Here is a 57,671-nt window from a genome sequence, read left to right on the forward strand (position 1 = left end):
TTATCGCCCATATTCGGATGCTGACGAGGCGGCTCGCAAGACCCTGAAATCAAACCCGTCTTTCTGAGTCAGACTCTAAACCTTGACATTTATCCGACCGACTGTTGCGATGACAGCAATCCTATACTTCACAACCACTCAACTTCGAAGGAATTGGAGGACTTCATGGGCCGCATCATGAAAGAAGACGACGTCTTCATCCCGGGGCTTCTGGATCAGCTCTACCTTCGCTTCGGCCCGTCGCAGGGCCCGAAAGAGGCCCATGGCGGCATCGCCGAAATGCAGGAGCTGCAGAAGGAATTTCAGATCTTCCGGCGCGGACGGAACCTGAAGGACTGCTTTGCCCTCCTCAACATGGGAGGGTTGTGGAACGCTCGCGTCAAGAACAGGTGGCTGGCGCTCATCGACGATCTGAAGTCCTACGAGTCGGATGTCCCCGGCGAGAACGGCAATGATCGGATCATGAACATGCTGGTCGAAAATCTCGGACGCAGCGAGCCCCTGCCCGTTTTCTTCCAGGCGCATGATTCTCGCGGCCCCGATGGCAAGCGGGTGATCGTCAGGATGTCGAACACGGGTCCGTTCTTCATGGAGCAGGAGCACGTCATCGTCTCGCTGCCGATGAGGCCCAAGACGGCATCGCCGACCGCAAGGCAGGCCGCTCCAGCCGCCCGCTCTGCGCGAAAGACCGCAAGCAAGACGGCAGCGAAAAAAGCAGCCAAGACTCCCCGCAAAACGCCCCGCGGAAGGTAGGCTTTTCGTCACCGATGATCGATGATGCGTCGGATCTGGAGCAACTCTACAAGGGTGTCGCGCAGTACTACACCGGCACCCTTCGCCGCTTTGGGCCGACGCCGCTCGGGGTGGACTGGAGTTGCGCTCCGACTCAGGCCCTGCGGTTCCGCAAGCTCCTCATAGTCTGCGATTTCCACGAGCCTTTCTCACTCAACGACATCGGATGCGGCTATGGAGCTCTGCTCAAATACCTTGCCGACTACCATCCCGATCACGTGATCGACTACCTCGGCGTCGATCTCTCACAAGCCATGGTTAGCCGAGCGCGGAAGCTCTGGCCCGGTCAATCGCATAAGTTCGAGCAAGGCCCGGCCGCTTCCCGCACCGCCGATTACAGCATCGCCAGCGGCATCTTCAACGTCATGCTCGACCAACCGGTGGACATGTGGGAGCGCTTTGTTGCGACGACCTTGTCGCAGCTTCATGAAAGCAGCCGTCGAGGCTTCGCGGTGAATTTCGTGACCGCCCCTCGTTCCGGGCAGGACATCCGGCGTGGACTCTACGGCACGACACCGGAACGCTGGATCGATTTTTGCAGGAGCGAGTTTAGCCGGGATGTGACGCTCATCGACGGTTATGGCATGAGCGAGTTCACACTTCTCATACGATCCCCGGATTGATATCGGCCCGCTTCAGAGCCGTCGACACATGCGGCGCGAGAATCAGGGCTCCGGTCTGCCGCATCAGGTCCTCCGCCGCCCTGAAATAATGCTCGGCTTCATCTCGACGCGTCGACCGATCCTTTTTGACGAGAGCATTGCCCGCCACGATCAAGGCCCGGCATTCCGGCAAGCGCGCGGATCGATCCCGTGACAGGCCGATCGTGCGTTCCGCAGTCGACAGCGCATCGTCATACCGGCCTGCCCTCTCAAGGCACTCGGCCAAGCATGCCATCATGTCTGGCTCATAATCGAGTGCCGCTCCGGCCGCATGCATGAAGTCGATCCCTTCTTCAAGAGCTGCGATCGCCGACTGGCTATCCCCCGAAAGCCCCTGCGCCATCGCCATGCAGGCATAGGAGAAGACACGAAGGTAGGGTGTACCATGGCGCTCGGCGAGTTCGCTCACACGCCGCGCATGCTTCAACGCAAGTTCAGCATCTCCTGACATCCAGGCAAGGTCGACATATCCCAGATGGCTGATGAACTGGACGGTCGGGTCGATCAGCCCATCCTCGATAGACAGCATATGATCGAGCCAGGCCCGGCCTTCATCGATACGATTGAGATGGATGAGGATCCGCGCACGCAGGCTGAGCGTCCAGTGCTCGACGCTGTATCCGAGAAAGCGGTTTTCGAACTCCTGGACATATTGCAGTAGCGAGAGCGCTCTGTCATTGGCCTCCAGCGCTTCGTTGAACAGGCCGGCCCAGCCATAGGCCTGGCTCAAGGATGCATAGAGCGTTGCGGCGCGGCTCTGGTCGGCTTCGGCATTCAGAAACCGCAGCGCCTGTTTCACGCGCGCGACGTAGTTATCCGCCGGCCCGCCGCTCGCTCCGCTGATCCGGGCCTCCACGAAAAGAAGCAGCGGAATCATGGTGTCGTCGGTTTCGCGGGCGATCGCGAGGGCGTCCTGGATATAGGGCGCTGCATCCTCGACACTCAATCCCTCACGCCATCCGAGCCAGGCAATCTGCCCGCTTGCGAGAATGAGCAGAGCCTTGTTCTTCGCGGACGGGGTCTGGGCGCGAGCCAGCCGATGCACGACGTGCCATTGCCTGATCGCCTGAGCGGGGTGCATCGACCCGATCCACTCGGCTGCGATGCGCGCATATTCGGCCGCCTTGGAGAGAACGCCGGCGGCCTCGTAATGAAAGCTGATCAGCCCGGCGAATTCGCCCCTCCGCTCCCGATAATGGCTGGCCAAGGCCGGGGCAACAAAAGCATGGAGGCGGCTTCTGCGCGATCGCAGCTGGCTCGAATAGGCGACTTCCTGGATCAGCGGATGGCGGAATACATAGTGGCGCCCTTCCGGCCGGTTCTGGATCTGTAGAAGTTCCAGCGCGCATAGCCGATTGATGGCCGGCTCGACCTCTGCGCTTTGCTCCTGCATTCCGACGCTGACGAGGACCGCGTGTGGAACCTCCTTGCCGATCACGGATGCGATCTGAAGCAGCATTCGATCGAAGGACGGGAGTCGGTCGATGCGTTCCCCGATGACGGCCTGGAGCGTCACCGGAAGCGGATTGTCCTTCGTCACGCCACCGAGGCGATAGCTGCCCGGGCGCCCCGCCAGCAAACCGTTCTCCACCAAAGAGTGAATGATTTCCTCCGCGAAAAACGGATTGCCGCCGGAACGCTCGGCAATCCGGTTGCGCAGCTCGACGAGATCCGCATGCGAGCCGACCACGGACGAAACGAATGCCTCCATTTGGCCAGCATCGAACTCCGTCAGCTGCATCAGGCGAAACCGATCACTATCCATCCACGAAGCTCGGTAAGACGGACGGAAATTGACGACGAGAAGAACATGTGAGCCGATAATCGCGCCGCAGAGTGCCTCTACGAATGCCTCGCTTGCCTCGTCGAGCCAATGAAGATCTTCGAACACGATGACCAGCGGATGGGCCGCGCGGTCGCTCATCAACCGGGAAATGATGTCGACAAGCGCGGCGTGCCGCATTTTCGGCGTCACCGCCGATGCAGCGCCGCTTTCGGCAATGCCGAGGAAGTCGCAGAGAACGGAGAGGGCTCCCTCGGGAGGCGATTTCATGCGCGCCAAGTAGCTCGCTACCTGATCTCGCGCCAATGCAGGATCGTCGCCAGAGGATATCCCAAGCAGCAGACGCACGATTTCCAGGATCGGTTGAAGGGGTGCCGCTTTCCCATAGGGCTGCGCCCGCACTTCGATCACCGGAATGACATCCATCCGGCAACGCTCGGCGAACTCGTAGCACAGCCGCGACTTGCCGCTGCCTGGGGGACCGCAGACACCAACGATGTAGCTATCGCCGCGAAGGGCCGCCTGCAACGCCGCTTCCAATTGCGCGATCTCGCGCTCGCGCGCCTGAAATCTCGTAAGATTGCTGCTGTTGAACAACTGTCCCGATGAGGGTTGCTGCAGGCCCTGCAGCTCGTAGACGCTGATCTCGTGGGAAATGCCGCGGACTCGATAGCGGCCGACGGGTCTGACGATGCAATAGCGCTCGACGAGGTGACAGCAGGCGTCGCTGATATAGATCGTGCCCGGTTCGGCGATGGACTGCATCCGATTCGCTATATGGATCGCGACGCCATAAGCCTCTCTTTCGTTGACCGATCCCGAGAACCTCGTCTCGGAGACGATCATCCCGGAATGCAGGCCGAGGCGGATGGCCTTCGGACCCAGCATCCGCCCAAGCTCCGACTGAATGTCGAGGGCGGCCTGGCAGGCCAGCAAAGCATGCCCTTCCTGAATCTTGGGAGCGCCGAAGAGCGCCATGATGCCGTCGCCCAGGGTGTGGATGACGGTTCCACCGAACTGCTCCGCCACCCGTCGCATGACACCGAGCGCGGGTGCCAGGTGTCTCATGGCCTGTTCGGCATCAAGATTGGAGACGAGCTCGGTCGAAGCGACGATATCCACAAAAAGGATCGTGACCGGCTTGAACTCCTCCACGATTGCAGGTTCTTCCGGAGAATTCGCCGGGCTGGAAGCATCCGATATGAGGGGCGCGCCACATTGGCTGCAGAACCGCGCGTCGTCGGGGCTAGGTCGTCCACAGCGCGGGCAATCCATCACAAGCCTCGGCTTCACACCGTCTCAAGAACTGCAATCACAGGTCTATTTAAGGCAACAATATGCAGACAATGCAAGCCAAGTCGCCGGGCATCTCCGGCAGGAATGGTTGTTGGAGAGGCCGGCTCATCAAGGCCGTTGCTCTGTTATTTCAATTCAAATCCGGCCATCGCTCTTTCCGAATGGCTCGGATACGCGATATGAAGCGAACGACCCCCAGTAGGCTACGCGCGGCGCGCGTGACGAGATGAGGAACACGATGCGGATCATTGTCTACGGCGTCGGCGCAATCGGCGGCACGGTTGCAGCTGCCCTGTCCGTTTCAGGGCACGAGGTTATCGGCATCGCGCGCGGCGCCAGGCTCGAGGCCATTCAAGCCGATGGGCTGCTGCTGCGATCTCCCGAGAAGTCTGTAAGCGCAAAGTTTCGCTGCGTATCGGATCCGTCCGAGATCGCGTTTCGCCCGGACGATGCGATCCTCCTGACCATGAAGACCCAGGACACCCTTGCCGCACTGGAACGGCTGCGCGCGGCGGGAATCGTCGAGCAACCGATCTTCTGCGTTCAGAACGGCGTCACCAACGAGCGCCTTGCACTCCGGCGTTTCAAGGAGGTCCACGGCGTCACGGTGATGATGCCGGCGACGATCTCGGCACCCGGAGAGGTCAGCGCGTTCGCGGCGCCACGCCACGGTATCTTCGACATAGGCCTCTTTCCCGGTGGCAGCAACGGCCACGACGAGAGCCTCGCACAATGCCTGGAGGCTGCGAACATTGCCGCCTTCGTGCAGCCTGACGTGATGAAGAGCAAGTACGGCAAGCTTCTGCTCAACTTGAGCAACATCCTTCAGGCTTCATTTGGTCTCGATGCGGATTACAAGCATCTCGAAGCCCTGCTCCAGGCGGAAGCCGAGGCCGCTTATACCGCAGCCGGGATTGCGTGGCTGGATGTGGGGACAGCCGATGCCCGCCGGGACCAGATGATGCGCTCCCGTCCGATCCCCGGCGTCGAGCGCTCCGGCGGTTCGACGACGCAGAGTCTCGAACGGGGCGCGGGATCGATCGAAACGGACTATCTCAACGGCGAAATCGTGCTGCTCGGCCGCCTGCACGACATTCCTGTCCCAGCGAACACCTATTTCGTCGAACTCGGCGCCCGGATGGTGCGCGAGAAACTCAAGCCGGGGGCAATTTCCGTCGCTCAGGCGGAAGCGGAGTTGGCGTCGAAGGGCGTCGCGATCAGCCGAGGGTGAAGGCCTCGTGCACGGCGGACTGAACCGATCCGCCGAGCACTGCCCCTCCTCCGGCGACATAGATCCAGTCGCCGATCATGGTCGCTCCAACCGCGTGTCGGGGCGTCGTCATGGGCGCGTGCTGCTGCCATGTATCGGCGGCGGGATCGTAGCTTTCCATCTGCCCGAACACCTTGGCCTGAATCGGCCTGCCCTGCTCGATGCGTCCCGCCTCGCCGCCCATGGCGAAGAGGCGGTTGCGATAGACCACCAGCCCATGGCCGGAGCGCGCGGTCGGCAGCGGTGCACGTTCTTCCCACGTGTCTTTGGCCGGCAAATACACGTGATGCAGGTTGGTGTTGTATTCGAAGGTGTTGAAGCGCCCGCCGATGACGTGAATCGCGTCGCCATACGCCACGCAGCCGACATGGTCGCGCGCACCGGGCAATGCCTTGAGTTGGATCCAGCGATCGGCCTGGGGATCGTAAACCTCGTGCCAGCCGACGCTCGCACGCTCCACGACGGGCACCGAGGCGCCTCCGATCAGATGAATCTTGCCGTTGAGCACCGCAGCCGCAGCGGCGCCGCGCGGACGGGGGAGCGGTGCAATGGTCGTCCAGCGGTCTGCCGCCGCATCATAGACATAAGCATTGTGATCGGGGTTGCGGTTCTGCTCGATGAAACCACCGAGAGCATAGACGCGCCCAGCATCCGCAGCCACGGCCACATGGTTGGCACCGCGTGGCAGCGGAGCGGCATTGAACCAGCGATCCATGGCGGGGTCGTAGACATGATGATAGGCCCGGTCGACCCGGCCCTCGCCATAGCCGCCGACGATGTGCATCCGCCCGTCGAGTGCTGTCGCCCAAGCCATCTCGCTTCGGGGAATGGGCAGGGCAGCGCGGGAGATCCAACGCCCTTGAGGTCCTTGGGGCGCGGGACTGTCGGTGACGCGCTGGGCCTCCTGCTCAGGCGTGAGATGATGCGGAACGCCTCCCTGGAGACGGGCATAGGGATCGGGCGACGATGGCGCTTCGGGCAATCGGGTGCCATGCCCGGCATGCTGAGCCCAGGCCCTGTGGGTCCCGATGGCCGCTAGTCCGGCAAACGCGATGAAATGGCGACGATCCATGATCGACCTCTCCCTGTCCGGCGGCCAATTCTTGCCGACCATGTGACAAGGAAACAAGGCGGAGGGCCGTTCAAGTTTCCGAGACCGAGCGCGTTCCTCCCTTCACCTTTAAGCCGATTGACACCCGCCGTCGGACCTTCGAGCCTCATTCGGCGATCGGACCAGCGGAGGCGGGACATCATGAACCTATCGGCACTGCTGCATCGACGACTCGAAGCCGGCCGCCCCGTTCGCGTGGCGCTGATCGGTGCGGGCAAATTCGGCTCGATGTTTCTCTCGCAGGTCCCCACGATTCGCGGCCTCGAGGTTGCGATGATCGCCGATCTCGACCCGGACAGAGCCCGTCGCGCCTGCCGCACAGTCGGCTGGGACGAGGCCAGGATTGCCCGGACGCACTTCGCGGCGGACGGGACCGAGGCCTGCCAGGCCGAGGATGTAGAGGTTGTGATCGAAGCCACCGGTCACCCGGAAGCCGGTATCCGGCATGCGCTCGCCGCCATCGAAGCCGGCAAGCATATCGTCATGGTCAATGTGGAGGCGGACGTGCTCGCCGGCCCGCTTCTGGCGGAAAAGGCGCGCGCGAAGGGCGTCGTCTATTCCATGGCCTACGGCGATCAGCCTGCCCTTGTGGCCGAGATGGTGGATTGGGCGAGAGCCACAGGCTTCACCGTCGCGGCGGCCGGCAAGGGCACCAAGTACCTGCCGCACTATCATCATGTGACCCCGGACGATGTCTGGACGCATTATGGCCTCACGCCGGAGCAGGCTCAGTCCGCGGGCATGAATCCACAGATGTTCAACTCCTTCCTCGACGGCACGAAATCCGCCATCGAGATGGCTGCCATCGCCAATGCCTGCGACCTTGACGTGCCCGAGGACGGTTTGGGCTTCCCGCCCTGCGGCGTCGACGATCTCTCGCATATCCTGCGGCCGCGCAGTGTCGGCGGCCAGCTCGAGAATGACGGCATGGTGGAGGTGGTGTCCTCGCTCGAGCGCGACGGCCGCCCGGTCCACCGGGATCTGCGCTGGGGCGTCTATGTGGTGCTCAAAGCGCCGAACGACTACGCCGCCGCCTGCTTCAAGCAATATGGCCTCCCGACGGATTCAACCGGCCGCTATGCGGCGATGTACAAGCCCTTCCATCTGATCGGACTCGAATTGTCGATATCCGTTCTGAGCGCTGCCCTGCGCGGCGAGCCCACCGGCTCGAGCCGCCTGTGGCGGGGCGATGCAGTTGCCGTCGCCAAGCGCGATCTCAAAGCCGGCGAGATGCTCGATGGCGAGGGCGGCTATACCGTCTATGGCCGCTTGACGACCGCCGCTTCCAGCATGGCTCAACGCATGCTGCCGATCGGCCTCGCCCATGGGATCCGCTTGACGCGCGACATCGCGGCGGGATCGCCGGTAACGGAGGCCGATGTGAACCTGGATACGAGCAGGCTTGCTGTCCGGATCCGCCAGGAGATGTGTGCAAGGCATGGGTAGTGACTCAGCTTGAGTTCTACGCCGTCATTCCGGGGCCGCGCAGCGGAACTCGGAACCCATAACCGCCACCCTTGCGGAAAGCGGCGCAACGCTGCTCATCTCTTCTTGAACCGTCGAGGCTATGGGTTCCGGGCTCGCCTGCGGCGCCCCGGAATGACGGCGCCAAGGCATGGGGATGCTTCAGCCTCATGGCAACCCATCCCATACGGCATGAGACGGGGGCACACAGTGGTAGAGAGCCTGAGCGAAGCAGGTTAATCTGCCGCGACATATAACGGAGCCTAAAATGGATTATCGCAACCTGGGCCGCTCCGGCCTCAAGGTCTCACCGATCTGCCTCGGCACGATGATGTTCGGCGGCCCGACGGACGAGCCTCTCTCGGCGAGGATCATCGCGAAGGCGCATGAGGCGGGAGTGAATTTCATCGACACCGCCAACGTCTATAATGAGGGCCGCTCCGAGGAGGTCACGGGGCGCGCCATTGCCCCCGCCCGGTCTCACTGGGTGCTCGCGACGAAGGTGGCGAATGTGATGGGACAGGGGCCCAACGACCGCGGCCTGTCGCGCCGGCACATCATGGAAGCGGCGGAGGCGAGCTTGCGTCGTCTCGGCACGGATTGGATCGACATCTACTACATTCACAGGGAAGACTATACCACTCCGCTCGCCGAGACGGTTCGCGCCATGGGCGATCTCGTCCGGCAGGGAAAGATCCGCTACTTCGGCGTCTCGAACCATAAGGCCTGGCGCGTCGCCGAGATCTGCCGCCTCTGCGACGATCTCGGGATAGACCGCCCCGTCGTGAGCCAGCCCTATTACAACGCCATGAACCGGATGCCCGAGGTCGAGCATCTGCCTGCCTGCGGCTTTTACGGGCTCGGCGTGGTGCCCTATTCTCCCCTCGCCCGCGGCATCCTCACGGGCAAGTACAGCCCCGATGCTCCGCCGCCGGAAACCAGTCGGGCGGGTCGGCAGGACACGCGCATGATGCAGACCGAATGGCGGCCGGAATCGTTAGCGATCGCTCAGGATTTCAAACGTCATGCCGAGGCTCGGGGGATCACGCCTGGTCAGTTCGCCGTCTCATGGGTTCTGAACAACCGCTTCGTCACGGCGGTGATCGGCGGCCCACGCACGGAGGAACAGTGGGACGATTACGTGAAGGCCCTGGATTACCGCTTCACGCCGGAGGACGAAGCCTTCGTCGACGGTCTCGTCGTCGCCGGCCATCCTTCCACGCCCGGCTACAACGACCCTTCCTATCCGATCGAAGGTCGCTCGCCGCGCACGAGCCCTGCGGGATGAACGGAGGTTGGGCGTCCTGGCACAGCCGCCATCGGCTCATGGGAAGTCGATGGCTTTGCGCATGCTGGGTCCAGTCGCTCTCGAGTGCGGAAGCGTGATGCCGATCCGGCCCGCTTCTCTCTTGTCAGCTCAGCTGATGGTTCCCGTGGCGAGCGCGTGCTCGACGCCGCCGGCAACGTGGCGCCTCAGCACCTCGCAGGCACGCTCGGCATCCCTCTCCAAGGCGCATTGCAGGAGGAGCGCATGCTCCTCCGCTGCGATGTCGCCGCGGAAGCTCAGAGCGATCATCTGGTAGCGCAGATACTTGTCGAAGACGGCAGCATGGTTGTCGATCAGCATCTTCGACCCACAGGCCGAGATGAGCGCTTGGTGGAACTGCCAATCGTAGCGTTTCCATTCCTCGGTATGATCCCGCTCGCCTTTCGCCATCCGCTCCTCCATGCGGGCGAGCCGATGATGGGCGGCAACGACACGTCCTTCCCATTCCATGTCTCCCGCTCGGAACGACTGCTCCAGAGCGCGGCATTCCAGAAGTTGCCGAAGGGCGGCGATCTCCCTGAGATTCGCGATCGAGACCGGGGCCACCTCGAAGCCCTTCTGGCCTTCGGCGACGACAAGGCGCTCGGAATGGAGGCGGTTCAGGATTTCGCGAAGCGTGCTGACGCTCGCGCCATAATCGACCTTGAGCCGGTCGAGCTTCAGTTTCTTGCCGGGCAGCAGGCGTCCGAAGATAATGTCCGACCTGATCCTCTGATAGGCGCTTTCCCCCACGCTTGCGGGCTGGGCAATTACCTGGACGTCGTCGTTCATGACAAGGCCCCGCTCTTCAGCGTGTAGGCAACGCAGCCATTCACATGCTGGCCGAGCACCTCGCAGGCTTTCTCCGCATCGCGTGCCAGAGCGCAATCCAACAGCGCCCGATGCTCGTTCGCCGCGATCTCTCCCCTGAAAACGACAGCCACCATCTGATAGCGGAGATACTGGTCGAAGACGCCGCCGTAGAGGTCGAGCAAGGTCTGAGAGCCGCAGGCTTCGATCAGCACCTGGTGGAATTCCCGGTCATAGCGCTTCCAGAGTTCCGTCCCCTCCTGATCCCCTGCCATCATCCGCCGCTCCATGAAGGCGAGCTTATGGTGGGCGGCGACGACCCGGCTCTCCCATTCCAGATCGCCCGCGGCGAAGGACAGGCGCAGCGCATAGGTTTCCAGGAGCAACCGCATCGCCGCGACATCCTCGAAGCCCGCAGGCGATACGGAGGTGACACGGAAACCGCGCTGCCCCTCGGCGACGACCAGGCCCTCCGAGGAAAGCCGGCTGAGAATCTCCCGGAGGGTGCTGACGCTCGCCCCGTATTCGCCCGCTAACCGATCCAGTCGAAGCCGCGCCCCGGGCTCCAGGCGGCCGAAAATGATGTCCGCGCGGATCCGGTCATAGGCGCGATCCGCAATCGATGCTGCGAGCAGTTCAATGCTCATCCGGTCGTCACCCTTCCCAGGGCCATGATCCAAAAATCTGGCTCATCATTCATTGAAATATGCACAGGCCACCTCCCTCCCCCTTGTGGGGAGGGATTGAGGGTGGGGGTGCCGGCGCCAGAGCGTCATTGGCTATCGCCCACTCCCCCCACCTCCCACTCCTCCCCACAAGGCTGAGGAGGGTTGTCAAGGCATTATAAGCCAGCCTCTCAGGATCTCCCCATATGCAATCCAGCTACACTGCTTATCATTGTCTGCTAAAATCGAAAATATCAGATGATTTTTAAAATGCCTATTGATCTTATGAACATCCGAGCGGATAGTTCTAGCCAAGACGCATAAAAGGCGCGGCAAAATAGGGAGAGGAAACCATGGGATTTGATATCAATCGGCGTGTCATGATGGCTGCAGGCGCAGCCCTTCTGGCTTGGGGCGTGGCCGGCCCCGCCGCGGCACAGGCGCCCACGAACCTGCGGTTCTCCGCCGTCTTCTCGGAGCAGGACATCCGGGCCGGGATGATGAAGCAGTTCGGCGAGGCGGTGAAGGCGCAAGGCTTCAACCTGCAGCCCTATTACGGCGGCACGCTGTTCAAGCAGGGCACCGAGCTCGTCGCCATGCAGCGCGGCAATCTCGAGATGGGCAACATCGCGCCGCAGGACATCTCCAACCAGATTCCGGAATGGTCGATCGTCACCTCGGCCTATCTGTTCCGCGATGCCGATCACCTGAAGAAGGTGTTCGCGAGCGATGTCGGACAGCAGCTGAAAAAGATGGCGTCCGAGAAACTGGGCATCCACATCCTCGGGCCGACTTATTTCGGCGCCCGGCATGTGGGCCTGAAGCCGAACAAGAAGATTAGCAAGCCGGAAGATCTCGCCGGCATCAAGCTGCGCATGCCCGGCGGCGATGCCTGGCAGTTCCTCGGCCAGTCGCTGGGCGCCAATCCGACGCCGATGGCCTATGCGGAGGTTTATACCGGTCTCCAGACAGGCGCCATCGACGGCCAGGACAATCCGCTGCCGAACGTGCAGAACATGAAGTTCTACGAGGTCATGTCGCAGATCGCGTTGACCTCGCATCTCGTCGGCTTCGACCTTCTCGCCGTATCCAACAAGGTCTGGGACGCCATGTCGCCCGAGAAGAAGGCGGCCTTCCAGGCGGCTGCCGACAAGGCGATGGAGTGGAGCACGCAGGAGCACCTGAAGCAGGAGTCGCAGCTCGCGACCTTCTTCAAGGAGAAGGGGCTCGACGTCTATACCCCCGACCTGAAGGCCTTCCGCGAATTCGCGCAGAAGAAGTACCTTGCCTCCGATCTGGCGAAAAGCTGGCCGGCCGGCATGGTCGACAAGATCAACGCGATGTAGGGCTCAATATCTCGGCTGCCGAGTGCCAAGCGCTCGGCAGTCCTTTTCCATTTTTGTTCAGCGCCTTCTCACGAAGGGAGCGCTCTCATGACCTCATCGTTGCGGGCAATCGGCTCGTGGCTTGCCTTGCGCGCGGAGAACATCGCCGCCGCAATGCTGGCCGCGATGTTCGCGGCCTTCCTGCTGCAGATCGCCTTCCGCTATCTCTTGGGCCTCCCCATCGGATGGACGCATGAAATCAGCGTCATCCTCTGGCTCTGGCTCGTCCTGTGGGGCGCCTCCTTCGTCGTCACTGAGCGCGAGGAGATCCGCTTCGACATCATCTACGGGGCCGTCGGCCCCGGACCGCGCCGCGTGATGGCGCTGATCAGCGCATTCGCGGTGATCGTGCTCTACACCATCTCGCTTCCGGCGGTCACCGACTACGTCACCTTCATGAAGGTGGAGCGGACGAGTTATCTCAAGATCAGATTCGACTGGCTGTTCTCGATCTACATCGTCTTCGCGGTCGCCACCATCATCCGCTACATCTGGATCGCCTGGCAGGCTCTGCGAGGCGTGGCGCCGGATGAATTCGATCCCACCAAGGCGAGCTCCGGCGTATGAACCTGACAAGCCCATTCTCAATCTCGCTCGTTGCGATCACCGCCCTCGCCTTTCTCGGTCTGCCGATCGGCCATTCGATGATCGCGGGCTCGATCCTGTACCTGCTTCTGGCGGGACTGGACATGGGAACGGCCGCCGAGCAGCTGCTCAACGGCATGTATTCCAACTATGTCATTCTCTCAGTGCCTTTGTTCATCCTGGCAGCCGAGTTCATGAACATCGGCAGCATGACCGACAGGCTCATGGCATTCTGCAACGCCTTGGTCGGCCGCTTCCGCGGCGGCCTCGCCCAGGTCAACATCCTGCAGAGCATCATCTTCGCCGGAATGTCCGGCTCAGCCATCGCAGATGCCGCCGGCACGGGACGGATGATGCAGGTCATGATGACCCGAGACGGCCGCTACACACCGAGCTATGCCGCGGCACTCACCGCCGTCTCTTCCGTGATCGGGCCGATCATCCCGCCCTCGATCCCGATGGTGCTCTATGCGCTCGTATCGGATGCCTCCATCGGCTTTCTCTTCCTCGGCGGCGTCATTCCGGGCCTGCTGATGGCCTTGGCCCAGATGATCATCGTGGCGATCACGGCCCGCCGCAAGAATTTCCCGGTCGAGAAGCCCGTCCCCTTAAGGAAAATTCCGAGGATCACCTGGGAGGCTTTCCCCTCCCTCATGATGCCGGTCGTCCTGCTCGGCGGCATCTATAGCGGGGTGATGACTCCGACCGAGGCCGCGGCCGTCGCGGCGGGTTATGCGCTCCTGATCTCGGCCGGCCTTTACCGCAGCGTGAGCTGGCGCGACTTCTACAAGGCGCTCGCCGTCAGCGCGCGTACGACGTCCTCCATCGGCATGCTGATCGCGGGCGCGCTGGTGTTCAACTATGTCATCACCGTCGAGAACATTCCGGAAGGCGTCAAGGCGCTGCTCGAAGGCTGGGACCTCTCGCCGATCGGCTTCCTGATCTTCGTCAACGTTCTGCTGCTGCTCCTCGGCTGCGTGCTGGAGGGAACAGCGATCCTGCTCATCGTCGTGCCCGTTTTCATCCCGACGGCGCAGGCGCTCGGTATCGACCTCGTGCATTTCGGTGTCGTGGTCGTCGTCAACATCATGATCGGGCTGATCACGCCGCCCTATGGACTGCTCCTGTTCATCATGGCGAACATCTCGGGTGAGCCTCTGCGCGACATCGTTCGGGACACGCTACCCTTCCTCTTCGCAATGATCGTCGCCCTCGCGATCATGACATTCGTCCCCGAAACCGTGCTCTGGCTGCCGCGCCTCTTCGGCTACCAGGGTTGAACCGGCTCCCGTGAGAGAAAAGCAATGATGAGCAGACCGATCTATATTCTCAACGGGCCCAATCTCAATCGCCTCGGCACGCGTGAGCCCGAAATCTACGGCCGCACGACGCTCGCCGAAGTGGAGACCATGTGCCGCGAGGCGGCCGGAGACAATCCCATCGTCTTCAAGCAGTCGAACCGGGAATACGAAATCATCGACTGGGTTCACGAGGCCATCGATCAGGGGAGCGGGATCATCATCAATCCTGCCGCCTTCACCTTCACCTCCATGGCGATCATGGACGCCTTGAAGATGTTTCCCGGTCCTCTCATCGAGCTGCACATCTCGAACATCCACCGCCGCGAGCAGATCTACCACAAGTCCTATGTCTCGCCTGTGGCAACGGCCGTGATCGCAGGCCTCGGAACGAACGGCTATCCGGTTGCCGTCAAAGCCGTCCTCGACATGATCGCGAAGGCATCCGTAAAGGCGTGAACCCCATGACGGGCGGTCGACCAACCGCAGCTGACCTCGATGACGATGCCGGACAGCTGGCTAGCCTGCCTTCCATTCTCGTGGGGCTGGTCGGCGCCGGGATCCAGGCGTCCCGCACGCCCCGGCTCCATGAGCGGGAGGGCGCCCGGCAGGGGCTGCGCTACGTCTACAAGCCGATCGACCTGGAGGCGCTCGGCCTCGCTGCGGACGCGCTGCCGGACATTCTGACGGCGGCGCAGCGCTTCGGCTTCGCCGGCCTCAACATCACCCATCCGTGCAAGCAGGCCGTCATCCCTCTCCTCGACGACCTGTCGCCGGATGCGGCGGCGCTGGGGGCCGTCAACACGGTCGTTCTGAAGGACGGCCGGCGTGTCGGGCACAACACGGACTGGCGGGGCTTCGCCGAAAGCTTCCGGCGCGAGTTGCACGATGTGCGGCGCGAAAGGGTCGTCCAGTTCGGCGCGGGCGGCGCGGGTGCCGCCGTCGCCCATGCACTTCTAACCCAGGGCGTCGGCGAGGTCGTTCTGATCGACACCGATCAGGCCCGTGCCGAGACCCTCGCCGCTTCCCTGCGGGAGAGGTTCGGGGGCGGACGCGTCTCCTTCTTTTCCTCGGTCGAGAACGCGGTGGCGGCAGCCGACGGCATCGTCAACACGACCCCGCTCGGCATGGCGAAGTACCCCGGAACTGCTTTGCCGGTCGGCCTGCTTCGTCCCGATCTCTGGGTGGCCGACATCGTCTATTTTCCGCTTGAGACAGAGCTTCTGCGTCAGGCGCGAGCCCGCGGATGCCGCACCATGTCCGGCGGCGGCATGGCGGTCTTCCAGGCGGTCGGAGCCTTCAGGCTCTTCACAGGCCTCGATCCCGACGCCTCACGGATGCTCCGGCATTTCGAAGAAATGTGATACCCCGGGGGCCGCAAGCTAACCGGCTGTCATCCTCGCTCTTGCGGCTCGACGCGAACCGAGGTTCCATGCGGGTCTTGTAAGCAGCGCGTGATGGAGTTCGTCCACGTGACGAACCGATTGCAGCGCCTCGAGCATCGGCTCGCAGATCAGGCGCTCGCCACAGGGGTCCCGGTGGCAGACAGGGTCCCAAAGCCCCATCGGCGTCCAGATTTCGGGATCGTGCCATTCGGGCATGCCGAGGATCGGGTAGAGGCACACGCCGCGGATCGGAATGCCGTCGAGGAGAAGCGTCTCGGCCTCCTCCGCGACTTCTCGAAGCCAGCGACCCCGGCTGTCGCCGATATGGCTGGTTTCCGTGATCATCACCTCGTTTCCATAGCGCGTCCATACCGAGCGCACGAGGTTGCTCAGAGACCAGCGGCGTGGATCATCGTCCGCAAGCGGCGAGACAACCCCGTCGGCACCCGCCGTGGCGCCCCATTCCCACTGGTTCGTCCAATAGTAATTGATGCCCACCACATCGAGGTGCTTCCGGCTGCCGCCGAGTTCCGGCAGGAGACGCCCGCAGAGCATGTCCCAGCTCTGGAATACGAGGCGCTCGTTGAAGTCGCGCGCGCCCTCCGCCATCTCCGGCCGACCATTCGGCGTAGCCACGCGACACAGAGGATCCACATTGACGATGCGCGCTTCCGGCGCTGCCGCCCACAAGGCGTTGATGCCCTCGATGGAAGCCCGCGTGAGAGCGACCTTCAGATCCCAGCCGCGCCCGGTCTCATGCGGTGCGAACAGACCTTTTTCGCCCCCGGCATAGGCCATGAAGGAAGGCTCGTTCACCGGCGTGAAGGCACAGGTTCCTTCGGTGCGTGCGGCGATATAGCGGCCGATGGCGTAGCAGTAATCGGCAAAGTGCTTGGGAAAATCCTCGCTCCAGGGGTCCAGGCCTCGCGGATAGCCGTAATGGAAGAGATCCCAGATCACCTCCACATTGTGGCGCTGCGCCGCCTCGACGAAAGGCGCGACCGTGGAGAAGTCGTAGCGCCCGCGCCCCAGATCCACGAGCGGCCAGCGGATCGTTTCGCGGGCGGCATGAATGTCGAGGGAAGCCAGTTGTCGGTAATCCTCATCGACAGTCAGGTCATGGCCTGTTGCGACCACCTGGTCGAACCATTGCCCGTGCCGGTTATAGCCGGTCGAACCCTCGAAACCGGCGAGAAAGAAACTTCGGTACATCCCGCTTCTCCCCTTTTCACCCGACAACCGCGCGAGCGGGTGGCCGTGATAGCCTGCCGACGGCATCAGCCCCGCCCATCACCAATTGCCGATAGCTGTCCACGGCGGAGGTTTGGACCCGACGCAGCGGATCCGCCTCGTCCGGGACGATGTCCCACAAGCCCATCTGGGCCAGATGCTCGGTCACCGGACGCCGGCCCTGACGGTAGGCCCAGGTGACGAGGGCAAACATGGGCCACCAGGTATACCCGACCAGAGGGACGCCCTCCTCGCGCAATTCCCGCGTGGCGGCGACCGAACGGTCGAGCCAATCGAGCCGCCGGCGCAGCGAGCCGATCGAGGCCGTCTCCGAAATCGTCAGCGGCACGCGATAGCGCTCGTAATAGAGGCGCCCGAGGCGAGTGATGAGATCGGCCCCCGCATAGGGCATGCGGATGCGAAATCGCCCGCCTGCGTCCCGCAGCAGCTTCTTTTGCGTGAACATCGGGTAGAGGTTCATGCCGATCACGGGAACCTCGACCGCATTGTCGAGGAACCATTTCAGCTCGCTTTCCCGGGCCCCATGCCTCAGCAGCCACGTCCACAGGAGATGGGACTCGTCGATGCGGCCCGAGACGAGATCGAGGGCCAGGAAGACGATCTCCTGCCGCCGTCGGGCCTCGTCCTGGAATTCCGGCTCGTCCGTGTCGAAAAGGTCGGTCGCATCGACGAAATAGGGCACGATCTCCGGATCGACGCTCTGCAGCGCCCTCACCGTCTCCACCATGCCTCGCGCGATCGCCAGCATCAGGGCGACGAAGCCCGACCAGCTCCGCCGGAAGGGCGGCCACCAGCCGAGGCGCCCACAATACCAGCCGGTGATGCGAGGCTCGTTGAGCGGCGTGTACCAGGTGATACGCCCCTTGAACCGTTCGGCGAGCCGGGCGGCGTATTCGGCCACGAATTTCGGATAATCGGGATGGAGAAAGGCGTTCTCGATCCAGGCCGGAAGCCCGTAATGGACAAGGTCGACCTGGGGATCGACGCCGAGCTCGAGCAGGCGTCCCAGGGCATTGTCGGGAAAGGTCCAGTCCCAGACGTTCCGTTCCGGCTGAATTCGATGCCATGGCACGCCGTAGCGGGCGCAAGGAACGCCGAGCTCGGCCATAAGACCGAGATCCTCCCGCCAACGGTCGTAATGGCCCGTCAGCTCATACTCGTCCAGTGTCCGTCCTGTCACCGGGTGCGGAGCAGTGATGAACGTGTCCTCGATGCCGGTAGACCACCAGAAAGCATCCGGTTCGGTCAGGCGCCGAAGCTGGGATCGAGGCGGAAGCGCGTCGGTCATACCGGGGCCATCCCTTGAGCGTCAGTGCTTCCACTGCAGCCATCGGTTGGGCCGTGGACGAACCTCGGCCGTCATATGATTACGCGGGAAACGACCCACATCCGTGAAAGTTGCACCGGTCGCCCCTTCCAAGAACATCCTATTCGCTGGAGCGTTGGTCGGGCGGGAGCGTCGGGCTTCCCGCAGCACAGGAGGCGCGACCATGGCCGAGACGACCTCTCCCAGGGATCTGCATCCCCGCCCCCAACTGCGCCGGGAGCACTGGATCGATCTTTGCGGGTCATGGGGCTTTGCTTTCGACGATACCGATATCGGCCTGTCGGAGCGTTGGTTCGAGCAGGCGGAGCCGTTCGATCGGGAGATCGTGGTGCCCTTCCCGCCCGAGAGCAGACTTTCCGGCATCCACGAGACCGGCTTTCACCCGGTGGTCTGGTACCGGCGGGAGATCCGGATCGAGGATCCTGATCGCAGGAACCGGTTTTTGCTCCATTTCGGTGCGGTCGACTACAAGGCCTCCGTCTGGGTCAACGGGCGCCTGGCTGTCGAGCATGTCGGTGGGCAGACGCCGTTCTTCGCCGATATCGCTCCCTTGCTCGTTCCTGGCGAGGCCCAGATCGTCGTCGTCCGCGCCGAGGACGAACCGCGAGACCTGCAGCAGCCCCGCGGCAAGCAGTATTGGGAGGAGCAGCCGGGCTATATCTGGTATCATCGGACCACCGGCATCTGGCAGCCGGTCTGGCTCGAGCCGCTGCCGCAGGTCGCTGTCGCGGAGCTGAGGTGGACACCCGATGTCGACCGTTTCGGCGTCGGGCTGGTCGTCAGGCTCGACCGCACGCCGCCGCAGGGCTGGCGCATACGCATATCCCTGTCGGGCGACCGGCCGGCGCGCGTTCTCGCCGACGACACATGCCTCGTGTCCGGCAAGGAACTCCGCCGCGACATTCTCCTCGACATCAACGACGCGGCTGTCCGGCGCCGCCGAACGCTGCTCTGGGGACCGGAACATCCCAACCTCATCGAAGCCGTGATCGAGGTGATCGACGAGCAAGGCAACGTCGTCGACCGCGTCGAGAGCTATTTCGGGCTGCGCCGCATCGAGGCGCGGGACGGCCGCTTCATCATCAACGGCATCCCGATCTTCCTGCGGCTTGTGCTTGCGCAAAACTACTGGCCGGATTCGTTGCTCGCCGCTCCCGGTCCCGAAGCGCTCAAGCGCGAGGTGGAACTGGCCCGATCGCTCGGCTTCAACGGTATTCGCATCCATCAGAAAATCGAAGACCCCCGCTTCCTGTACTGGTGCGACAGGCTCGGCATGCTGGTCTGGAGCGAGGCGGCGAACGCCTATGTCTATTCCGACCGTGCGGCGGAGATGTTGACCCGCGAATGGCTGGAAGCCGTACGCCGGGACTACAATCATCCTTCCATCATCACGTGGGTGCCGTTGAACGAGAGCTGGGGCGTACCCGATCTCGACCGCTCGGCCCAGCAACGTCATTTCGTCCAGGCGCTCTATCACCTCACCCGCGCCCTCGACCCGACGCGGCCAGTGATCGGCAATGACGGATGGCAGCATGCGGTCGGCGATGTCTTCGGCGTGCATGATTATGCACCGACCGGGGAGATGCTGCGGGAACGCTATGCGGATCGCGCAACGATCGCACGCACCTTCCGGGAAGTGCGCCCGCATCATCATCCGCTGCTTGGCGAAGGCGTCGATATCGACGACGAACCCATCGTGGTCAGCGAGTTCGGAGGCCTCGGTTTCGTGCCGCAGGGCTCAGAGGATTGGTTCGGCTACGGCCAGTTTGCGGATGTCGACGCTTTGCTCGCCCGCTACGAAGAGCTTGTCGACGCGCTCCTCGCCTCCACCGCCCTTGCGGGGTTCTGCTATACGCAGCTCACCGATACCGCGCAGGAGACCAACGGTCTTCTGACCGTGAACCGAGAGCCGAAATTCGACATCGAGCGTCTGCGCGCCATCAACAGCCGTCCCTCGAAGGCGGTCCCGAGCGAGATCCTGGACGTCCTGATCAAACAGGAGGTGGAGCGGCGCCGGCGCGAACGCGGCCAGGAATAGGAGTTTTCCTCAAGGCGTGGGATCTCCCGGTTTGGCGACAAACCGAGAGATCCTCAGCCCCCCTTCACCGCTCCGGCGGTCAGGCCGGCCACGATCTGGCGTTGTGCAATGATGGTCAGGATCAGCACGGGCAAGGTCACGATCAGCGCTGCCGCGGCGAGCGGCCCCCAGCTCAGCTGCTCGAAGGACAGCATGTTGTAGACGGCCACCGGCAAAGTTCGCGTCTCGCGGCCCGCCAAGACGACGCCGAACACGAAGTTGTTCCACGAGAAGATCACCGCGAGGATGAAAGCGACCGTGATGCCGGGCTTCGCGATCGGCAGGGCGATGTGTCGGAAGACTTCCCAGCGGTTGGCTCCGTCAATGACGGCCGCTTCCTCGAGCTCCAGCGGTGTCGTCTCGAAATAGCCGATCATGATCCAGATCACGATCGGGACCGTGATGACGAGATGCGCGATGATCTGCGGCACGAGTGTGCCCATCAACCCCAGCCATTGGAACAGCAGGAAAAGCGGGATGAGATAGGACAGGCCGGGGGTCATGCGGGCGATCAGCACCACCACCGCGGCCTTGGTCGCGCGCATCCGGGCGATGCCGTAGCCGGCCGGAACGCCGATCAGGAGTGCGAGCCCCGTCGCGGTACCGGTCACGATCAGGCTGTTGATGAAGTACAGCCCGAAGCGGTTCGATTCGAACACGCCGGAATAATTCCTCCAGGCGAAGCGCTCAGGAATGAAAACGGGCGGATAGGCTGCGTTGTCGACCTCGAATTTCAGCGAAAGCGAAATCATCCAGAGGAAGAACAGGACGGCCGGCGAGACCAGCACGAGGCCGACGAAGAACAGGCCGAGCGAGTCGGTGATTTTCCGGATGCTCATGCGCCACCCTGAATGTCAGTCCACTTCGTCCGCTGGCGCAGGTGGAGCATGAGGAGAGACAGGGCGATGACGAGGCCGAAGAACACCACGGCGATCGCCGATCCGTAACCGACATCGTAATAGGCGAAAGCCACACTATAGAGATAGAGGTTGATCGTTTCCGACGCCGTTCCCGGCCCGCCCTGCGTGATGGCATAGATGATGTCGAAGCTTTTCAGGGCATCGATGGTGCGGATGATCACCGCCACCATCAGGAACGGCGCGATCATCGGCAGCGTGATATAGCGGAAGCGCTGGAATACGGTCGCCCCATCGATGGCGGCGCTCTCATAGGGCTCCGTCGGGATCGCCGCGAGGCCGCCCAGTACGATCAGCATGACCAGCGGCGTCCATTGCCATGTCTCGACGAGGACGAGCGAAGGGATCACGGTCGTGGGACTGAACACCCAGGCCTGGGGCCCGATGCCGACCAGCGACAGGAGATAGTTGAGCACGCCGAGCTGCGGGTGGAACATCATCGTCCAGACGAGCGCGATGGCTACCGGCGTCGCCATCATCGGCATGACGAAGATGCCGCGCAGGATGCCTCTCAACGGCAGCTTGGAATTGAAGATCAGGGCGGCGAACGTGCCGAGGATCAAGGGAAGCACTACGGCCAGGACCGTATAGACAAGCGTTTGCCATACCGAAGTCAGGAAGCGCTCGTCCGAGGCCAGCCGCAGGTAGTTGGACAGGCCGGCGAAGCGCCGTGCACCGCCGACCGTCCATTCATGCAGGCTCATCCACACCGTGAACGCCCATGGGAACACGATGACCGACCCCACCACCGCGACGGCGGGGACGACGAAGGGCCAATAAGTGCTCGGTGGGCGGGCGCCCGTTGCGGGCGCCGCCTCTGTCACGGAGGTGAGCTGGGGTTCAGCGATGGTGGACATGGGTATCCACCATCCCAACCGGTCCGCTCCTCATCAGGCTTTCTCGCTGCGCTCGAGGATGGGCTTGAATTGCTCGGTTGCCTTCTTCATCTCGGCGGCTGGATCCCCTCCTCCGAGGAGATTGGTGAGGCCGATGCCGATGATGTCGCGGAACTCCGTCACCGGCTGGACGACGGGAAGGCCCAGCTTGCTGATCTTGCCCGATTCCACCACCGAGTCGATCCAGGCCGGCGGCATCTTCACGCCCTTGCGGACCTCGGCGTCGCTCAGGATCGACGGACGGAATGGAACACCACCGCCTGCCTGCAGGAGGCGCGCGCCCATCAGCTTCGACACGGCCCACTGGCAATACAGATACGCCGCTTCCTTGTTCTTGCTGGCGGAGGTGACGCCGATGCCGTCGCCGAATGTCGCCGAGGCTTGAGCCTTCGGCCCCTTCGGCATGACGCCATAGCCGACCTTGCCGACGATCCGCGATCTGTCCGGATCCTCGAGTGGAGGCGCGAAGCCGACACCGTCGAGCCACATGCCGACCTTGCCCTGCAGGAACGCGGACTGGCACTCCGACCAGTTGAACCCTGCGACGCCCTGCGGAGCAGACTTGGTAAGCAGGCGCTGGTAGAGCTTCGCCGCCTCGATGGCCTCGGGCGAATCCGTCATCAGGTTGCCGTTGGCATCGACCGGATCGATGCCGTAGCCGAGGAGGAAACTCGTCCAGACGGGAACGTTGGCGTTCTTCAGACCACGCGCGACGAATCCATAGGTGCCTTCCTTGGGATCGGTCAGCGCCTCGGCCACCTTCACCATTTCCTCGAAGGTCTGCGGATAGGCGAGGCCCTTCTTCGCGAAAAGATCCTTGTTCCAGTACACCATCCAGTAATCGACCGAGAACGGCAGCGAGAGCATCTGGCCCTGCGGGTTCTTGGCGTAGAGCAGACCGGCCTGCGAGAAATCGCTCTCCGTCAAAGTGGCTTCGGTCAGCTCCGGATTCTTCATGAACGCGCTCAGATCGGCCAGCCAGTTGGCCTTCTCGAACTGCCGCTTCTGAACGTGATAGCTGATATGGACGACGTCGAAGCTCGGGCTGCCGGAATTCAGCTCGATCACCGCCTTCTGCCGCTGCTGCTGCTCCGGCGTCTGCTCGGAAGAAACCTGGATTCCCGTGAGGTCGGTGAATTCCTTTTCGAACTTCTGCAGCACCTCACCGCGCGGGCTCTTGACCAGATTCACACCGATCTTCGTGCCGGCGTATTTCTTCCAATTCACATCCGCGAAAGCAGGTGTGGCCCCGCTGAGGCCGTATGCGGCTGCGGCCGCCGTGCTTGCCAGAAATGTACGACGCGTCACTGCAGACATTGCCAGTTTCCTCCGTGTTCTGAAGTTACGGTCCCTTCGGACTCGTTTCTGTGCTTGCAACGGATTAAGCACCATGTAACATGTTAGTGTCAACACGCCAGTTGCTTGGCGCCGATTCAGGTTGTTATCGGAGGCTCTCTTGTCCCTCAGCTTTGGCATTAGTCCTGCTCTTGTCACTCCTTTTGTGGCCGGCAAGGTGGATGTTCACCGCTTGGCGAACCACGCCAAGGATTGCCTTTCGCGCGGCTGCCGGAGTGCAACGATTTTTGGGACGACCGGCGAAGGCCCGTCCGTCGGCGCGGCCGAGCGTGAGCGTGTTGCCAAAGAGCTGATCGGGCTCGGCTTCCCGGCAAATCAGTTGGTGGAAGGAGTCATTGCCTGCTCGCCGGAGGAAGCTGCGGCCAGCACGAGTCAGGCCTTGCGCCGGGGTGCCAAAGCGGTCCTGCTGGCGCCTCCCTTCTATTTCCGCCCGGCACCGGACGATGCGGTCTACGACTGGTTCGCAGCCGTCTTCGAAGCTGTCGGGAGCGGTCTGAGAGACATTCTCCTGTACCATATTCCCGGTATGACGGGCGTGCCGATCGCTCACACCGTCATTGCCCGACTCCGGGAGCGCTTTCCAGGCGCGATCCGCGGCGTCAAGGACAGCGCATGCGATCCCGAGGCGACCTTCGCCTTGATCAAGGCTTTTCCGGATCTCGAGGTCCTTGTCGGCGACGAGACATATCTCGGCCGCGCTTGCGCCGCGGGAGCCGCGGGCTCTATCTGCGGTGTCGCCAATATCGTTCCCGAAGCCGTGATCGCGCTCGCTGAAGCCGGCAAGGACGATCCACGCATCGTCGAGCTGGTGCGGGAAATCTGTCGCCATCCCATCATTCCGATGGTCAAGGCGCTGGTAGCCCATGTGCGCCAGGATCCCGTCTGGGCCGTTGCGCGGCCGCCGCTCCCTTCCGTCGATGCGCAAACAGCCGCGCGGGCGATTGCATTGCTCGACCCGTTCGGGCCGCCGAACAAGGCCGTCGCATGATCATGGCCCGCCACGCGCCTCGCTCCGAAATCAAGCTGCGCGAGCGGGCCTATGACGTGTTTACGGAGCAGTTGCTGCGGAGCGAGATCAAGCCGGGCCAGTTCGTGACCCAGCGGGAATTGGTGGCTCTCACCGGGCAATCGCTCGGAGCGATCCGCGAGTTGATTCCACGCCTGGAAGCGGAAGGACTGATCGTCACCGTTCCGCAGCGAGGCTTGCAGATCCTGCCCCTTGACATCACCCTGATCCGCAATGCCTTCCAGTTCCGGCTGATCCTGGAACGGGAGGCGATCGCTTCGTTCAGCCAGAGCGCCAGCGATGCCGAAATCGAGCGCATCGAAGCAACCCATCGGGCAATCGTTGCGGCAGCGCAGGACGGCCTCACCGACCGGCTGATTGCGGAGGCGCAGCAGGTCGATCGCGAATTCCATGAAACGGTGATCGACGAACTCAACAACGACATCATCTCGAAGGCGTATCGGGTGAACTGGATCAAGGTTCGCCTGATCCGGCAGAGCGAGACGAGCCTGGATGAGGATCTCGTCATCCCGGTGATGCACGAACATCTCGCCATCATCGGCGCCATGAAGCGGCGGGACACCGCGTCGGCGGTCGACAGCGCGATCGCGCATATCATGAACGCCCGCACGCGCGCTCTGCGGCTGGAATAAGCCTCTCGCATTCATGATGACGAACGATAAGCCGATCATCTGTCTGGGCTGCGCCTTCTGGGACACGATCTTCAAGATCAACCGGATCCCACAGCACGGCACGAAGGTCCTGCCCGAAAAGGCGGTTCAGGCAGCCTCCGGCATGGCAACAGCCGCGGCCGTCACGATTGCGCGCCTCGGCGGCAAGGTGGAACTTTGGGCCCGCATCGGCGACGACCCCACCGGTGACAGCTTCTTGCAGGATCTGTCCCGCGAGGCCGTACGCACCGATCGTATCCGGCGCGTCCGCGGCGCCAGGACGGCTTTCTCGACGATTCTCGTCGATAGCGCAGGCGAAAGGCTGGTTGTGCCCTATACCGATCCCTCGCTCGACAGCGATCCTGGCTGGCTGCCGCTTGACGACATTGCGCGGGCCGAGGCCGTTCTCGTCGACATGCGGTGGCCGGAAGGAGCGCATGCCGTCCTGCGAGCGGCGCGCCATTACGGCGTCCCAACCATCCTCGACGCGGACATCGCCCCACCCGAACTGCTCCGTGAAATGGTAGCCCTGGCCGACCACGTCCTGTTCTCGGAACCTGCTCTGCTTTCGCTTGCGGGTGATGTCTCGACGCGGCAGGCTCTGCAAGAGATCGCATCGGGCCTTCAGGCGAAGGTCATTGGAGTGACGCTTGGGTCTGCCGGGGCGCTGATATGGAGACGCGGCTCCTCAGGAGCGGGCATCGATGAATTTCCATCGATACCGATCGATGCCGTCGACACTCTCAACGCTGGCGATGTCTGGCATGGAGCCTATGCCTATGGCCTCGTCAGCGGTTGGGACCTGGCGCGGATCGTTCAAACGGCCAATGTGGCGGCAGCCATGAAGTGCGAGCATTTCGGCGGACGATTCGGCTCTCCGCGTCTACCGGATCTGCTCAAGAGATTCGGCCGGCACTATCGTGAACTCGGACATCCTTGAGCGTCAGGCCGCAGATCGTTGCCGTGTGAAATCGGGTCGCCTCAATATAGCACGGGGGCGCCGATTCCATCGGCGCCCCCGTTGCGATCGGGGTTCGGGCGAATTTTTCAGCGTCAGTTTCTGGTAATCGGCTGCTCGCCTGCGCGAAGGTTCTCATTCGCCCACATGGCAGCCTGCGTCCGGTTGGCCGCTCCGATCTTGCGGAGAATGGACTTCACGTGAACCTTGATGGTCGCTTCGGTGATCTCAAGCTTCCTCGCAATCACCTTGTTGGCATCGCCGCCCATGAGCGACTGCAGGATCACCGTCTCTCTTCTCGACAGCTTGCCGACCCTCGGGTCCTGGGCATGCTGGCCGGAAGATACCTGGCTGGCGTTGGTCAGCGCCGGGGCCTGATTGAGAAGCGACTGAACCACGCTGCCGGGCAGGATTTTCTCGCCCAGCATCGTGAGCTCGAGGATGTTGATCAGCACCTCACGAGCCGCCGTCGCGAGACAGAAGCTATCGACCCCGGCCGACACCGCAAGCTGAATCGCTTCGAGATCGAAGCTGTTGGCAAGAGCGACAACCCGAGCCGTCGGGTGCCAGCGCTTGGCCTGCTGGACGAAATCGAGCATCTGCTGAGGCGAGCTGGCATCGACGATATACAATCCGGGCGCCGAGGCCTCGTTAGAAAGACCGGCCCTTGCCTCGATCACCGAAAAGCATGTGCCGGACAAAAGATGCGTCAGCCCGGCGCGAAGCAGGGCGTTTCCACAAAGCAACATCGTTTCGAAAGACTGACTCGCGTTGCCAGAAGAGGCCGTTTCCTGTCTATTAGACGTAGCGGCCTCATCGAGTTCTTGATCCAACATTCCCCACCCCTGAAAGTGCCCTGCACATCTGCAGCACGTGGGTTCTATGAAGATGAAAAATGCGGTTTTGATCAAGAGGTAAACACCTCGGTCTAACCCCAAAGGGGTACGCATTAACACGTAAGAACACTGAAATTTAAATCCAATTTTAACAAATGCGATTTGATGGCGGCATCGGGATCCGCGGTGAGGCTTAGAAGCCTGCAATTGTTATAGAATTTCACACAACGCTGAATGTGCTTACTACCGACGGATTACTGACTCGGCGCAACATCCTTAGCCGAGATGCAGATTGCGACGCAGTCAAGCAAAGTCATATATTTTTCGGACTGAATCGAGAGATATACAGCAATCCATGTCACTCAGGCAGCTCACTCCGACGTCAATCTTTCAGCACGAAGAACCTTCGGACAGATCGCTGTCTGACAACGACCTCAAGATACTTTGGATTTCGCGCACTCTAACGAATATTGACGCTCAATGCTGTGAAGACATCCTCAGCATTGAGCAAAGCGAACTTGAAATCGAGCAGAAGAAGTACATCCGCGATCAGATGATGCGGAAATATCAGGAGCGGCGTGCTCCCTATCAGGCGCTGCTGGAAGGTCTCAGACGGTAGCAACCCCTTCGAGAACCACCAACAAAAGAGGCCCCCGAAGGGACCTCAGTTTCTCAGAGGGAGCAACCAATGCTGTCGGCCACGTCCCAATGTCCACCCGCAAGGCAGTCCGGTCAATTCACGTATCGTTACAATTCTTAAGCGAAACGCGAGAGATCGTCCGATAAAGCGGCCTATCCCGGATTGTAGCGGCGGGTCGCCTCCGGGTCGTCGGTCGAGAACGGAAGCGAGGCAAGTTCCTGCCAAACCTCCGAGGGAATGGGCCACTGCGCCCATTCGAGCGTCTGCGCGACGCGTTCTGGCTTGCTGACGCCGCAGACCGTGGAGGTAATCCGCTCGTCCCGCATCGAGAACTGCAAGGCAACGGCACCGGGCGGCACCTTATATCGGCTGCAGATTGCCTCGACGCGCCGGACAGGATCCAGCACTTCGTCGGAGGCCTCCTGATAGACATATCGCGGATAGGCCTCGGATCCTTTCGCGAAGACCCCGCCGGCATAAGGCGCCGCATTCAGAACGGCGATCCCCTTTTTATGCGCGAAGTCGATCATGGCCTCCGCATTGCGGTTCACGAGCGTGAACCGGTTATGCGTGATCAGCGCGTCGAAATCCCAATCGTGCAGGAGCGGCGTCATGATATCGACACGACCGGCGGCGAGGCCGACCGCGGTGACAAGGCCCTCCTCCTTCATCTTGAACAATTCAGTCAGCGCGCCCCCTACCCCTGTCGTTGCCTCCAGCGAATCCGAATGTTCGGGGTCATGCAGATGGAGGATATCGATCCGCTCCAGTCCGAGAGCTTTCAGGCTTTGCTCGAGAGATCGCCGCGCCTGAGCCGCGTCGAACCGGTTCGTCTCGGGATCGCGATCGATCTTCGTCGACAGCACGAAGCCTTCCGGCAGCCCGCCGAGCTCGCGGATGACATCGCCGATCCGCTCCTCGCTGCGGCCGAACCCGTAGATGCGGGACGAGTCGAGGAAATTGACCGGGCCGGAGAAGATCGCTCTCACGGTTTCCCGGGCTCTCTCTTCATCCACGCCGTAGCCGTAGGTTCCCGGCATGTCGCCTAAGGATGAGGTGCCGAAGCAGATCTTCGACACCAGGAGATCAGTGCGTCCCACTTTGGATTTCCGGATCGGGTCGGTGGACATCGGGTCACTCCGTTCATGACCCTCGGAACCTACCGCTCCCGGGCCTCAGCGAAAGGAGCTGAAGCCTATTGCGCGTCCGTCGAACGGGCAAGCGCCGCAGGCAACGACAACGGCAAGTTCTTCATGGGCTGGAACGCCGCGCGGGATGCCCCATCGCAACGGCATATTTCCGGTTGCTTCCCCTTTACCTTCATGAATATCATCCTTGAAAAGCCATCGCGCTTTCACCTCCTTCGGCCGACGAGCCGAGCCTCGGCGGAGTGCGAAACGGCTGAGGATCGTCAAACGGCGACGGTCGGGAGGAATGCATGCGGATTCAGGACGAGGTCCTGCCCCAAGCCGCAGCTCGAAGCCCTCGGCGCCTGCGTGTCCCCTCATGGAGACGCAGGGTCTGTTTCGAGATCATTCCCTATGATCCCATGGCCGCCGGGAGCAAGGCGGGACGCCGCCCATGACCCCGCTCGTCACGATCACCGATCTCGACAAGTCGTTTCCCGGTGTGAAGGCGCTGAAGAAAGCTCGCTTCGATCTTTTTCCCGGCGAAGTTCACGCCCTGATGGGTGAGAACGGCGCGGGAAAATCCACCCTGATGAAGGTTCTTGCCGGCATCTATCGGAAGGATGCCGGAGAGATCTGCATCGAAGGCGTGCCCGTCGATATCGCCTCGCCGCGAGCCGCGCAGGATCTGGGGATCAGCATCATTCATCAGGAGCTCAACCTGATGAACGACCTCACGGCCGCACAGAACATCTTCATCGGCCGCGAGCCCAAGCAGGCCATGGGGCTTCTGCTCGACGAGGATGCTCTGAACCGGAACGCGGCTTCGATCTTCGAGCGCATGCACTTGAAGCTCGATCCCCGGGCGGAGGTCGGCGGCCTCACCGTCGCCAAACAGCAGATGGTCGAGATCGCCAGGGCCCTGTCCTTCCGCTCAAAAGTCCTGATCATGGACGAGCCCACGGCCGCCCTGAACAATGCCGAGATCGCGGAGCTGTTCAGCATCATCCGCAAGCTTAAGGACGACGGCGTCGGCATTGTCTATATCTCGCACAAGATGGACGAGCTGAAGGAAATCTCCGACCGCGTCACCGTAATGCGCGACGGCGAGTATGTCGGCACGGTTCCCACCGCATCGACCAGCGTCGATACGATCATTTCGATGATGGTCGGACGCAGCCTGACGGAAACGAAGACGGAAATCCCGGATCTCTCGCGCCACGACGTGGTGCTGGAGGTCCGCAACCTGCAGCGCGGCAATGCCATCAAGGATGTCAGCTTCAAGCTGCGCAAGGGCGAGATTCTGGGCTTCGCGGGCCTGATGGGCGCTGGGCGAACGGAGGTCGCGAGGGCGATTTTCGGCGCGGATCCCCTGGATGGCGGCGAGATCATCGTCAGAGGCGACCCGGTGACGATCCGCTCGCCGCGGGATGCCGTGCGGCTAGGCATCGGCTATCTCTCCGAGGACCGGAAGCGGTTCGGCCTGGCAACCGGCATGGACGTGGCGGCCAATATCGTGATGCCGTGCCTGAACCGCTTTCTGTCCATGAAGATGTTTCTGCAGGCACGCGCAATCCGCGAGACGGCGCGCTCCTACATCGCGCGGCTGCGGATCAAGACGCCCTCCGATGCCCAGGAAGTCCGCTTTCTGTCAGGCGGCAACCAGCAGAAGATCGTGATCGCGAAATGGCTTGCCCGGGATTGCGAGATCCTGTTCTTCGACGAGCCGACCCGCGGCATCGACGTCGGCGCGAAGAACGAAATTTACAAGCTCTTGAACGCCCTCGCCGAACAGGGGCGGGCCATCGTGATGATCTCGTCCGAACTGCCGGAGATCCTGCGCATGAGCCACCGGATCGCCGTGATGTGCGAGGGCCGGCTGACCGGGGAGCTTCAGGCCGAGGGAGCGACTCAGGAGGACATCATGCGGCTGGCAACGCAGCGGCGCAGCCTGACGGCGGATGCGCCCGGCGCGAGGGTGGAGGGAGCGATCGCGTGACTACGATTGTCGACAAGGAAAGCCGGTCGGTCATCAGCTCTGCCGTCCTCAGTCAGGGGACCTGGCAGAAGATCCTGGCCTTCGCGAGCCTGATTGCCCTGATGGTCGTCTTCAGCGTCGCCTCGGAGAACTTTCTCCAGCCAGACAATCTCATCGGCATCCTTCAGGCGACCGCCGTGAACGGGGTCCTGGCCGTCGCCGCGACCTTCGTCATCATCACCGGCGGCATCGATCTTTCGGTCGGCACGCTGATGACCTTTTGTGCTGTCATTGCCGGCGTATTCCTGACCTATTGGGGAATGCCGATGCCTGTCGGCATCCTTGCCGCCATCGTGGCGGGCGCCCTCTGCGGTTCCGTTTCGGGCACCCTCATCGCCAAGATGAAGATCCCGCCCTTCATCGCGACGCTCGGCATGATGATGCTGCTGAAGGGGCTAGCCCTGGTGATCTCGGGAACCCGGCCGATCTATTTCAACGATACGCCGAACTTTCCCATGATCTCGCAGGATTCTCTGATCGGCGCGGTGCTGCCGTTCCTGCCGATCCCCAACGGCGTGTTGATCCTGTTCATCGTCGCCATCGTCTCGAGCCTTGTCCTGACGCGCACGGCCTTCGGCCGCTATACCTTCGCCCTCGGCTCGAACGAGGAGGCCGTGCGCCTTTCTGGCGTGAACACCGATTTCTGGAAGATCATGGTCTACACCGTCTCCGGCGGGATCTGCGGTATTGCCGGGCTCATCATCGCCTCGCGCCTGAACTCGGCCCAGCCGGCGCTCGGGCAAGGCTACGAGCTCGACGCGATCGCGGCGGTCGTCATCGGCGGGACGTCCCTGAGCGGCGGGCGCGGCACCATTCTCGGAACCATCATCGGCGCCCTGATCATCAGCGTCCTCACCAATGGATTGCGGATTCTCTCGGTCGCCCAGGAATGGCAGACGGTGGTGACCGGCATCATCATCATTCTCGCCGTCTATGCCGACATTCTGCGGCGCAGAACCTGAAAAGCGACATCTCTCGCGAGCAGGAGGGAGCAGGCCAGACAACGACATGAAACCCACCGATCCGGCGCGGCCAAGCGAGGCAAGGGCCGGATCCCATAACGACAGCCAGGAGGAAAGACATGTTGAGCAAACGCACTCTGATCGGTGCCATCGGCATCGGCGCACTCATGGGCTTCGTAAGCCCGGTCATGGCGCAGGAGACCTATATTCCGTTGATCTCCAAGGGCTTCCAGCACCAGTTCTGGCAGGCAGTGAAGGCCGGCGCCGAGCAGGCCGCCAAGGACTACAACGTGCGCATCACGTTCGAGGGACCCGATAGCGAGACCATGGTCGACAAGCAGATCGACATGCTGTCGGCCGCTCTGGCCAAGAACCCGAAAGCCCTCGGTTTCGCAGCCCTTGACAGCCAGGCGGCGATTCCGCTCCTGCGCAAGGCGCAAGCGGCCAAGATCCCCGTCATTGCCTTCGATTCCGGCGTCGACAGCGACATTCCGGTGACCACCGCCTCGACGAACAACCTGGCGGCCGCGGCGCTCGCCGCCGACAAGATGGCCGAGCTGATCGGCGGCGAGGGCGACATCGCCCTCGTGGTCCACGATCAGACCAGCCGCACGGGCATCGACCGGCGCGACGGCTTCGTCAACCGGGTCAAGGAGAAGTATCCGAAGATCAACATCGTGAGCATCCAATACGGCTCGGGCGACCATCTGAAGTCGACGGAAATCACGAAATCGATCCTTCAGGCCAATCCGCGTCTCAAGGGCATCTTCGGCGCCAACGAGGGCTCCGCCATCGGCGTGGTTAACGGAGCCAAGGAGCTGAACCGGAAGATCGTGATCGTCGGCTACGATTCCGGCAAGCAGCAGAAGCAGGCGATCCAGGATGGCCTCATGGCCGGCGCGATCACCCAGAATCCCGTCGGAATCGGCTACAAGACCGTCGAGGCCGCCGTGAAGGCCCTCAAGGGCGATAAGCTCGACAAGGTGATCGATACCGGCTTCTTCTACTACGACAAATCGAACATCACCGATCCGAAGATCGCAGCCGTTCTCTATGACTGAGACCCGGCAAGCGGGAGAGAACTAACCCCTCCCTGCTGTGCAAAATCCTGAATGCCTCTCCGGCGCCGCGTTTATCGCGGCGCCGTTCATTTTCGCCGGTTGAGAAGATCCGGTGTCAGCGCAGCCATCCGCAAGTTGAGCGGACATCTGTCGAGAGACGTATATCTCATGCGTCAGGGCGCATCGGCCAGACGAAGACCGTCGAGATAGAGGCCGATGGCCTCCCAATCCCCCTTTTCCGCCACCATCGCGACATAGGCATCGGGCCTCACGAGCCAGACTCCCTCGTCGGACGGGGGGAAGCGGAGATCGGGTTCGAGATGGTCACGATGCCTGTCGACCACCGCATCGAAGCCCTCGCCGTATTCGGCCAGAACTGCAAATTTCGGCGTGTCTCCTGCTCCGAAGGGTGGTTCGCCCTTCGCAGGGACGATCCGACCGCCAACGCCGGGCGTGCCGGCCCGATAGACCGACGGCCCGTTCAGCGGGCTGGACGGATAGCCGATCGAAATCTCGGCGAAGGTATCCTCCATCGCCTGCCGGACTGGCCTCAGTCCCAGGAGGACATGCCCGACCACATCCCTCACGGCCTGCGCGACCGGATTTTGGAGGGTTGCCATATTGGTCATACGTCCGGCAGCCTCGATCACCTCCCGGCCGACCACCTTGCGCTCGGCCTCGTAGCTGTCCAGAAGCGCGGGGGCCGATGCATGTCCCCGACATACCAGGGCGAGCTTCCAGGCCAGATTGAAGGCATCCTGCATGCCGGTGTTCATCCCCTGCCCACCGGCCGGGCTGTGGATATGGGCTGCATCCCCGGCAACGAAGACGCGGCCGGATCGATATTGGTTCACCTGCCGCTCGTTGATCCGAAACGTCGACAGCCACAGGGCATTGGACAGAACGATTCCCTTCGGAAGCCGGCGGTCGACGACCTGCTGGAACTCCTCCAGGGTCGGATCGGGGCGCCTTTCAGCCTGCGAGAGACCGGAGCGGGCGATCAGCCGGTAGCGGTTGTGCTTGAAGGGGAAGAACACGAGCACCCCTTCCTCGTGCCAGACAATGACGAGTTCGTTCTCGGGGAACGGATATCCCGTCACCTCCACATCGGCCAGAATCCAGTCGTCCGACCGGGTCGAGCCGAGAAACGTCAGTCCGAGATGCTCGCGGATCAGGCTATGGGCACCGTCGCAACCGACCATCCATGACGCCTGAGCCGTCTCCTCCGTCCCGACCGCGTGCCGCAACACCGCCGACACGCCATCGCCGTCATCCTGGAAACCCATCAGCTCGAGACTGCGATCGACAGTGACACCAAGGCGTCCGAGATGCTCCTCCAGGACCCGTTCGGTTTCAGATTGAGGCAGCATCAGCGAGAACGGATAAGCGGTCTCCAGGGTGCTGAGATCGAGATGCGCCACTGTCTTCCGGCCGCTCATGATATTGACGGACGTGACCTGATTTCCGGGCTCGATCAGATCGGCACTGCATCCGGCGCGGTCGAACAGCTCAAGAGATCGGCTCCAGATGGCGGCCGCCTTCGACTTGTCGGTCCGGGCGGCGGACTTGTCGACGATGCGCACGGGAATATTGTAGCGGGCGAGCTCGATGGCGAGGGTGAGCCCAACCGGACCTGCCCCGATGATCAGAACGTCGTCGGTCATGAACAATCCTTGCGGTTATCGGGATCGCTCAAACGTTGCGCAGCAGGGTCCCGAACGTTGAATGCCGATACGCGGGCTTGACTGAACTCGAACACATATCTGCAACCCCTTCGGAAAAGCGGCCTTACTCAAGCCTCTTCCGGAACAGCCACGCGGCCGCGCTCAGGGTGAAAGCCGCAATGAACGCAAGGGGAATCGTCAGCGTGACGACCTGGGAAACCGGAATATCCTTGAGAAACACCCCGCGGACAATCACCAGGAAGTAGCGGAGAGGGTTGATGTAGGTGACCGGTTGCAGCCAGCCCGGCATGTTCTCGATCGGCGTCGCAAAGCCCGAGAGCAGCATTCCGGGAACGAGGACCAGGAAGGCACCGAGGATGGCCTGCTGCTGCGTCATGGACATTGCCGAGATGAACAATCCGAGCCCGACGATGGAGGCCATGAAGATGATCGAACTTCCATAGAGCAGCAGGAGCGATCCCCGCAGCGGGATGCCGAAGACCACGATGGCGGCAACGATGTAGAGACTGATATGCACGAGCCCGATCATCATGGGCGGCAGAAGCTTGCCGATCAGGATCTCATGCGTCCTCAAGGGAGAGACCATCAGCTGATCGAAGGTGCCGAGTTCGCGCTCCCGGGCGATCGACAGGGCGGTGACGATCATCCCGATCAGGAGCGCGATGCTTCCGATAAGATTGGGCACCATGAACCATTGGTAGATCAGGTTCGGGTTGAACCAGTTGCGCGGCATGATGCTGACGGCCGATGATTTCGCTTTCTGCCCTGCCGGCGTGTCGGCGGAGAGACCGGCGACGATCTGGTTGAGATAGCCGCCGACGATCTGCGAGGCATTCGAGCGGCGCCCATCGAGAATGATCTGCACATCCGTCGGCTGCTTGGCCTCGATGTCGCGCGAGAAGGTCGGGGAAATCTGAACGGCCGCGAGGACCTTCTGGCGGTCGACCGCCTCATGCAGGACCTCTGGCGAATCCGTGAACGACACCTTGCGGAACGTCGGCGAGCCCTCGATCCGTTGCACGAGTTCATAGCCCCAGTGGCCGGCATCCCGGTTGAGCACCATGACGTCGACGTTGCGCACTTCCAGGGTCGCCGCGTAGGAGAACACGACGAGCTGGATCACCGGCGGCACGATCAGGATGATGCGCCCTCGCGGATCGCGCAGCACGGCGAGAAGCTCCTTGAGGATCAGGGCCTTGAGGCGTGTCCACCACATGTCAGACGATCCTCTTGCGAATATTGCGGGCAGCCAGCACGAACAGGATCGCCCCCATCAGCAGCATGACGGCAATGGCCTGCCCGAACATCGGCCAGATGTCGCCGGCGAGGAACACGGTCTGAAGGCTCGGAATCAGGTAGCGGGACGGCACGATCATCGTGATCCACTGGATTGCCGTCGGCATCGAGTCGATCTCGAACAGGAAGCCGGAGAGCAGGAAGGCCGGCAGGAAGGCGGACATCAGGGCGAGTTGCGAGGCCAGAAACTGGTTCTTCGTGGCAGCCGAGATTAAAAGCCCCTGCCCCAGCGCCGGGATCAGGAAGGTCGCGCACAACGCATAGAGCGCGAAGACCGAGCCGCGGAACGGCACATCGAAGACGAAGACCGCCAGCAGCACGCAAAGTGTCATCGCAGCGAGGCCGAGCAGGAAATACGGGACGATCTTGCCGATGAGCAGCTCGGTGGCCGTGACCGGGGTCGCCATCACCGCCTCCATGGTGCCGCGCTCCCATTCGCGGGCGATGACGAGAGATGTCAGGAGGGTTCCGACAAGCGTCATGACGATGGCGATGGAGCCCGGCACCAGGAAGAAGCGGCTCGTCAGCTCGGGATTGAACCAGAAGCGCTGTTCGACCGTGATCGGCGGAGCCTTTGCCGTGCTTTCCGACCGGCGCAAAGCCGCCCAATTGGCAACGGTGCCCTGCGTATAGTTCTGCACGAAATTCGCGTTGTTCGGCTCGGATCCGTCGACGATGACCTGGAGCGAAGGATTCCGGTCGGCGGCGAAATCCGCGGCGAATGTTGCCGGAATGATCACGATGCCGCGGACTCGGCCCAGCACCAGGTCCTCCTCGAACTGCCGCCGGTCGCGTCCATACGTGACGTCGAAATAGGCGGAGGCCTGGAAGCTCGCGGCAAGATCCTGCGTCACCGGCGTCATGTCCTCGATCACGAGGCCGATATGTGTGCGCGTGGTGTCGAGGGAGACCGCATAGCCGAACAGGAACAGCAGGACGACTGGCAGCACCAGCGTGATCAGGATGCTGCTGGGGTCCCGAACGATCTGATAGACTTCCTTGCGGATGAGGGTCGCAAGCCTGCGGATGCGATCGGTCCGGCTCATGCGGCCGCCCTTTCTTCGCTTTCCGAGGCCTCCACCAGCGCGATGAAGGCATCCTCCATCGTCGGGTCGGGGTTTTCGGATGTGGCGACCTTCGCCTTGAGTTCGTCCGGCGAGCCGAGAGCGATGGAACGGCCGCGATAGATGAGCGAGATTCGGTCACAGTACTCAGCCTCATCCATGAAATGCGTGGTCACCAGCACGGTCACGCCCTTCTCGACGAGGCCGTTGATATGCGTCCAGAATTCACGGCGAGTGATAGGATCGACACCGGAGGTCGGCTCGTCGAGGAAGAGCACCTGCGGCTCGTGCATCACTGCGCAGGCCAGGGCCAAGCGCTGCTTCAGGCCCAGAGGCAGATCCTTGGCCGACATGTCGGCGCGTGCCTTGAAGTCGAAGATGTCCGTCATCAGGCTGATGCGCTCGCGTCTGCGCTGGCCGGAGAGCCCATAGACCCCGGCGAAGAAATCGAGGTTTTGGGCGACGCTGAGATCGCCATAGAGCGAGAACTTCTGCGCCATGTAGCCGAGCCGGTTGCGGGCCTCCGCGCCGTCGCGACGCAGGTCGAAGCCGGCGACGCGCCCCTCGCCCTCCGTCGGCTTCAGCAACCCGCACAGCATCTTGAAGGTCGTCGACTTGCCCGCTCCGTTCGGACCGAGCAGACCAAAAATCTGGCCGCGCGGAATATCGAAGGTGATCTTGTCGGAAGCCGTGAAATCGCCGAAGCGCTTGGTCAGCCCATGCGCCTCGATCACCGGCCTGTCACCCTCCTGCGGCAACGCACGCGCCGCATCCGCAAGCCTGGATCGCCCTCCGGGCCCGCCGCCCAGCATGTCGACGAAGGCGTCCTCGAAACGCGGCGGCGTCGGCTCGACCTTGACATCGGCACCGGCGTCTTTTGGCACGGCAAGGTTGGCATCGGTGCCAGCCTTCATGACCAGACGGATCGCATCGCCCTGAATGACGCCATCGATGACGCCATCGCGATTGAGGACCTGCGCCAGCACCTGCCGCCTGCGGCCCTCCGTTCCCGAAAGCCGGAACACCCGACCGTCAACCCGCGAGGTCAGGTCCGCCGGCTCACCTGCGAAGAGCAGCTTGCCCTGGTTGAGCAGGAGAACGCGGTCGCAGGCCTCGGCCTCGTCGAGATAGGCGGTCGACCAGACAACCCCAATGCCTTCCTTAGTCAGGTCCTCCACCATCTTCCAAAGCTCACGCCGCGAGATCGGATCGACACCGACGCCCGGCTCGTCGAGCAGCAGCAGGCGCGGCTTTTTGAGAAGCGCGCAGGCGAGGCCGAGCTTCTGCTTCATGCCGCCGGAGAGCTTGCCTGCCAGACGCGCCGTGAAGCGCTTCAGATCCGTGAAAGTCAGAAGCTCTTCGAAGACAGCTGGCCGCTCGGATTTGGGAAGCCCACGCAGATCGGCATAGAGATTGAGGTTCTCCTGGATCGTGAGATCCTCGTAGAGACCGAAGCGCTGCGGCATGTACCCGATGGCGGCCTGGATCTCGGCCGCCTGCCGGACCGTGTCGAAACCGAGCACCATGAGCGAGCCTTCTTCCGGCACCATGAGTCCCGTCATCAGGCGGATCAAAGTGGTCTTGCCCGCGCCGTCGGGTCCGACAAGGCCCGTGATCTCGCCGCCGCGGATGATGCCGGACACCTTGTCCAGGGCCGGAGGCGTGGCCCCGAACCGCTTGGTCACCTCGGCGAGGCGAATGAAGTCCGGCCTAGAACTCTCGACCTTGGAACTCTCGACATGGGTAGGCGTGTCAGCCATGGTCCTGCCTCTCCGGCTCCTGCAGCTTTCACGATGATCGACGCGACAATTCTAGTCGGCCCGCGCTGTCGCGGTGTCCTGCGGCAAGCGGATCGTCACCGGCATTCCCTGGCGCAGCCCCGTATCGGGCTGATCGATGATCACACGCAGCCGGTAGACCAGATCGGTCCTCAGGTCCGGTGTCTCGACCGACTTGGGCGTGAACTCGGCAACGGGAGAGATGAACCCGATCCGCCCCTGATAGGGTCTGTTTGGAGCGGTATCCGTCGTGACCTCGACGATCATGCCGGGGTGGACGCGGCCCAGATCCGGCTCCGCTACATAGGCTCTCACCCAGACATCGCCGGTTAGAGACACGGTATAGACGATGTCGCTCGGAGACACGATCGCGCCTGGCTCCCGGACACGCGACAGGACGATGCCGTCAGACGGTGCCCGCAGTTCGGCATCCGTAAGAGACGTCCTGCTCGCGGCGAGGTTGGCCTCAGCGGCTTGGAGGTTCGCGCGCGCGGCATCGATGTCCTCACGTCTCGTACCTTCCTCCAAGAGGTTCAGCGCTTCCTGCGCATGTCTGGCCCTCGCGCGCGCCATGTCGCGGTTGGCTGTCGCCAGATCGAGGCTCGCCTGAGAGACGGCGCCGTTCGGCCGCAGACGCTCGGTCCGCTCATAGGCGAGTTCGGCATTCTGCTGGTCTGCAAGGCTCTCCGCGAGTGCGGCCTTGGCCTGGGCGATCTCGGCCTCGCGCGGCCCTGCCTCGAGCTTCTGAAGGGTTGCGCGCAGGCTCTGGACCTGACCTTCTGCCGCAGCGACCGCATCCTTGTAGGGCTGAGCATCGAGGCGTGCGATTACATCGCCAGTCTTGACGCTGTCGCCCTCGTCGACCCGGGTCTCGGCGATCCGACCACCGACCCGGAAGCCGAGCTGGACCTGCCGGATGTCGACATTGCCATAGAGAATCGTTGCGTCGTGTCGGGCCTCGATCCAGCCGAGTTCCGCGGGCAGGTTGAACCACCACGCCGCACCCCCTCCAAGCAGCAGGGCTAACAAGCCTATGCCGACGATCTTTCTGTTCATTACCGTTTGCCTTCGTGACCGATCGCGGCGACCAGCTCTCGGGCGTGCGCCTGGATCGTGGAGAGTTGGGATGGCCCGATCGAACTCCATCCGAGCTTGGTCATCACGGCCGCATGAGCCATGCGGAAGACGAGGACGCTGCCGAGCAGCGACATCGTGCGAAGCCGGATGTGTTCGGACACCGGATCATCGCGAAGCAGGATGGCGACCAACCTGCCAACCACGTCGAACATCGGGCTCATGACCGCGTCGTAGATGCGGCGGAACGCTTCCGTGGGATACATCTGTTCGCGGATCAGGAAGCGGGCCCAAGGCTCCGATTCCTTGCTGACGAAAAGGGCCGCAACGGTCTCGACGATCTGCGTGAGAAGGGCCCGCGCCTCCCCTTCCTCCACGGGCTTGCCGTTCTCATCGGCCTGGAGGAAGCGCCCCCTCACCTTCTCTCGCATCGGAGACACGTGAACCCCGATCTGCTGGGCGATGAACTCGGCGGTCGCGATGTACAGTCCTTCTTTGCTGCCGAAATAGTACGGAATGGCCTGCTGGTTCACGCCGGCAGCATCAGTCAGCATCCGGGTCGTCGCCCCGTCGAAGCCGTAGCGACCGAACACATCGATGGAGGCTGTCAGAAGTTTTTCGCGGGTCAGGTCACCGCGAACGACCTTGGCTTGCTGTCTCGGAACCATCGCTTCACCTCATGCTCCAAAGACATATAATTCATATGATTGAATAAGTCAATCATATGAATTCTAATCGGAAAAATTCCTTTATCTTACAATAAGTTGCCCATTGAATCCTTGAGGTCGACAGGCTCATCGCTTCGTGCGAAAGCCCTGCCAGTGGGTTTCACCGACAGGGCTTCGACAGCGATGATCTTGGATCGGGAATAAACGTCCGGGCGGTTACCAGTTGGTCACGGAGCCATCCCGGCGCTTGAGATGGGGTGCCTCCCAGAACTCGAAGCTCTGTCTGGCGATCAACTCCTCGTTGACCTCGATACCGAGACCCGGCGCATCGGGAACGGGATAATAGGATCCTTCCAGCTTCGGCTGAACCGGGAAGAAATCGGCATTGTCGAAGCCGAGATGGGTCTCTGCGGGGCTCGCTCGGGTCTCGAGCCACGAGAAGTTCGGCACGGCAGCCGAGAAGTGAATCGTCGCCGCCGTGCAGACAGGGCCGAGCGGGTTATGCGGCATCATGTCGACGTAGTGGGTTTCGCTCCAGGCTGCGACCTTCATCGATTCCGTCAAGCCGCCGACGTTGCAGACGTCGAGGCGATTATATTGATGGATGTCGCGTTCGATATAGGGCTGGAACTGCCATTTCGACGCGAACTCTTCACCGATGGCGAAGGGAATGTCAGTCAGCCGACGCAACGCCTCGTAGGAACTCGGCGACTCGTCGCGGATGGGCTCCTCCAGAAAGTCGAGTGTGCCGGACGGCATCTTCTGGCAGAAGCTCGCCGCCTCGGCGACGCTAAGGCGATGGTGATAGTCGATCCCGAGGACGACATCCGCACCGAGAGCCTCACGCGCCTTCACGCACCATTTGGCCGTCGTCGCGATATGCTCGCGCGGCTCGTATATCTCTTTATGCTCGTGCCCCGATGGCGAGAGGCGCATGGCGGTCCAGCCATGTTCGACCAGCATCCGCGCCTGCTCGATCATGGCAGGGCCCGGCTCGGCGAAGGTGGTGGCAAAGGTCGGAATGCGGTCGCGCTGCTTGCCTCCGAGCAATTCGTAGACCGGCACGCCGAGAGCCTTGCCTTTGACGTCGTGCAGCGCGATGTCGATGGCGGAGATCGCGGCCTGCAGCACTCGGCCGCCCTCGAAATACTGGCTGCGATACATTTCCTGCCACAGCGCGCCGATCTTGAACGGATCGCGCCCACGCAGGAACTCGGCGTAATGCTCGAGCGCCCCGACGACGGCCTTCTCACGCCCGGAGAGCCCGCTTTCGCCCCAGCCGAAAATGCCTTCGTCCGTCTCGACCTTCACCAGAAGCTGGTTGCGGATGCCGACTTTGACGGCATAACTCTTGATCGCAGTGATCTTCATCTCGTCCTCGGATTACCAATGCCACAGGGTGCCGTCTTCGAGACGGTTCACGGGCAGATACGCGCGCTGATAGGGATATTTTTCCGCAAGCCTCTCATCGATCTCGACGCCGTGGCCGATGGCGTCGCCCGGATGCAGATAGCCGTCCGAGAGACTCCAGGCGCCCGGGAAGACCTCGAGGATCTGCGGCAGGTAGCCGGAATATTCCTGGATGCCGAAATTGGGCACCCACAGATCGAGATGCAGATTGGCGCCGAGACAGATCGGCGACATGTCCATCGCGCCATGGCAGGCGGTGCGGACATTGTAGACGGAAGCGAAGTCCATGATCCGCCGGAGCGCCGTTACACCACCGGCATGAACCGTCGTCATGCGAATGTAATCGATGAGCTGCTCCTCCAAGAGGAGGCGTGCATCCCAGATGGTGTTGAACACCTCGCCGACCGCAAGCGGCGTCGTGGTGTGCTTGCGAATGAGCCGGAAGCCCTCCTGATGCTCGGCTGCGACGGCGTCTTCGAGCCAAAACAGGCGCGCGAATTCGAGGTCCTTGCCGAGCCGGGCCGCCTCGATGGGTGTCAGGCGGTGATGCGTGTCGTGCAGCAGCTCAATGTCCCAGCCATGGGCCTCGCGTACCGCCTTGAAAAGCTCAGGCACGTATCGCAGATACTTCGAGGTCGACCATGTCTCCTCATGCGGGAAGGCATCGTCGGCGGCGTTGTTGGTGACCGATTTGGCGCCGGTTCCGTAGACATCCGGAAGTCCGGGAATGCCGACCTGGACACGGATCGCCTTGTAGCCCTGCTCCTTGCGCCTGCCGACGGCTTCGACTGCTTCCGCGATGTCGCGGCCCTGGGCGTGGGTGTAGCACAGCACCTTCTCGCGGCTCGCGCCGCCCAGAAGCTGGTAGAGAGGCATGTTGGCGGCCTTAGCCTTGATGTCCCAGAGCGCCGTATCGATGCCGGCGATGGCAGCCATGGTCACCGGGCCCCGGCGCCAATAGGCGCCCTTGTAGAAATACTGCCAGATATCCTCGATGCGGCTCGGATCACGCCCGATCAGGAGCGGCACCAGGTGATCCTGAAGATAGGCGACGACAGCCTTCTCGCGGCCGTTCAGCGTGGCGTCCCCGACCCCCGTCAGCCCCTCATCGGTGAAGATCTTGACCGTGACGAAATTTCGTCCCGGCGAGCAGACTATGACTTTGACATCGGTGATTTTCATCGATCTATCCGTTGGCTGAAGCCGCGCGGCTCGCATCGTACCGGAACCGGTTGTGCATGCGCCGATTGCGCGGGTCGGGATGGGGAATGGCGGAAAGAAGCGCACGCGTGTAGTCGTGCGCCGGTGCGTTGATGACCTGGTCGGTATCACCCGTCTCGACGATCTTGCCGCGATACATGACCGCGACGCGGTCGCACATGTAGCGGATCACCGACATGTCATGCGAGATGAAAACGTAGGAGAGCCCAAGCTCATCCTGAAGCTTCATCATCAGATCGAGCATCTGCGAGCGCAGCGATACATCGAGCGCCGAGGTCGCCTCGTCGGCGACGATCAGGCGCGGGTTGACCGCGATGGCGCGGGCGATGCCGATGCGCTGGCGCTGGCCGCCGGAGAAGGCATGCGGATAGCGCTCGCGCCAGGACGGTTCCAGCCCGACCTGCAGCATCAACTCGGCGACGCGGTCGTCGAGCTCCCTGCCCCGCATGCCGGCAAGCTTCAGCGGCTCGGCGATGATCTGACCGACATTCTTGCGTGGGCTGAGGGAGCCGACCGGATCCTGGAAGATCATGCGGACCTCGCGGCGGACTTTCTGCAGCGACGCCTTGTCGGCGGTGCGGATGTCGATTGTCTGTCCGTCCGGGCGGCGATAATCGATGCTGCCGGCCTGCGGGTCGTAGATCCGCAGCAGGCAGCGGCCCATCGTCGTCTTGCCCGAGCCGGATTCGCCGACGATGCCGAGCGTCTCGCCGGGACGGACGGTCAGCGACACGTCGTCGACGGCCTTGAGGCCCGACGGGAACGTCATGGAGAGGTTTCTGACGTCGAGCAGCGGCTTCGTCCCGGCGGGAATCGCGGCACGCGCCGTCCTGGCCTCCGCCTTCTTCTCCAGCTTGACGACGGAGCCGATCAGCCGGCGCGTGTACTCGTCCTGCGGGGCATGGAAAATCTGCTCGACCGGCCCCGTCTCCATGACCTTGCCGCGATACATGACAAGAACGTCGTCAGCGATCTCGGCGACCACGCCCATGTCATGGGTGATGAAGAGCACGGCCATGCCGTGGCTCTTCTGCAGCTTCCGGATGAGATCGAGGATCTCGGCCTGTGTCGTCACGTCGAGCGCCGTCGTCGGCTCGTCGGCGATCAGGACGGATGGGTTGCAGGCAAGCGCCATCGCAATCATCACGCGCTGGCGCATTCCGCCCGAGAACTCGAAGGTATAGCGGTCGATGGCCGATTCAGGGCGTGGGATTTCCACCTGCCGCAGGAGTTCCAGAACCCGCTCACGCTGCTCGTGCTTCGAGGTGCCGAAATGGATGCGCAGCGTTTCGCCGATCTGGGTGCCGATCCGATGAACCGGCGACAGGGAACTCATCGGCTCCTGGAAGATCATGGCGATCTCCTTGCCGCGCACGCTGCGGATGTCCCTGCCCCGCGGGTCGAGCTTGGCGAGATCGGTGATCGAACCATCCGCCCGTGTCAGCAGGATCGAACCGCTCTCGATGCGCCCGGGCCGGTCGACGATCTGCAGGATCGATCGGGCGGTCACGGACTTGCCGGATCCGGATTCGCCGACCACGCAAAGCGTCTGGCCCCGCTTCAGGTCGAACGAGACGCCGTCGACGGCCTTGAACAGGCCGGTGCGGGTCGGAAAAACGGTCCTGAGGTCCCTGACCTGGAGGATCGTATCGCTCATGACACCGACTCGTAGGGATCGGCGGCATCGCGCAGACCGTCGCCAAGGAAGTTGAGGGCAAGCACGGAGATGACGATCGCGGCAGCCGGGGTGAAGAGGAGCCACGGCGCCTGCGCCACGGCGCGGATGTTCTGCGCCTCCTGCAAGAGGACGCCCCAGGAGATGATCGGCGGCTGCAGGCCGATCCCGAGGAAGGAGAGTGCCGTCTCGGCGAGGATCATCGAGGGGATCGCGAGCGTCAGGGTCGCGATGATATGGCTGATGAAGGACGGCACGAGATGATGGAAGATGATGCCGATCTCGCTCATGCCGTCGAGGCGGGCGGCGGTCACGAAATCCTCGCCTCTGAGCGACAGGAACTTGCCGCGCACTTCCCGCGCTAGGCTCGTCCAGCCGATCAGCGACACGATCAGGGTGATGACGAAATAGGTGCGCAGCGGCGGCCAGCCGACGGGAATCGCGGCGGCAAAGCCCATCCAGAGCGGAATGGTCGGGATGGAGCGAAGCAACTCGATGAGGCGCTGGATGCCGAGATCGACCCAGCCGCCGAAAAATCCGGAGATACCGCCGATGGTGACGCCGAGGATCAGGCTCATGAAGACGCCGACGAGGCCGATGGACAGCGACACCTGCGCCCCGTGCACGACACGGGAGAAGATGTCCCGGCCGAGGCGGTCGGCACCGAAGACATACATGCTGTCGCCGGGCTTCGGGTTCGCGAGGCCGAAGAGCTTGGTCTGCATCGGGATGAAGCCGAGGAGACGATAGGGCTGGGCCGGCACGAAGAAGGAAACGGGAAGCGGCTTCGTCGGATCGGGCGTGAATTCCCGGCGCATCGACTCGGTGTTCAGGGTCATCTTCAGCTGGTCGACATGCGGCTGGAACGAGCCGTCGAGCAGAAGCGACAGCACCTGCGGCGGGGCGTAGGTGAAGCGAGAATTGGTGGCATTGGGATCGTAGGGCGCGATGAAATCCGCGAGCGCCGCGACGAGATACATGAAAATGATCACGACGAGACTGACGAGCGCGACCTTGTGCTTCTTGAATTTGAGCCAGAACAGACGCCACTGGCCGGCAACGGCCATGTCCTTGCCGCGAAGATCGAGCGAAGGCCCCGTTTCGGGAGGGAGGCTTACGATATCTGTCATTGCAGCCTGATCCGCGGATCGGTGATGGCGAGCAGGATGTCCGAGATCAGCGTTCCGATGATGGTGAGCACCGAGATCAGCAGGATCAGCGAGCCGGCGAGATACATGTCCTGCGCGAGGAGCGCGCGGAGCAGCAGCGGTCCGGTCGTCGGCAGACTCATGACGACCGAGACGATGATCTCACCGGAAATGACTGCCGGCAGGATCCAGCCAAGCGTCGAGATCAGCGGGTTGAGAGCAAGCCGCACGGGATATCGCAACAGGAGTTCCAACTCCGACATGCCCTTTGCGCGGGCGGTCGTGACATAGGGCTTGGAAAGCTCATCGAGCAGGTTGGCGCGCATGATGCGCACCAGGGCCGCGAGCGAACCCAGGCCGATGACGACCACCGGGAGCCAGACATGCTGGGCGAAATCCAGAAGCTTGCCAAAGCTCCAGGGCGCATCGACATAGTCCGGAGAGAACAACCCGCCGACGCTCTGGCCGAACCAAGCCGACATGATGTACATGGCGGAGAGCGCCATCAGGAAGTCCGGCACGGCGAGGAAGAAGAAGGCGAGGAAGGTCGCGGTGTAGTCGGAGATCGAATACTGGCGCACCGCCGAGAGAATACCGATCGGAATCGCAATCGCCCAGACGAAACAGAGCGTCAGAACCGACAGAAGCAGCGAAAAACCGAGACGGTTCCAGATGAGCTCGGTCACCGGCTTTCCAAGCTCGAAGGAGATGCCGAAATCGCCGCGCATGAGAATGCCGGCAATCCACTTGTAATATTGGAAATAGATCGGCTGATCGAGGCCATAGCGCTCCCGCATGGCAGCGACCGTTCCCGCTTCCACCGCACCACCCTGGCTCGCCCAGTCGGCCATCAGGGTCGTCAGGTAGTCGCCCGGAGGCAATTGAATGATGATGAAAGCGACAATCGAGACCGCGAAAAGTGTCGGGATCGCGAAGACCATTCGCTTGACGATGTAGCGGAGCATGAAGCTGACCGTTCGAAAAAACGGGTTGGTGTCCGGCGGCGGCATGGCTGCCGCCACCGGAACAGCGAGAAGCCTTACTTGACTGGCTTGTCGAAATACCACTGCGTGAGCGTCGGCGCCGGATGCCAGAGGTTTCCGGTGATCGGAATGCCGTTGACGACATTCTTTAGATTATTCGACGTCATCATGTATTTCGGCATGGGACGCGAGATGCCGATATTCAGGAAGTTGTCGGCAGACAGATTGAGGAAATCCTTCATCTTCTGGCGGCGATCGTCGTCCGTGACGGCAGCATTGACCTTGTCGTAGGCAGCCATCAGCGCCTTGATCGATTCCGGCGGCTCCTCACCCGTCGAGCGGTTCGAATACCACTCGCTCCACTTCATGGCGAAGAAGATGTCCGCCTTCTGGAAGGGCATGTAGCAGCGCGGATCCGTATAGACCTCGGAGAGACCGCCGACGCAGTTCCAGATATAGGCGTCCTGCTCATTCGCATACCACATGGTGTTGAGGCGCGCGCGGTCGGTGGTGCGGAGCTGGATATCGATGCCGACATCCTTGGCATATTTCTGCACCATCTGCATCACGTCCGGATAGGACAGGCCGAAGACGTCGGCCACCATGAAGTTGATGGTGAAGCGCTTGCCGGCCTCGTCGAGACGGAAGCCCTCCGGATCCTTCTTCGGCAGGATCTTGTCGAGCATCTCGGCCGAGCGCTTCGGGTCGAACTCGGTATACTGCTTCGCCTCACGTTCGTTGAAGAGTTCGTGCTCAGGCTGGACCGCCACCTGCGCCGGCGCGCCTTGCCCCACATAGACGAGGTCGATGATCTCCTGGCGGTTGATCGCGTGGCTGAGCGCGATGCGGAAATCCTTGTTCTGGAAGATCTTGCGCTTGACCGGATCGGTGGAGTTCAGGTTGAGCAGGATGACGGCATCGTTCGCCGGCAGGTCCTTCACGTCGACGAAGCGGTAATTGCCGGTCTTCTGGCCGTCGAAGAGCACGGACTTGAACGTCGCGTTGTTGATGTGGCGGAAGGCGAAGTCGAATTCGCCGGACGTCATCTTGAGCGCCATCAGCTGCGGATCGTCCAGCTTCGCCCAGGTGATGCCGTCGATATAGGGCAGCTGGTTTCCGGCCGTGTCCACCTTCCAGTAATAGGGATTGCGGGTGGCGACCACGCGCTCGCTGTCGGCGTAGGGAACGGTCAGCACCCAGGGGTTGAGCGTCGGCAGCTGCAGGTTCTGCCAGAACGGCGGCTGGAAGGTCAGAGAGATCTTTGAATTGAACAGCGCCACCCAGTCGCCCGCGGCCGGATTGGCCTTCAGCAGGGCCGGAATGCCGTCCTTGTTGTACTTCTCGTGGAACTGGCTGAGATAATGCTTGGGATAGATGACCGGCAGATGGCCCTGGCCATAGGCGAGCTGCTGCAGGAAGAGACCGTAAGGGGATTCGAACTTGAACTCGACCGTCTGGTCGTCGATCTTGGTGACCTTGACCGGCTTGCCGGCCACCGTGAAGGTCGGGTTCTTGGCGGGCGAAAGCGCGTTGTTCATGAACACGTCTTCGTACCAGAACATGATGTCGTCGACCGTGAAGGGCTGGCCGTCGCTCCATTTCAGGCCCTTGCGGAGCTTGAACGTGTAGGTCGTCGCATCCTCTGACGCCTTGAACTCCTCGGCGAGCGACGGCATCACCTTCTTCCACTGCGGGTCCCAGCGGACGAGCAGTTCGTTGGCGATGGTGCGGGTCAGGTTGTAGTGGTCACCATTGGCGAGGATCGTGGTGCGCAGCGTCCCGCCGTACTTGCCGACGCCGTCGATCATGGTCTCCACGTAAGGCTTTTCCGGAAGACGGCTTGCGACGGCGGGCAGCTTGCCGGCCTTCACCTGCTCGTCGAGCACCGGCGCTTGCTTGTAATCGGCAGCCCAGGCCGGACACATCGCCCCCAGGAATACGGTGCTTAGAAGGCCCGTCGACATGACGAGGCCGGGCAGCTTCTGCTGATAGCCCATATTGCTTCCTCCTCTTGGCCGGCTTTCTGCCGGTTTCCTCCCGCGCGAGACCTTTCGGGTTTCGCAAAGGAAAGCTTTCAAATCGTACATTATTTGTCAATCCGAATGTACGACCCACGAGGTTTCGCTCTTGGCAACTCTTGGAAAAGTGCATAAAAATCAGCCTTATGAGAATGATTGCCAATATCCGAGGACCCGTTCCCGAGCGGGAGGACCTGGCGGACGACAGTGAGTCCTCCATCTACGAGCGGCTGCGCGACGACATCATCCATGGCCGGGTCAAGCCGAACGAGCGCCTGAAAGTCGCCGAGCTCGCGAGCCGGATGGGCACCTCCACCAATCCCGTGCGCGAGGCGCTTCAGCAATTGCGCGGCGAGGGATTCGTCATCATGACGCCCAACCGCGGCGCCCGGGTCCGCCCGATCGACGAGGAATTCGTGCGGGACATCTGCGAGATCGAGGTACTGATCGAGCCCGCCCTCACCCGCTGGTTCGTCGGCATCGTCACGAAGGCCGATATCGAGGAACTCGAACGCATCGAGGCGGAGATCGAAGCGCTGAACTTCGCCGACCAGGCGAAGCATTCCAATCTCGACCTGCAATTCCATCGCCTAATGTACGACCGCCATTACAACCGCCACGCGGTCGACCTATGGGTGCGCCATCGCCAGATCCTCTGGGCCATCAGCCGCCGCTTCCCGACCTCGCTCAGCCGGCAGTCGAACGTGCTGGAGGAGCACAAGGAACTGATCGCCTGCATCAAGGCGCAGGATGCCGAGGGTGCTGCCCAGGCGATCGCGAAACATGTAAGCGGTTCCGGACGGCACATCATCGAGCATATGCGCCTCGCCCGATTGTCGTCGCAGCAGTAACCGTCAAAGGTACTGACGCATGAAGGTCCCGGCCCTGGCAATCGCCTGGCGCCCCTGCTCGAGATGCGCGTTCCATAACGGCCATGCGTGGATCATGTAGGGCCATACTTCGAGAGTGACGGCCACATTGGCACCGCCCAATGCGCCGGCAAGGCGCACGGAATCCGCGAGCAGGGTTTCGTCCGATCCGACTTGGATCAGGGTTGGCGGCAGCCCTCTGAGATCGGCATAGAGTGGCGAGACGCGCGGATCCTTCCGGTCGATATCAGAGGGCAGATAGGCGTCGGCCAGCTCGTGGAGATAGCCGCCGTGAATGAGAGGATCGACGCTGTCCTTCGATGCAAGCGTGGTGCCCGACATGGTCAGGTCGGTCCAGGGCGAGAGCAGCCACAAGCAGGCAGGCAGCTCCTCGCCCGCCTCCTGAAGTTGACCGACAAGAGCGAGAGTCAATCCGCCGCCCGCGCTGTCGCCGCCGATTGCGATGCGGTTAGCAGCGATGCCCTGTCCGCGCAGGAAGCGCCACGCCTGCACTGCATCGTCCAAGGCGGCCGGAAAGGGATTTTCGGGCGCGAGACGATAATTCAGAGCGAGGGTCCGTACGCCGGCTGCTCGACCTGCCTCCGTCATAAGGCGGCGGTGACTGCGGATCGATCCCGAGCAATAGCCGCCGCCATGGAAGAACATGAAGACGCGCGATGGATCGCTTTCCGACACCATCGACCATTCGCCGGGAACGCCATTTGCATCAACGGGCTCGAGCGTGACGTCCTCGGCAACGGGCCAGACCGATCCGACCTCGTCGATGCGTTCGCGCCTCTGCTCCCAGCCGACAGGCCTGGGCTTCGATCCCAACAGGGCTCGGATCGCCTCGATCTCCGTCTGGTCCATCGTTCACCTCGGCAAGGCACAAAACGTTCACTGAAAGGCGAGCACCTGCTTTCTACGCTCATGGACCGGCCGTTGCAGTATCGGGCTTCCCCTCGGCCGCTTCCAGCTCCCCGCACAGCTCGTAGATGCGGATCGAGGCCGCGAAGCCTTTCGGCGTAATCCTATCCAACGCCCGGAATGCGAAACGGTCGTCGGCACGCTGCCGGATCGCATCGCTGACGATGATCTCGGTGCCGTATTCCTTGTTGAGAGGCTCCAGCCGGGCCGCGAGGTTTACGGTCGCACCAAGCACCGTGTAGGCCATGCGATCGTCGGATCCGATGGTGCCGACGACCGCCTCGCCGGTATGCAGCCCGAACCGCGTCCGGTAGGCCGGCCATCCTTCGCTCTCGAATTCAGTGTTCAGCCTGCGGTTGGCCTCGCGACAGGCCAGCACCGCGCTGCAGGCATGGGCAACATGGTCGGGATCGTCAGACGGCGCATTCCAGATCGCCATGATGGCATCGCCGACGAATTTGTCGACCGTGCCGCCGTGCTCCATGATCACGGCTGAGAGCACCGCGAGATATCGTGAGGTGCGGATCATCACCTGCTCGGGATCCGCCTTCTCGGTGATGTTGGTAAAGCCCGCGATGTCGGTGAACAGGACCGTGACCTCGCGCCGCGATCCGCCGAGCCGGAGTGCATCGCCGGTGGCAACGAGCTGCTGTACCAGCCGCTTCGGCACGAAGCTCGCGAATGTGCGCACCACGGTCCGCATGGTCGTGACGGATTGTCCGAGATCGTCGATTTCCCTGATCATCGAACGCACCTCTACGGGCGGCCCCGCAGTATCGAAGCGCTGGATCCGATCGGTCTCCCTTGCGAGCGCCTTCATGGATTGCGACAGCATCGAGCCGATCCACCACACCGCGGGCAGCGCGGCGAGAACGAATCCCAGCGCCAGCAGAACCATCCTTCGCCGCCCGGCCTCTATCTCTGCAAAAAACTCGTCGAGCGGCGCCATGACCGCGAGCCGAAGACCGGAAGCGCCCGCAGTCTTGATCGCGCGGAAGGCGGCGACATAAGTCCGGCCATCCTTCGTGTCGAAGATCTGCTGTGCCGAACCACCCTGTCTCCACGCCGCCAGAGGCTTGGCGATGTCGACCTTCACAAGCTGGTCGACGCGCGGCAGGTCGAGTGGGGCATCGGGCGCGCGGGCGCGCAGGAAGTCGGACATGCCGGGATGGGCGACGATCCGGCCGCTGTCGTCGAAAAGGAAGACGACACCCGAAGTGCCGAGCCGCTGCGAGGCCAGGAACGCATCTGTCTCGCTGAGAAGAATGTCGCCGGCGGCGATCCCGCCTCTTCCCCGCATGAATGGTGCCCTGATCGTGTACCCGGTGAGCGCGGCAACCTTGAACACGTACGGGTCTGTGATCGGGCTGGCGCCGGGCTGAAAGGCCCCTTGGTACCAGGGTCTCTCTCGGGGGTCATAATCGGCCGCTCGTTGCTCCTGCGCGAGAATCGTCATGTTGCGGGACAGGTAATAGGTAAACCGCCGCCTCTCCGTCCCTCCCGGCGGTGTTTCGACGATCGAAAGGCGGAACTCGGCCTCGGCAGGAGCACGAAGCTCCCGACGCAGGGCCGGTCCGGCACGATCCAGGGCGTCGAGTTCGATGAAACCGCCGTCGCCGTAGCCGGCATAGAGGTTGTAAAGTTGGCCATGCCGACGCAACAGCGCGGCGAGAATGGAATAGAGCGGCGGATTGTCGAGGATCGCGCCGGATTCGACCGGCGGGAGCTGGCGCAGCACCTCGAGAATGTCGAGCACGTCCTTGAACTGCCCGTCGACCCGATCCGCCGTATGGTCGGCGACGCGATCGATGAATGTCAGCGCCGCCGTGCGCGTGATGGAGCGGGCCCATTCGAAACTTAAAAAGACGAGAGAAAGCCCGACCGACAGCACGACTGCGACGAAGAGTGCCGTGATGGAGGGCTGATAGCCGAATCGGGCACGCATCTCGGTCTCACCAAGCCCTTGGCCCAAGAGCCTTCGCCCTGACCGCATGGCGAGTCGAGGAGATGCATGGGAACTTGAGCGCTCTGGATCGTGGCATGGGCGCCGCCGTCGGAGAAAGTGCCCTTACGGTAAACCTTTAGGAGAGATCCTGTCGAGACTGGGCAGCAGGAAGACCCTCCAGAAGGCCTCGGCTCTCGAACAGGTGCTTAGGCAATCTGGACGCTGCCGTATAGAATGGGCTTGTCGATGCCCGCGGGCCGGAGGAGGCGATGGCCAGCTTAACCGCCAGACTTCTCGGGCTATCCGGATGCCTGCTGGTGCTGCTTGCCCCTGTCTCCGCGGGGGCGGATCCCTTCTTCCTCCGCGTTTATGGCAGGACCTACAAGGTCGACCCGCGCTATCCCTCCGACGAACCTAAAGGGCCGAAGCCGCAGGAGGCCATGAAGGCCCTGCCCTCGGACCTCGGGAAAGGGCCCGGCTTCCGGCCCTCCCACGAGCAGGTTCTGGCCGAGGTCGAGGAGCGGGTCTGGATCGCACGCAACCAGCTCGACGACGCCCTGGACAAGGCAGCCGCCCGCAGCAGCCGCGGCAGCAACTCGGATGCCAAAGCGGCCAGGCAGGACATTACCGGATCGCTCGCAAACGGCACCGGACAGGGTCGCTCGCCGGAGTTGCAGACGCTCTACGATCGCGACAGAGCCCTGAACCTTCTGGTGCGCGAATTGCGGCAATCCATGGATCTGCCGATGCGAACGCCCGACTCGGGCTTTTCGCGGCCGAAACTGTCGCCGGAAATCGAAGCCAACTACCGCGAGCTCAAATTCGACCCGTTCGAGGCCTATTACGGCTTCAGACGCGTCAAGGCGGCCTTCAGGTCCGGCGATATGGAACTCATCGCCCAGGTTGCACAATATCCGCTCACGATCACCGGCAAGGTCAAGCGGATCATCCGTAGTCCGGCCCAGCTCGCAGCGGCGAAGGAAATTCTCCTCGATCCGAAGGTCCGCGAGGCAGTGGCCAACGCCAGCTTCGAGACGCTTTTCGTCCGTGACAAGGGCATGATGCTGGGTGACGGAGAGGTCTGGATCACCCGAGACAAGTCCGGTTTCGGCCTGGGCGCCGTCAATCGTGAATGACAAACCTCACCCCCTGCACTGGTCCCGCCAAGCCTCGCCGCTAGTTTTCCCGTCAATCGACCACGCATCGCGCAGTACATGAGAGGAGTTTTCGGATGGCAAGGGGCAAGCAGTTCAAGAGCATCGCCATTGCGGCCGTGACGGCTTTCGCGGGAATGACCGGCACTGTCGCTGCCGCACAATGCGGCAATTCGGCGGCGGGATTCGAAGCCTGGAAGGATCAGTTCGCCGTCGAGGCGCGGGCCAATGGCGTCAGCCCGGCAACCATAGCGGCTCTGAAGAACGCGAGCTATGCATCGGCCACCATCGCAGCCGACCGGGGACAGAAAAGCTTCCGCCTGTCGCTGGAGCAGTTTCTCGCCAAGCGGGGCGGGCCCGTCATCGTCTCGCGCGGACGGGCGCTCAAGCAATCCGAAGCGGCCTTGTTCGATTCCATCGAGCAGCGCTACGGCGTGCCGCCGGGGCCGCTGATCGCCATCTGGGGCATGGAAACGGCCTTCGGCCGTCAGCGGGGCAACCAGAACACCCTGTCGTCGATAGCAACCCTCGCCTATGACTGCCGCCGCTCGGAATTCTTCACCGATCAGCTCTATGCCACCCTGACCCTGATCGACCGCGGCGTCCTCACGCCGGGCACCCGCGGCTCAATGCATGGGGAGATCGGCCAGACCCAGTTCATGCCGAAGAGCATCCTTAACTACGGCACTGGTGGCAGCCTCGATGTCGCCGCCAATGCCCTGATGTCGACTGCCAATTTCCTCAAGGCCAATGGCTGGCGCGCAGGTGCCGGCTACCAGCCGGGCGAACCGAATTTCGCTGCGATCCAGGCCTGGAACGCGGCCTCGGTCTACCAGCGGGCGATTGCGCAGATCGGACAGCAGATCGACAGCGGAGGAAGCACCTCAGCGAGGCGCTGACAGCCTCGGGCCGATGCCTAGCGGCTTGCCAGAAGACGAAGGCAGGTGCCTGCTTTCTCGGCGGCCGGGCGGGCATCGGCCTCGCTGATCTTTCCCGACATGACGAGCGAACGGGTCTCGGCGACGACTGTGTCGCGCAAGGTGTCGAGGCTCTTCATGTTTCGCACCGATGCGTCGTAAATCATCCTGGAATCGGCCGGCAATCCCATCGCACATTGATCGGCAGCGGGGTTCGTTGCGGCATCGGCGTGGATCGCAACAGACCAGGCGGCGATCAATCCGACCGCGATGGCACGAAATGTCATATCCGTTTCCTCCCTGAGAACCCCGGCCCTCCCAGCCGAACCATCACTCCGCCGCGCGGGCAGGCAGAGCCTCACGCGGTTGCGGCGCTGCCCCTCCGCGTTCCGACCAGCGCTGCAGCACCACGAAGAGCGGCGACACGAACAGGACCGCGATGCAGGTCGACGCCAGCATGCCGCTGAAGACGGTGATGCCGATCGACTTTCTCGCGGCAGCGCCCGCCCCTGTCGCGAAGACCAGCGGCAGCACCCCCAGGATGAAGGCGAGGGACGTCATCACGATGGGGCGGAAGCGGATGCGCGCCGCCCTGACCGCGGCTTCCTCGATCGAAATCCCCTCGCGCAGACGCAGCTCCCTCGCGAACTCGACCACCAGGATGGCATTCTTGCTGGCGAGCGCGATGAGGAGCACGAGCCCGATCTGCGTGTAGATATTGTTTGCGGCACCCGCGATGGTCAGCGCCGTGACGGTTCCGAGCAGCGCCAGCGGAACGGCCAGAACCACCGCCAGCGGTGCGGACCAGCTCTCGTATTGTCCCGCCAGCACGAGCATGACGAGAACAAGGGCCAGGCCGAATACCCAATAGGACTGGTTCCCGAGCTGCGCCTCCTGGTAGGACACGCCGGCCCAGCCGAAGGTCATGCCGGGCGGCAGTGTTGCAGTGGCAATCGCATCCATCAGCTCAAGCGCCTGCCCGGAGCTGTAGCCCTGCGCCGATGCCCCATTGATCGTGGCGGAGGGATTGAGGTTGAACAGCGGCACCAAAGACGGGCCGAAGGACGGCGTGATGTCCGCAAGGGAGCTGATCGGGACCGCCTCCCCGCCAGAATTGCGGACGGTGAGCTGCCCTGCGGCGTCGGCGCTAAGTCGGAACCGGCTGTCGGCCTGCACGAAGACCGGGAAGGTATGACCGAAGCGCGAGATCTGCCCGGTATAGGTCGAGCCGAGATAGGTCTGAACGGTCTGGAAGGCATCGCCGATATCGACACCCAGGGTCTCGGCCTTGCGCCGGTCGAGATCGACCCGCAGCTGCGGCGCCCCGGCCCGGAAGGGCGTCATCAGCCGGGTCAGCGCCGGTTGGGCGTTGCCGGCCGCAATGATGGTCTGCGTGGCGCTTTCGAGCTTGCGGTAGTCGAAGGTCCCATCCCTGAGCTGCACCTGCATCTGGAAGCCGCCCGCGAGCCCGAGCCCCTGGATCGGCGGCGGCGGCACCACCGTGGAGCGTGCCTCCGGCAAGTCGTCGAGGCGGGCCTGCAGACCTGCATAGATCGAGAGCAGATCCTGGCCGGTTCCGCGCAAGCTCCAGTCCTTCAGGATCACATAGACGGTGCCGGCATTGGCAAGGGATGCGTTGTTGTCGAAGAGAGACACGCCTCCGATGGCGATGACATGTTCCACCCCTGGTGTCTCTCGGGCAATCGCCGTCACCTGATCCATGACCTTCGCGGTGCGCTCGAGCGAGGCGGCCTCCGGCAGCTGCACGCCAATCATCAGGTAGCCCTGATCTTCCGTTGGGATGAAGGCCGTGGGCAGGCGCACCAGCGACCAGATGGCAAACCCGACCAGCGCCAGAGCGATGATGGAAAACAGCAGCGAGCGGCGAACGAGCCGGCCGATCAGCCCGACATAGCCGGCTTCAAGGCGGCCATAGACGGCGTTGAAGGATCGATAGAACAGGTTCGGCCGACCGGTGCTCGGCCTCAGCCATTGCGCGCATTGAGTCGGCTTCAAGGTCACCGCGTTGATCGCGCTGATGACGGCGGTCGCCGCTATGACGAGAGCGAACTGGCGATAGAGCTGACCGACGATCCCGGGAAGGATCGAGGCCGGCAGGAAGACACAGAGAAGGACGAGCGTGATGGCGAGGATCGGCCGCAGCAACTCCCCCATGGCCGTAATGGCGGCCTGCTTTGCGTCCTGACCGGCCTCGATATGCTGCGATGCTCCCTCGACGACCACGATGGCATCGTCGATGACGATGCCGATGGCAAGGACGAGTGCGAACAGCGTCAGGAGATTGATGCTGAAGCCCAAAGCCGCCATGGCGGCGAACGCACCGATGATGGTGACCGGAACGGTGGTGACGGGCACCAGCGTTGCGCGCCAGTTCTGCAGGAACACCATGATGACCAGGAGCACGAGAACAGCCGCCTGGAACAGAGTCACATAGACCTCGTGGATCGACGCCTGGACGAAGCGCGTGGTGTCGAATGGGACGGAGTAGGAAACCCCCGACGGGAAGAGCTTCGACAGGCGCTCCATCTCGGTCTTCACGGAGTTGGCCACATCGAGCGCATTGGCACCCGGCAGCTGGAATATGGCGATTCCGGCAGCCGGTTTGCCGTCCATGTTGAGGAACTGGCTGTACGTCTGTGCGCCGAGCTCGACGCGTCCGATATCGCGGATGCGGGTAATGGCTCCGCCGACGCCGGAGCCCTCCTTCACGGCGATCTGCTCGAATTGTGCAGCGTCGGCGAAGCGGCCGCGCAGATCGAGGGTGAATTGGAAGGCCTGGCCCGTCGGTGCAGGCGGCGCGCCGATCTGCCCGGCGGCCACTTCCTGACTCTGCTCCTGGATGGCGTTGACGACATCGCTCGGCATCAGCGAGCGCAGCTTCAT

Annotated in this window: 48 protein-coding genes and 1 pseudogene (1 of these 49 running past the window's edge); 21 read left to right on the top strand and 28 right to left on the bottom strand. The window is 62.5% G+C overall.

From position 1 onward, the window contains the following. Window positions 1-165: 165 nt before the first annotated feature. Both JKL46_RS13290 and JKL46_RS13295 read left to right on the top strand, forming a co-directional pair. Window positions 166-753 carry a hypothetical protein gene (locus JKL46_RS13290; protein WP_201833475.1) on the top strand — a complete coding sequence of 196 codons (588 nt, stop codon included), beginning with the start codon at window positions 166-168 and terminating at the stop codon, window positions 751-753. Between the two features lie 14 nt (window positions 754-767). Next, window positions 768-1,415 carry a class I SAM-dependent methyltransferase gene (locus JKL46_RS13295; protein WP_201833477.1) on the top strand — a complete coding sequence of 216 codons (648 nt, stop codon included), beginning with the start codon at window positions 768-770 and terminating at the stop codon, window positions 1,413-1,415. On the opposite strand, the gene JKL46_RS13300 is transcribed toward JKL46_RS13295, so the two are convergent. Then, window positions 1,396-4,392, bottom strand: a complete 2,997-nt coding sequence (locus JKL46_RS13300) for an ATP-binding protein (protein ID WP_343074058.1) — start codon at window positions 4,390-4,392, stop codon at window positions 1,396-1,398. The genes JKL46_RS13295 and JKL46_RS13300 overlap by 20 nt on opposite strands. 54 nt (window positions 4,393-4,446) lie before the next feature. Then, window positions 4,447-4,512, bottom strand: a pseudogene (locus tag JKL46_RS36850) (zinc-ribbon domain-containing protein); the annotation flags it as partial. A 259-nt stretch (window positions 4,513-4,771) separates the two neighbouring features. On the opposite strand from JKL46_RS36850, the gene JKL46_RS13305 reads away from it, so the two are divergent. Then, on the top strand, window positions 4,772-5,764 hold the full coding sequence (locus JKL46_RS13305; RefSeq protein WP_201833480.1) for a ketopantoate reductase family protein: 993 nt from the start codon (window positions 4,772-4,774) through the stop codon (window positions 5,762-5,764). On the opposite strand, the gene JKL46_RS13310 is transcribed toward JKL46_RS13305, so the two are convergent. After that, window positions 5,751-6,875 (bottom strand): Kelch repeat-containing protein, encoded by a 1,125-nt coding sequence (locus JKL46_RS13310; protein ID WP_201833482.1) that lies wholly within the window; start codon window positions 6,873-6,875, stop codon window positions 5,751-5,753. The genes JKL46_RS13305 and JKL46_RS13310 overlap by 14 nt on opposite strands. A gap of 180 nt (window positions 6,876-7,055) precedes the next feature. Between JKL46_RS13310 and JKL46_RS13315 the strand changes: the two genes are divergently transcribed. Next, window positions 7,056-8,360, top strand: a complete 1,305-nt coding sequence (locus JKL46_RS13315) for an NAD(P)H-dependent oxidoreductase (RefSeq protein ID WP_201833490.1) — start codon at window positions 7,056-7,058, stop codon at window positions 8,358-8,360. A 286-nt stretch (window positions 8,361-8,646) separates the two neighbouring features. Continuing rightward, window positions 8,647-9,666, top strand: coding sequence for an aldo/keto reductase (locus tag JKL46_RS13320; RefSeq protein WP_201833492.1), 1,020 nt, complete (start codon window positions 8,647-8,649; stop codon window positions 9,664-9,666). 129 nt (window positions 9,667-9,795) lie between these two features. On the opposite strand, the gene JKL46_RS13325 is transcribed toward JKL46_RS13320, so the two are convergent. Next, entirely contained in the window at window positions 9,796-10,476 is a 681-nt protein-coding gene (locus tag JKL46_RS13325; RefSeq protein WP_201833493.1) for a GntR family transcriptional regulator, read from the bottom strand. Further along, window positions 10,473-11,141, bottom strand: a complete 669-nt coding sequence (locus tag JKL46_RS13330; protein WP_201833494.1) for a GntR family transcriptional regulator — start codon at window positions 11,139-11,141, stop codon at window positions 10,473-10,475. Before JKL46_RS13330 ends, JKL46_RS13325 begins: the two co-directional genes overlap by 4 nt. A 371-nt stretch (window positions 11,142-11,512) precedes the next feature. On the opposite strand from JKL46_RS13330, the gene dctP reads away from it, so the two are divergent. The 5 genes from dctP (at window position 11,513) to JKL46_RS13355 (ending at window position 15,791) form a co-directional block, all read left to right on the top strand. Beyond that, window positions 11,513-12,505, top strand: coding sequence for a TRAP transporter substrate-binding protein DctP (dctP, locus tag JKL46_RS13335; protein WP_201833495.1), 993 nt, complete (start codon window positions 11,513-11,515; stop codon window positions 12,503-12,505). Window positions 12,506-12,592: 87 nt separating this feature from the next. Further along, window positions 12,593-13,111: a TRAP transporter small permease gene (locus tag JKL46_RS13340; protein ID WP_201833497.1), complete on the top strand. Its 519-nt coding sequence runs from the start codon at window positions 12,593-12,595 to the stop codon at window positions 13,109-13,111. Next, window positions 13,108-14,409 (top strand): TRAP transporter large permease, encoded by a 1,302-nt coding sequence (locus JKL46_RS13345; protein ID WP_201833498.1) that lies wholly within the window; start codon window positions 13,108-13,110, stop codon window positions 14,407-14,409. Before JKL46_RS13340 ends, JKL46_RS13345 begins: the two co-directional genes overlap by 4 nt. Before the next feature lie 27 nt (window positions 14,410-14,436). Then, window positions 14,437-14,886: a type II 3-dehydroquinate dehydratase gene (locus tag JKL46_RS13350; RefSeq protein ID WP_201833692.1), complete on the top strand. Its 450-nt coding sequence runs from the start codon at window positions 14,437-14,439 to the stop codon at window positions 14,884-14,886. A 5-nt stretch (window positions 14,887-14,891) separates the two neighbouring features. Next, window positions 14,892-15,791 (top strand): shikimate dehydrogenase, encoded by a 900-nt coding sequence (locus JKL46_RS13355; RefSeq protein WP_201833499.1) that lies wholly within the window; start codon window positions 14,892-14,894, stop codon window positions 15,789-15,791. 18 nt (window positions 15,792-15,809) lie between these two features. Here the strand turns inward: JKL46_RS13355 and JKL46_RS13360 are convergent, their stop codons facing one another. Together JKL46_RS13360 and JKL46_RS13365 are read right to left on the bottom strand one after the other, a co-directional pair. Then, window positions 15,810-17,024: a glycoside hydrolase family 1 protein gene (locus tag JKL46_RS13360; RefSeq protein ID WP_201833500.1), complete on the bottom strand. Its 1,215-nt coding sequence runs from the start codon at window positions 17,022-17,024 to the stop codon at window positions 15,810-15,812. Window positions 17,025-17,040: 16 nt separating this feature from the next. Next, window positions 17,041-18,351 (bottom strand): family 1 glycosylhydrolase, encoded by a 1,311-nt coding sequence (locus tag JKL46_RS13365; protein WP_201833501.1) that lies wholly within the window; start codon window positions 18,349-18,351, stop codon window positions 17,041-17,043. A 202-nt stretch (window positions 18,352-18,553) separates the two neighbouring features. On the opposite strand from JKL46_RS13365, the gene JKL46_RS13370 reads away from it, so the two are divergent. Then, window positions 18,554-20,428, top strand: a complete 1,875-nt coding sequence (locus JKL46_RS13370; RefSeq protein ID WP_201833503.1) for a glycoside hydrolase family 2 protein — start codon at window positions 18,554-18,556, stop codon at window positions 20,426-20,428. Between the two features lie 53 nt (window positions 20,429-20,481). Here the strand turns inward: JKL46_RS13370 and JKL46_RS13375 are convergent, their stop codons facing one another. From JKL46_RS13375 to JKL46_RS13385, 3 genes are read right to left on the bottom strand one after another with little or no spacing between them, the layout of a single operon-like run. Beyond that, window positions 20,482-21,306, bottom strand: coding sequence for a carbohydrate ABC transporter permease (locus JKL46_RS13375; protein WP_201833505.1), 825 nt, complete (start codon window positions 21,304-21,306; stop codon window positions 20,482-20,484). Next, window positions 21,303-22,241: a carbohydrate ABC transporter permease gene (locus JKL46_RS13380; RefSeq protein ID WP_201833507.1), complete on the bottom strand. Its 939-nt coding sequence runs from the start codon at window positions 22,239-22,241 to the stop codon at window positions 21,303-21,305. Before JKL46_RS13380 ends, JKL46_RS13375 begins: the two co-directional genes overlap by 4 nt. Before the next feature lie 33 nt (window positions 22,242-22,274). Continuing rightward, entirely contained in the window at window positions 22,275-23,597 is a 1,323-nt protein-coding gene (locus JKL46_RS13385; protein WP_201833509.1) for an ABC transporter substrate-binding protein, read from the bottom strand. Between the two features lie 139 nt (window positions 23,598-23,736). Between JKL46_RS13385 and JKL46_RS13390 the strand changes: the two genes are divergently transcribed. From JKL46_RS13390 to JKL46_RS13400, 3 genes are read left to right on the top strand one after another with little or no spacing between them, the layout of a single operon-like run. Beyond that, window positions 23,737-24,624 carry a dihydrodipicolinate synthase family protein gene (locus JKL46_RS13390; protein ID WP_201833511.1) on the top strand — a complete coding sequence of 296 codons (888 nt, stop codon included), beginning with the start codon at window positions 23,737-23,739 and terminating at the stop codon, window positions 24,622-24,624. Continuing rightward, on the top strand, window positions 24,621-25,295 hold the full coding sequence (locus JKL46_RS13395; RefSeq protein ID WP_201833513.1) for a GntR family transcriptional regulator: 675 nt from the start codon (window positions 24,621-24,623) through the stop codon (window positions 25,293-25,295). Before JKL46_RS13390 ends, JKL46_RS13395 begins: the two co-directional genes overlap by 4 nt. 13 nt (window positions 25,296-25,308) lie before the next feature. Then, window positions 25,309-26,253 (top strand): PfkB family carbohydrate kinase, encoded by a 945-nt coding sequence (locus JKL46_RS13400; protein ID WP_246529303.1) that lies wholly within the window; start codon window positions 25,309-25,311, stop codon window positions 26,251-26,253. Window positions 26,254-26,366: 113 nt separating this feature from the next. Here JKL46_RS13400 and JKL46_RS35480 read toward each other — a convergent pair whose 3' ends face one another. Continuing rightward, window positions 26,367-27,182, bottom strand: coding sequence for a LuxR C-terminal-related transcriptional regulator (locus JKL46_RS35480; RefSeq protein ID WP_246529304.1), 816 nt, complete (start codon window positions 27,180-27,182; stop codon window positions 26,367-26,369). Window positions 27,183-27,462: 280 nt separating this feature from the next. Between JKL46_RS35480 and JKL46_RS13410 the strand changes: the two genes are divergently transcribed. Next, the gene (locus JKL46_RS13410) at window positions 27,463-27,726 is read left to right on the top strand and encodes a hypothetical protein (protein ID WP_201833515.1); all 264 of its coding nucleotides are present in this window, start codon (window positions 27,463-27,465) and stop codon (window positions 27,724-27,726) included. A gap of 173 nt (window positions 27,727-27,899) precedes the next feature. Here the strand turns inward: JKL46_RS13410 and JKL46_RS13415 are convergent, their stop codons facing one another. After that, window positions 27,900-28,877 (bottom strand): aldo/keto reductase, encoded by a 978-nt coding sequence (locus JKL46_RS13415; RefSeq protein WP_201833517.1) that lies wholly within the window; start codon window positions 28,875-28,877, stop codon window positions 27,900-27,902. 451 nt (window positions 28,878-29,328) lie between these two features. On the opposite strand from JKL46_RS13415, the gene JKL46_RS13420 reads away from it, so the two are divergent. The 3 genes from JKL46_RS13420 (at window position 29,329) to JKL46_RS13430 (ending at window position 32,935) form a co-directional block, all read left to right on the top strand. Then, window positions 29,329-30,873 carry a sugar ABC transporter ATP-binding protein gene (locus JKL46_RS13420; RefSeq protein ID WP_201833519.1) on the top strand — a complete coding sequence of 515 codons (1,545 nt, stop codon included), beginning with the start codon at window positions 29,329-29,331 and terminating at the stop codon, window positions 30,871-30,873. 5 nt (window positions 30,874-30,878) lie between these two features. Then, window positions 30,879-31,874, top strand: coding sequence for an ABC transporter permease (locus JKL46_RS13425; protein WP_343074059.1), 996 nt, complete (start codon window positions 30,879-30,881; stop codon window positions 31,872-31,874). Between the two features lie 119 nt (window positions 31,875-31,993). After that, window positions 31,994-32,935 (top strand): ABC transporter substrate-binding protein, encoded by a 942-nt coding sequence (locus JKL46_RS13430; RefSeq protein ID WP_201833521.1) that lies wholly within the window; start codon window positions 31,994-31,996, stop codon window positions 32,933-32,935. A gap of 173 nt (window positions 32,936-33,108) precedes the next feature. Here the strand turns inward: JKL46_RS13430 and JKL46_RS13435 are convergent, their stop codons facing one another. From JKL46_RS13435 to JKL46_RS13490, 12 genes are all read right to left on the bottom strand, one after another. Next, the gene (locus JKL46_RS13435; protein ID WP_201833523.1) at window positions 33,109-34,599 is read right to left on the bottom strand and encodes an FAD-dependent monooxygenase; all 1,491 of its coding nucleotides are present in this window, start codon (window positions 34,597-34,599) and stop codon (window positions 33,109-33,111) included. A 124-nt stretch (window positions 34,600-34,723) separates the two neighbouring features. Beyond that, window positions 34,724-35,836, bottom strand: coding sequence for an ABC transporter permease (locus JKL46_RS13440; RefSeq protein WP_201833525.1), 1,113 nt, complete (start codon window positions 35,834-35,836; stop codon window positions 34,724-34,726). Window position 35,837: 1 nt separating this feature from the next. Next, a complete protein-coding gene (locus JKL46_RS13445; protein ID WP_201833527.1) occupies window positions 35,838-36,962 on the bottom strand; it encodes an ABC transporter permease in 1,125 nt (374 codons plus the stop codon). Then, on the bottom strand, window positions 36,959-38,740 hold the full coding sequence (locus JKL46_RS13450) for an ATP-binding cassette domain-containing protein (RefSeq protein WP_201833529.1): 1,782 nt from the start codon (window positions 38,738-38,740) through the stop codon (window positions 36,959-36,961). Before JKL46_RS13450 ends, JKL46_RS13445 begins: the two co-directional genes overlap by 4 nt. 51 nt (window positions 38,741-38,791) lie before the next feature. Next, on the bottom strand, window positions 38,792-39,814 hold the full coding sequence (hlyD, locus tag JKL46_RS13455) for a secretion protein HlyD (protein WP_201833531.1): 1,023 nt from the start codon (window positions 39,812-39,814) through the stop codon (window positions 38,792-38,794). Continuing rightward, complete coding sequence (locus JKL46_RS13460) at window positions 39,814-40,500, bottom strand: CerR family C-terminal domain-containing protein (protein ID WP_201833533.1); 687 nt, start codon at window positions 40,498-40,500, stop codon at window positions 39,814-39,816. The genes hlyD and JKL46_RS13460 overlap by 1 nt, the downstream gene beginning before the upstream one ends. 216 nt (window positions 40,501-40,716) lie before the next feature. Further along, window positions 40,717-41,871: a mandelate racemase/muconate lactonizing enzyme family protein gene (locus tag JKL46_RS13465; RefSeq protein WP_201833535.1), complete on the bottom strand. Its 1,155-nt coding sequence runs from the start codon at window positions 41,869-41,871 to the stop codon at window positions 40,717-40,719. A 12-nt stretch (window positions 41,872-41,883) separates the two neighbouring features. After that, entirely contained in the window at window positions 41,884-43,092 is a 1,209-nt protein-coding gene (gene manD / locus JKL46_RS13470; RefSeq protein WP_201833537.1) for a D-mannonate dehydratase ManD, read from the bottom strand. A 4-nt stretch (window positions 43,093-43,096) separates the two neighbouring features. Further along, window positions 43,097-44,788: an ABC transporter ATP-binding protein gene (locus JKL46_RS13475; RefSeq protein ID WP_201833540.1), complete on the bottom strand. Its 1,692-nt coding sequence runs from the start codon at window positions 44,786-44,788 to the stop codon at window positions 43,097-43,099. After that, window positions 44,785-45,936 carry an ABC transporter permease gene (locus JKL46_RS13480; RefSeq protein ID WP_201833542.1) on the bottom strand — a complete coding sequence of 384 codons (1,152 nt, stop codon included), beginning with the start codon at window positions 45,934-45,936 and terminating at the stop codon, window positions 44,785-44,787. The genes JKL46_RS13475 and JKL46_RS13480 overlap by 4 nt, the downstream gene beginning before the upstream one ends. After that, window positions 45,933-46,919, bottom strand: a complete 987-nt coding sequence (locus JKL46_RS13485) for an ABC transporter permease (protein WP_201833699.1) — start codon at window positions 46,917-46,919, stop codon at window positions 45,933-45,935. The genes JKL46_RS13480 and JKL46_RS13485 overlap by 4 nt, the downstream gene beginning before the upstream one ends. Window positions 46,920-46,993: 74 nt before the next feature. Next, window positions 46,994-48,934 carry an ABC transporter substrate-binding protein gene (locus JKL46_RS13490; RefSeq protein WP_201833544.1) on the bottom strand — a complete coding sequence of 647 codons (1,941 nt, stop codon included), beginning with the start codon at window positions 48,932-48,934 and terminating at the stop codon, window positions 46,994-46,996. 167 nt (window positions 48,935-49,101) lie between these two features. Between JKL46_RS13490 and JKL46_RS13495 the strand changes: the two genes are divergently transcribed. Further along, complete coding sequence (locus tag JKL46_RS13495; RefSeq protein WP_201833546.1) at window positions 49,102-49,806, top strand: GntR family transcriptional regulator; 705 nt, start codon at window positions 49,102-49,104, stop codon at window positions 49,804-49,806. Between the two features lie 3 nt (window positions 49,807-49,809). On the opposite strand, the gene JKL46_RS13500 is transcribed toward JKL46_RS13495, so the two are convergent. Together JKL46_RS13500 and JKL46_RS13505 are read right to left on the bottom strand one after the other, a co-directional pair. Next, window positions 49,810-50,694: an alpha/beta hydrolase gene (locus tag JKL46_RS13500; RefSeq protein ID WP_201833548.1), complete on the bottom strand. Its 885-nt coding sequence runs from the start codon at window positions 50,692-50,694 to the stop codon at window positions 49,810-49,812. Between the two features lie 58 nt (window positions 50,695-50,752). Beyond that, complete coding sequence (locus tag JKL46_RS13505; RefSeq protein WP_201833549.1) at window positions 50,753-52,696, bottom strand: adenylate/guanylate cyclase domain-containing protein; 1,944 nt, start codon at window positions 52,694-52,696, stop codon at window positions 50,753-50,755. A 269-nt stretch (window positions 52,697-52,965) separates the two neighbouring features. Between JKL46_RS13505 and JKL46_RS13510 the strand changes: the two genes are divergently transcribed. Together JKL46_RS13510 and JKL46_RS13515 are read left to right on the top strand one after the other, a co-directional pair. Continuing rightward, entirely contained in the window at window positions 52,966-53,832 is an 867-nt protein-coding gene (locus JKL46_RS13510; protein ID WP_201833551.1) for a hypothetical protein, read from the top strand. Between the two features lie 95 nt (window positions 53,833-53,927). Beyond that, window positions 53,928-54,749 carry a lytic murein transglycosylase gene (locus JKL46_RS13515; RefSeq protein ID WP_201833553.1) on the top strand — a complete coding sequence of 274 codons (822 nt, stop codon included), beginning with the start codon at window positions 53,928-53,930 and terminating at the stop codon, window positions 54,747-54,749. A 17-nt stretch (window positions 54,750-54,766) separates the two neighbouring features. On the opposite strand, the gene JKL46_RS13520 is transcribed toward JKL46_RS13515, so the two are convergent. Next, complete coding sequence (locus JKL46_RS13520) at window positions 54,767-55,054, bottom strand: hypothetical protein (RefSeq protein ID WP_201833555.1); 288 nt, start codon at window positions 55,052-55,054, stop codon at window positions 54,767-54,769. Window positions 55,055-55,097: 43 nt separating this feature from the next. Beyond that, a protein-coding gene (locus JKL46_RS13525) for an efflux RND transporter permease subunit (RefSeq protein ID WP_201833557.1) crosses the window boundary here: on the bottom strand, window positions 55,098-57,671 show its 3' portion. Its footprint extends 582 nt past the window's final position; the window shows 2,574 of its 3,156 coding nt (coding positions 583-3,156); its start codon lies off the right edge, out of view — the gene reads right to left on this strand; the stop codon is at window positions 55,098-55,100.

This window comes from Microvirga zambiensis WSM3693 (assembly GCF_016735695.1).
GTDB classification, from domain to species: Bacteria; Pseudomonadota; Alphaproteobacteria; order Rhizobiales; family Beijerinckiaceae; genus Microvirga; species Microvirga zambiensis.

Bases quoted from the DNA above. Each gene is read 5' to 3' on its own strand.
- JKL46_RS13510 (WP_201833551.1), top strand. From the start codon at position 52,966: ATGGCCAGCTTAACCGCCAGACTTCTCGGGCTATCCGGATGCCTGCTG.
- JKL46_RS13325 (WP_201833493.1), bottom strand. From the start codon at position 10,476: ATGAACGACGACGTCCAGGTAATTGCCCAGCCCGCAAGCGTGGGGGAA.
- JKL46_RS13440 (WP_201833525.1), bottom strand. From the start codon at position 35,836: ATGTGGTGGACACGCCTCAAGGCCCTGATCCTCAAGGAGCTTCTCGCC.
- JKL46_RS13505 (WP_201833549.1), bottom strand. From the start codon at position 52,696: ATGCGTGCCCGATTCGGCTATCAGCCCTCCATCACGGCACTCTTCGTC.
- JKL46_RS13290 (WP_201833475.1), top strand. From the start codon at position 166: ATGGGCCGCATCATGAAAGAAGACGACGTCTTCATCCCGGGGCTTCTG.
- JKL46_RS13410 (WP_201833515.1), top strand. From the start codon at position 27,463: ATGTCACTCAGGCAGCTCACTCCGACGTCAATCTTTCAGCACGAAGAA.
- JKL46_RS13420 (WP_201833519.1), top strand. From the start codon at position 29,329: ATGACCCCGCTCGTCACGATCACCGATCTCGACAAGTCGTTTCCCGGT.
- JKL46_RS13310 (WP_201833482.1), bottom strand. From the start codon at position 6,875: ATGGATCGTCGCCATTTCATCGCGTTTGCCGGACTAGCGGCCATCGGG.
- JKL46_RS13415 (WP_201833517.1), bottom strand. From the start codon at position 28,877: ATGTCCACCGACCCGATCCGGAAATCCAAAGTGGGACGCACTGATCTC.
- JKL46_RS13320 (WP_201833492.1), top strand. From the start codon at position 8,647: ATGGATTATCGCAACCTGGGCCGCTCCGGCCTCAAGGTCTCACCGATC.
- JKL46_RS13295 (WP_201833477.1), top strand. From the start codon at position 768: ATGATCGATGATGCGTCGGATCTGGAGCAACTCTACAAGGGTGTCGCG.
- JKL46_RS13370 (WP_201833503.1), top strand. From the start codon at position 18,554: ATGGCCGAGACGACCTCTCCCAGGGATCTGCATCCCCGCCCCCAACTG.
- JKL46_RS13465 (WP_201833535.1), bottom strand. From the start codon at position 41,871: ATGAAGATCACTGCGATCAAGAGTTATGCCGTCAAAGTCGGCATCCGC.
- JKL46_RS13430 (WP_201833521.1), top strand. From the start codon at position 31,994: ATGTTGAGCAAACGCACTCTGATCGGTGCCATCGGCATCGGCGCACTC.
- JKL46_RS13515 (WP_201833553.1), top strand. From the start codon at position 53,928: ATGGCAAGGGGCAAGCAGTTCAAGAGCATCGCCATTGCGGCCGTGACG.
- JKL46_RS13355 (WP_201833499.1), top strand. From the start codon at position 14,892: ATGACGGGCGGTCGACCAACCGCAGCTGACCTCGATGACGATGCCGGA.
- JKL46_RS13380 (WP_201833507.1), bottom strand. From the start codon at position 22,241: ATGTCCACCATCGCTGAACCCCAGCTCACCTCCGTGACAGAGGCGGCG.
- JKL46_RS13375 (WP_201833505.1), bottom strand. From the start codon at position 21,306: ATGAGCATCCGGAAAATCACCGACTCGCTCGGCCTGTTCTTCGTCGGC.
- JKL46_RS13315 (WP_201833490.1), top strand. From the start codon at position 7,056: ATGAACCTATCGGCACTGCTGCATCGACGACTCGAAGCCGGCCGCCCC.
- JKL46_RS13520 (WP_201833555.1), bottom strand. From the start codon at position 55,054: ATGACATTTCGTGCCATCGCGGTCGGATTGATCGCCGCCTGGTCTGTT.
- JKL46_RS13475 (WP_201833540.1), bottom strand. From the start codon at position 44,788: ATGAGCGATACGATCCTCCAGGTCAGGGACCTCAGGACCGTTTTTCCG.
- JKL46_RS13445 (WP_201833527.1), bottom strand. From the start codon at position 36,962: ATGAGCCGGACCGATCGCATCCGCAGGCTTGCGACCCTCATCCGCAAG.
- JKL46_RS13345 (WP_201833498.1), top strand. From the start codon at position 13,108: ATGAACCTGACAAGCCCATTCTCAATCTCGCTCGTTGCGATCACCGCC.
- JKL46_RS13305 (WP_201833480.1), top strand. From the start codon at position 4,772: ATGCGGATCATTGTCTACGGCGTCGGCGCAATCGGCGGCACGGTTGCA.
- JKL46_RS13450 (WP_201833529.1), bottom strand. From the start codon at position 38,740: ATGGCTGACACGCCTACCCATGTCGAGAGTTCCAAGGTCGAGAGTTCT.
- JKL46_RS13360 (WP_201833500.1), bottom strand. From the start codon at position 17,024: ATGTACCGAAGTTTCTTTCTCGCCGGTTTCGAGGGTTCGACCGGCTAT.
- JKL46_RS13400 (WP_246529303.1), top strand. From the start codon at position 25,309: ATGATGACGAACGATAAGCCGATCATCTGTCTGGGCTGCGCCTTCTGG.
- JKL46_RS13435 (WP_201833523.1), bottom strand. From the start codon at position 34,599: ATGACCGACGACGTTCTGATCATCGGGGCAGGTCCGGTTGGGCTCACC.
- JKL46_RS13480 (WP_201833542.1), bottom strand. From the start codon at position 45,936: ATGACAGATATCGTAAGCCTCCCTCCCGAAACGGGGCCTTCGCTCGAT.
- JKL46_RS13350 (WP_201833692.1), top strand. From the start codon at position 14,437: ATGAGCAGACCGATCTATATTCTCAACGGGCCCAATCTCAATCGCCTC.
- JKL46_RS13385 (WP_201833509.1), bottom strand. From the start codon at position 23,597: ATGTCTGCAGTGACGCGTCGTACATTTCTGGCAAGCACGGCGGCCGCA.
- JKL46_RS13460 (WP_201833533.1), bottom strand. From the start codon at position 40,500: ATGGTTCCGAGACAGCAAGCCAAGGTCGTTCGCGGTGACCTGACCCGC.
- JKL46_RS13485 (WP_201833699.1), bottom strand. From the start codon at position 46,919: ATGCTCCGCTACATCGTCAAGCGAATGGTCTTCGCGATCCCGACACTT.
- JKL46_RS13340 (WP_201833497.1), top strand. From the start codon at position 12,593: ATGACCTCATCGTTGCGGGCAATCGGCTCGTGGCTTGCCTTGCGCGCG.
- JKL46_RS13495 (WP_201833546.1), top strand. From the start codon at position 49,102: ATGAGAATGATTGCCAATATCCGAGGACCCGTTCCCGAGCGGGAGGAC.
- JKL46_RS13330 (WP_201833494.1), bottom strand. From the start codon at position 11,141: ATGAGCATTGAACTGCTCGCAGCATCGATTGCGGATCGCGCCTATGAC.
- manD (WP_201833537.1), bottom strand. From the start codon at position 43,092: ATGAAAATCACCGATGTCAAAGTCATAGTCTGCTCGCCGGGACGAAAT.
- JKL46_RS13490 (WP_201833544.1), bottom strand. From the start codon at position 48,934: ATGGGCTATCAGCAGAAGCTGCCCGGCCTCGTCATGTCGACGGGCCTT.
- JKL46_RS13500 (WP_201833548.1), bottom strand. From the start codon at position 50,694: ATGGACCAGACGGAGATCGAGGCGATCCGAGCCCTGTTGGGATCGAAG.
- dctP (WP_201833495.1), top strand. From the start codon at position 11,513: ATGGGATTTGATATCAATCGGCGTGTCATGATGGCTGCAGGCGCAGCC.
- hlyD (WP_201833531.1), bottom strand. From the start codon at position 39,814: ATGAACAGAAAGATCGTCGGCATAGGCTTGTTAGCCCTGCTGCTTGGA.
- JKL46_RS13365 (WP_201833501.1), bottom strand. From the start codon at position 18,351: ATGACCGACGCGCTTCCGCCTCGATCCCAGCTTCGGCGCCTGACCGAA.
- JKL46_RS13395 (WP_201833513.1), top strand. From the start codon at position 24,621: ATGATCATGGCCCGCCACGCGCCTCGCTCCGAAATCAAGCTGCGCGAG.